Annotated in this window: 46 protein-coding genes (2 of these 46 cut by a window edge); 16 read left to right on the top strand and 30 right to left on the bottom strand. The window is 70.4% G+C overall.

Annotated features, from left to right (window positions below; all coding sequences use genetic code 11):
* The 5 genes from glgB to glgX (ACZ7OI_RS46185) all read right to left on the bottom strand — a co-directional run.
* Positions 1-280, bottom strand: partial view of a 1,4-alpha-glucan branching protein GlgB gene (gene glgB / locus ACZ7OI_RS46205; RefSeq protein ID WP_470270456.1) — the 5' end (the start) only. Its footprint begins 1,928 nt before the window's first position; 280 of the gene's 2,208 nt are visible here — the first part of the coding sequence; it begins with the start codon at positions 278-280; its stop codon lies off the left edge, out of view.
* Positions 281-285: 5 nt separating this feature from the next.
* Positions 286-1,689, bottom strand: a complete 1,404-nt coding sequence (locus ACZ7OI_RS46200) for a maltokinase N-terminal cap-like domain-containing protein (protein WP_470270455.1) — start codon at positions 1,687-1,689, stop codon at positions 286-288.
* 1 nt (position 1,690) lies between these two features.
* A complete protein-coding gene (gene treS, locus ACZ7OI_RS46195; protein ID WP_470270454.1) occupies positions 1,691-3,484 on the bottom strand; it encodes a maltose alpha-D-glucosyltransferase in 1,794 nt (597 codons plus the stop codon).
* A gap of 88 nt (positions 3,485-3,572) precedes the next feature.
* On the bottom strand, positions 3,573-5,552 hold the full coding sequence (locus ACZ7OI_RS46190) for an alpha-1,4-glucan--maltose-1-phosphate maltosyltransferase (RefSeq protein ID WP_470270453.1): 1,980 nt from the start codon (positions 5,550-5,552) through the stop codon (positions 3,573-3,575).
* A 357-nt stretch (positions 5,553-5,909) separates the two neighbouring features.
* Positions 5,910-8,054, bottom strand: coding sequence for a glycogen debranching protein GlgX (glgX, locus tag ACZ7OI_RS46185; protein WP_470270452.1), 2,145 nt, complete (start codon positions 8,052-8,054; stop codon positions 5,910-5,912).
* 201 nt (positions 8,055-8,255) lie between these two features.
* On the opposite strand from glgX (ACZ7OI_RS46185), the gene ACZ7OI_RS46180 reads away from it, so the two are divergent.
* Entirely contained in the window at positions 8,256-9,230 is a 975-nt protein-coding gene (locus ACZ7OI_RS46180; protein ID WP_470270451.1) for a helix-turn-helix transcriptional regulator, read from the top strand.
* Positions 9,227-9,769: a hypothetical protein gene (locus tag ACZ7OI_RS46175; RefSeq protein WP_470270450.1), complete on the top strand. Its 543-nt coding sequence runs from the start codon at positions 9,227-9,229 to the stop codon at positions 9,767-9,769. The genes ACZ7OI_RS46180 and ACZ7OI_RS46175 overlap by 4 nt, the downstream gene beginning before the upstream one ends.
* Here the strand turns inward: ACZ7OI_RS46175 and treZ are convergent.
* The 5 genes from treZ to ACZ7OI_RS46150 all read right to left on the bottom strand — a co-directional run bounded on the left by treZ (position 9,759) and on the right by ACZ7OI_RS46150 (position 18,997).
* Positions 9,759-11,468, bottom strand: a complete 1,710-nt coding sequence (gene treZ / locus ACZ7OI_RS46170; RefSeq protein WP_470270468.1) for a malto-oligosyltrehalose trehalohydrolase — start codon at positions 11,466-11,468, stop codon at positions 9,759-9,761. The two genes, ACZ7OI_RS46175 and treZ, sit on opposite strands and share 11 nt — an antisense overlap.
* A complete protein-coding gene (gene treY / locus ACZ7OI_RS46165) occupies positions 11,465-13,759 on the bottom strand; it encodes a malto-oligosyltrehalose synthase (protein ID WP_470270449.1) in 2,295 nt (764 codons plus the stop codon). The genes treZ and treY overlap by 4 nt, the downstream gene beginning before the upstream one ends.
* Positions 13,756-15,882 carry a glycogen debranching protein GlgX gene (glgX, locus tag ACZ7OI_RS46160; protein ID WP_470270448.1) on the bottom strand — a complete coding sequence of 709 codons (2,127 nt, stop codon included), beginning with the start codon at positions 15,880-15,882 and terminating at the stop codon, positions 13,756-13,758. Before glgX (ACZ7OI_RS46160) ends, treY begins: the two co-directional genes overlap by 4 nt.
* Positions 15,883-15,936: 54 nt before the next feature.
* On the bottom strand, positions 15,937-17,877 hold the full coding sequence (gene malQ / locus ACZ7OI_RS46155; RefSeq protein ID WP_470270447.1) for a 4-alpha-glucanotransferase: 1,941 nt from the start codon (positions 17,875-17,877) through the stop codon (positions 15,937-15,939).
* 265 nt (positions 17,878-18,142) lie between these two features.
* Positions 18,143-18,997, bottom strand: a complete 855-nt coding sequence (locus tag ACZ7OI_RS46150) for an LLM class F420-dependent oxidoreductase (protein WP_470270446.1) — start codon at positions 18,995-18,997, stop codon at positions 18,143-18,145.
* A gap of 152 nt (positions 18,998-19,149) precedes the next feature.
* Between ACZ7OI_RS46150 and ACZ7OI_RS46145 the strand changes: the two genes are divergently transcribed.
* Complete coding sequence (locus ACZ7OI_RS46145) at positions 19,150-19,443, top strand: DUF3040 domain-containing protein (protein WP_470270445.1); 294 nt, start codon at positions 19,150-19,152, stop codon at positions 19,441-19,443.
* A gap of 3 nt (positions 19,444-19,446) precedes the next feature.
* Here ACZ7OI_RS46145 and ACZ7OI_RS46140 read toward each other — a convergent pair whose 3' ends face one another.
* Complete coding sequence (locus ACZ7OI_RS46140; protein ID WP_470270444.1) at positions 19,447-19,926, bottom strand: Lrp/AsnC family transcriptional regulator; 480 nt, start codon at positions 19,924-19,926, stop codon at positions 19,447-19,449.
* 175 nt (positions 19,927-20,101) lie between these two features.
* Between ACZ7OI_RS46140 and ACZ7OI_RS46135 the strand changes: the two genes are divergently transcribed.
* Positions 20,102-22,375, top strand: coding sequence for a transketolase-like TK C-terminal-containing protein (locus ACZ7OI_RS46135; RefSeq protein WP_470270467.1), 2,274 nt, complete (start codon positions 20,102-20,104; stop codon positions 22,373-22,375).
* Here ACZ7OI_RS46135 and ACZ7OI_RS46130 read toward each other — a convergent pair.
* From ACZ7OI_RS46130 to ACZ7OI_RS46115, 4 genes are all read right to left on the bottom strand, one after another.
* Positions 22,348-22,524 carry a hypothetical protein gene (locus tag ACZ7OI_RS46130; protein WP_470270443.1) on the bottom strand — a complete coding sequence of 59 codons (177 nt, stop codon included), beginning with the start codon at positions 22,522-22,524 and terminating at the stop codon, positions 22,348-22,350. The two genes, ACZ7OI_RS46135 and ACZ7OI_RS46130, sit on opposite strands and share 28 nt — an antisense overlap.
* A gap of 248 nt (positions 22,525-22,772) precedes the next feature.
* The gene (locus tag ACZ7OI_RS46125) at positions 22,773-23,855 is read right to left on the bottom strand and encodes an alcohol dehydrogenase catalytic domain-containing protein (RefSeq protein ID WP_470270442.1); all 1,083 of its coding nucleotides are present in this window, start codon (positions 23,853-23,855) and stop codon (positions 22,773-22,775) included.
* Positions 23,856-23,878: 23 nt separating this feature from the next.
* The gene (locus ACZ7OI_RS46120) at positions 23,879-25,291 is read right to left on the bottom strand and encodes an aldehyde dehydrogenase family protein (protein ID WP_470270441.1); all 1,413 of its coding nucleotides are present in this window, start codon (positions 25,289-25,291) and stop codon (positions 23,879-23,881) included.
* A gap of 63 nt (positions 25,292-25,354) precedes the next feature.
* Positions 25,355-26,026 (bottom strand): GntR family transcriptional regulator, encoded by a 672-nt coding sequence (locus ACZ7OI_RS46115; RefSeq protein WP_470270440.1) that lies wholly within the window; start codon positions 26,024-26,026, stop codon positions 25,355-25,357.
* 184 nt (positions 26,027-26,210) lie between these two features.
* On the opposite strand from ACZ7OI_RS46115, the gene ACZ7OI_RS46110 reads away from it, so the two are divergent.
* The gene (locus ACZ7OI_RS46110) at positions 26,211-26,690 is read left to right on the top strand and encodes a hypothetical protein (protein WP_470270439.1); all 480 of its coding nucleotides are present in this window, start codon (positions 26,211-26,213) and stop codon (positions 26,688-26,690) included.
* Positions 26,691-27,606: 916 nt separating this feature from the next.
* Positions 27,607-28,488, top strand: a complete 882-nt coding sequence (locus ACZ7OI_RS46105; RefSeq protein WP_470270438.1) for a trypsin-like serine peptidase — start codon at positions 27,607-27,609, stop codon at positions 28,486-28,488.
* 266 nt (positions 28,489-28,754) lie between these two features.
* Here the strand turns inward: ACZ7OI_RS46105 and ACZ7OI_RS46100 are convergent, their stop codons facing one another.
* The 6 genes from ACZ7OI_RS46100 to ACZ7OI_RS46075 form a co-directional block, all read right to left on the bottom strand.
* Positions 28,755-29,306 (bottom strand): hypothetical protein, encoded by a 552-nt coding sequence (locus ACZ7OI_RS46100; protein WP_470270437.1) that lies wholly within the window; start codon positions 29,304-29,306, stop codon positions 28,755-28,757.
* 111 nt (positions 29,307-29,417) lie between these two features.
* Positions 29,418-30,077 carry a hypothetical protein gene (locus ACZ7OI_RS46095; RefSeq protein WP_470270436.1) on the bottom strand — a complete coding sequence of 220 codons (660 nt, stop codon included), beginning with the start codon at positions 30,075-30,077 and terminating at the stop codon, positions 29,418-29,420.
* 234 nt (positions 30,078-30,311) lie between these two features.
* Positions 30,312-30,650 (bottom strand): hypothetical protein, encoded by a 339-nt coding sequence (locus tag ACZ7OI_RS46090; protein ID WP_470270435.1) that lies wholly within the window; start codon positions 30,648-30,650, stop codon positions 30,312-30,314.
* Positions 30,651-30,790: 140 nt separating this feature from the next.
* Positions 30,791-31,606 (bottom strand): hypothetical protein, encoded by an 816-nt coding sequence (locus ACZ7OI_RS46085; protein WP_470270434.1) that lies wholly within the window; start codon positions 31,604-31,606, stop codon positions 30,791-30,793.
* A 93-nt stretch (positions 31,607-31,699) separates the two neighbouring features.
* Entirely contained in the window at positions 31,700-33,226 is a 1,527-nt protein-coding gene (locus ACZ7OI_RS46080) for a CehA/McbA family metallohydrolase (RefSeq protein WP_470270433.1), read from the bottom strand.
* 323 nt (positions 33,227-33,549) lie between these two features.
* A complete protein-coding gene (locus ACZ7OI_RS46075) occupies positions 33,550-34,344 on the bottom strand; it encodes an alpha/beta fold hydrolase (protein WP_470270432.1) in 795 nt (264 codons plus the stop codon).
* 458 nt (positions 34,345-34,802) lie between these two features.
* On the opposite strand from ACZ7OI_RS46075, the gene ACZ7OI_RS46070 reads away from it, so the two are divergent.
* On the top strand, positions 34,803-35,324 hold the full coding sequence (locus ACZ7OI_RS46070; protein WP_470270431.1) for a 2'-5' RNA ligase family protein: 522 nt from the start codon (positions 34,803-34,805) through the stop codon (positions 35,322-35,324).
* Here ACZ7OI_RS46070 and ACZ7OI_RS46065 read toward each other — a convergent pair.
* Genes ACZ7OI_RS46065 through ACZ7OI_RS46055 form a run of 3 tightly spaced genes read right to left on the bottom strand, consistent with a single transcriptional unit; the run spans position 35,266 to position 37,398 of the window.
* On the bottom strand, positions 35,266-36,342 hold the full coding sequence (locus ACZ7OI_RS46065) for an MAB_1171c family putative transporter (RefSeq protein WP_470270430.1): 1,077 nt from the start codon (positions 36,340-36,342) through the stop codon (positions 35,266-35,268). The two genes, ACZ7OI_RS46070 and ACZ7OI_RS46065, sit on opposite strands and share 59 nt — an antisense overlap.
* A gap of 7 nt (positions 36,343-36,349) precedes the next feature.
* Positions 36,350-36,958 carry a hypothetical protein gene (locus tag ACZ7OI_RS46060; protein ID WP_470270429.1) on the bottom strand — a complete coding sequence of 203 codons (609 nt, stop codon included), beginning with the start codon at positions 36,956-36,958 and terminating at the stop codon, positions 36,350-36,352.
* On the bottom strand, positions 36,955-37,398 hold the full coding sequence (locus ACZ7OI_RS46055; protein WP_470270428.1) for an XRE family transcriptional regulator: 444 nt from the start codon (positions 37,396-37,398) through the stop codon (positions 36,955-36,957). The genes ACZ7OI_RS46060 and ACZ7OI_RS46055 overlap by 4 nt, the downstream gene beginning before the upstream one ends.
* A 254-nt stretch (positions 37,399-37,652) precedes the next feature.
* Between ACZ7OI_RS46055 and ACZ7OI_RS46050 the strand changes: the two genes are divergently transcribed.
* On the top strand, positions 37,653-38,597 hold the full coding sequence (locus tag ACZ7OI_RS46050) for an NAD-dependent epimerase/dehydratase family protein (RefSeq protein WP_470270427.1): 945 nt from the start codon (positions 37,653-37,655) through the stop codon (positions 38,595-38,597).
* Positions 38,594-40,768, top strand: coding sequence for a glycosyltransferase family 2 protein (locus tag ACZ7OI_RS46045; protein WP_470270426.1), 2,175 nt, complete (start codon positions 38,594-38,596; stop codon positions 40,766-40,768). The genes ACZ7OI_RS46050 and ACZ7OI_RS46045 overlap by 4 nt, the downstream gene beginning before the upstream one ends.
* On the opposite strand, the gene ACZ7OI_RS46040 is transcribed toward ACZ7OI_RS46045, so the two are convergent.
* The gene (locus ACZ7OI_RS46040; protein WP_470270425.1) at positions 40,698-41,204 is read right to left on the bottom strand and encodes a GtrA family protein; all 507 of its coding nucleotides are present in this window, start codon (positions 41,202-41,204) and stop codon (positions 40,698-40,700) included. The two genes, ACZ7OI_RS46045 and ACZ7OI_RS46040, sit on opposite strands and share 71 nt — an antisense overlap.
* 187 nt (positions 41,205-41,391) lie before the next feature.
* Here ACZ7OI_RS46040 and ACZ7OI_RS46035 point away from each other — a divergent pair, with 187 nt between their 5' ends.
* The 6 genes from ACZ7OI_RS46035 (at position 41,392) to ACZ7OI_RS46010 (ending at position 49,844) form a co-directional block, all read left to right on the top strand.
* Positions 41,392-42,549 (top strand): NAD-dependent epimerase/dehydratase family protein, encoded by a 1,158-nt coding sequence (locus ACZ7OI_RS46035; RefSeq protein ID WP_470270424.1) that lies wholly within the window; start codon positions 41,392-41,394, stop codon positions 42,547-42,549.
* 126 nt (positions 42,550-42,675) lie between these two features.
* Entirely contained in the window at positions 42,676-43,989 is a 1,314-nt protein-coding gene (locus tag ACZ7OI_RS46030; RefSeq protein ID WP_470270423.1) for an SWIM zinc finger family protein, read from the top strand.
* Positions 43,986-45,428 (top strand): DUF5691 domain-containing protein, encoded by a 1,443-nt coding sequence (locus ACZ7OI_RS46025; protein ID WP_470270422.1) that lies wholly within the window; start codon positions 43,986-43,988, stop codon positions 45,426-45,428. Before ACZ7OI_RS46030 ends, ACZ7OI_RS46025 begins: the two co-directional genes overlap by 4 nt.
* Positions 45,425-46,510, top strand: coding sequence for an ATP-binding protein (locus ACZ7OI_RS46020; RefSeq protein ID WP_470270421.1), 1,086 nt, complete (start codon positions 45,425-45,427; stop codon positions 46,508-46,510). The genes ACZ7OI_RS46025 and ACZ7OI_RS46020 overlap by 4 nt, the downstream gene beginning before the upstream one ends.
* Positions 46,507-48,687 (top strand): DUF5682 family protein, encoded by a 2,181-nt coding sequence (locus tag ACZ7OI_RS46015; RefSeq protein ID WP_470270420.1) that lies wholly within the window; start codon positions 46,507-46,509, stop codon positions 48,685-48,687. Before ACZ7OI_RS46020 ends, ACZ7OI_RS46015 begins: the two co-directional genes overlap by 4 nt.
* Positions 48,684-49,844, top strand: coding sequence for a VWA domain-containing protein (locus ACZ7OI_RS46010; protein ID WP_470270419.1), 1,161 nt, complete (start codon positions 48,684-48,686; stop codon positions 49,842-49,844). Before ACZ7OI_RS46015 ends, ACZ7OI_RS46010 begins: the two co-directional genes overlap by 4 nt.
* A gap of 309 nt (positions 49,845-50,153) precedes the next feature.
* Here the strand turns inward: ACZ7OI_RS46010 and ACZ7OI_RS46005 are convergent, their stop codons facing one another.
* A complete protein-coding gene (locus ACZ7OI_RS46005) occupies positions 50,154-51,044 on the bottom strand; it encodes a MerR family transcriptional regulator (RefSeq protein ID WP_470270418.1) in 891 nt (296 codons plus the stop codon).
* A 44-nt stretch (positions 51,045-51,088) separates the two neighbouring features.
* Between ACZ7OI_RS46005 and ACZ7OI_RS46000 the strand changes: the two genes are divergently transcribed.
* Positions 51,089-51,832 carry a maleylpyruvate isomerase family mycothiol-dependent enzyme gene (locus ACZ7OI_RS46000; RefSeq protein WP_470270417.1) on the top strand — a complete coding sequence of 248 codons (744 nt, stop codon included), beginning with the start codon at positions 51,089-51,091 and terminating at the stop codon, positions 51,830-51,832.
* 353 nt (positions 51,833-52,185) lie between these two features.
* Here ACZ7OI_RS46000 and ACZ7OI_RS45995 read toward each other — a convergent pair whose 3' ends face one another.
* The 4 genes from ACZ7OI_RS45995 to ACZ7OI_RS45980 all read right to left on the bottom strand — a co-directional run.
* Positions 52,186-53,652 (bottom strand): flavin-containing monooxygenase, encoded by a 1,467-nt coding sequence (locus ACZ7OI_RS45995; protein ID WP_470270466.1) that lies wholly within the window; start codon positions 53,650-53,652, stop codon positions 52,186-52,188.
* Between the two features lie 106 nt (positions 53,653-53,758).
* Entirely contained in the window at positions 53,759-56,071 is a 2,313-nt protein-coding gene (locus ACZ7OI_RS45990; RefSeq protein ID WP_470270416.1) for a polysaccharide lyase 8 family protein, read from the bottom strand.
* 78 nt (positions 56,072-56,149) lie between these two features.
* Entirely contained in the window at positions 56,150-57,604 is a 1,455-nt protein-coding gene (locus ACZ7OI_RS45985; RefSeq protein ID WP_470270415.1) for an aldehyde dehydrogenase (NADP(+)), read from the bottom strand.
* 21 nt (positions 57,605-57,625) lie between these two features.
* Positions 57,626-57,671, bottom strand: partial view of a hypothetical protein gene (locus ACZ7OI_RS45980; RefSeq protein ID WP_470270414.1) — the 3' portion only. It continues 80 nt past the right edge of the window; 46 of the gene's 126 nt are visible here — the last part of the coding sequence; the start codon falls outside the window, past its right edge — the gene reads right to left on this strand; the stop codon is at positions 57,626-57,628.

Below are 57,671 nucleotides of genomic sequence, written 5' to 3'. Positions count from 1 at the left end.
TGTGGTTGTCGTAGCCGACTTCGATCCGGTAGTCGCCGGGATGTTCCGGCAGCGCCGCGGCGAACAGCGCGTCCGCCACGCGCTCCAGCGGAACGCGGCGCTCGCCCGCGACGACGGACACCGACGTCGCGCCCGGGCGCAGCGCACGCACGACGATGTCGCTGCCGTCGGTGTGCACGCCGAGCACCGAGTGCGGGTCGTGGTGCTCGCCTGCCAGCAGCCGGTCGATGTCGAGCGGAGACGGCGCCGCCGAGGGCAGATCCGCGGGGACAGCGTTCACGGGGGTCACTCGCTTCCGTCGGTGCTGCGGGCGATCGCCGCCAGGGGCACGCTCAGCCAGTCCGGCCGGTTCGCGTGCTCGTAGGCGACCTCGTACACGGCTTTGTCCAGTTCAAAGGCGCGGAGCAGGTCCGCGTGCTCCTGCGGGTCGCCGACCGGGCCGCCGGCGCGGGCGTAGCCGGCGCAGAACGCGGCGCGGTTGCGCCGGGCCCATTCCATCGCGTGCCGGGTCACGTCCGCGTTCTCCGGCTGCCCGACGAGCCGCTGGTGCGCCGCGTAGTCGAACGACCGGAGCATGCCCGCGACGTCGCGCAGCGGCGAGCGCAGGGCGTGCCGTTCCGCGACCGGGGCGGCCGGTTCGCCTTCGAAGTCCAGCAACAGCCATCCGTTGACGGTACGCAGCACCTGGCCCAAGTGCAGATCGCCGTGGATGTACTGGATGACTATCGGCTCCTCGTGCGCACGGACTGTCTCGAACACTTCGCGCAGCGCGGGCGCGTACACGGCCAGTTCCGGGACCATCTCGGACACCTGGTCGAGGCGCTCGGTCATCGCGCGCACCGTCCGGTCCAGCTCGTCGCTGTCCGCGGGCTCGGTGCCGAGCGCGGTCGCCAGGTCCGCGTGCACCTCGGCCACCGCGGCGCCGAGCCGCTCGGACTCGCCGGCGAAATCGCCGCCCGCCTCGGCCGCGAGCTGGTCCGGATCGGCCAGCAGGTCCCGCACGCTCGTGGTCGCCATCGCCCAGCCGTCGACCGCGTCCGGCAGGAATTCCTGCAGCATCCCCATCGTCGCGGGCGCGCCGTGCAGTTCGCCGGAGATCGAGCCGACCACGCGGGCGATGTGCTTGCATCCGGCGTCCTGCAGCGCGCGGTGCAGCAGCAGGTCCTTGTTCGTCCCCTCGCTGAGCTTGCGGAACAGTTTGAGGATGTACTGCCCGCCGTACACCAGCGAGGTGTTGCTCTGCTCGGCGGTGATCGGCCGCGAACGCAGCCCGGGCTCGAGCGTCGCGTCCGGCTCCGCCGCGAACCGCAGCGGCCCGACGGACCCGCCCGCCGCCATCCGGTCCAGCAGCCCGGCGGTGAGGTCCGCGTCGCCGCTCGCCTCGTAGAGCCCTTCGCCGAGCACCGAGGCCGAGGCGACCTCGGGAACCCCGGAGCGGCTGCCGATCAGCAGCTGGTAAGGCTCGGTGCGGTCGCCCTGCACGACGTCGACGACCGCGTGCACGAGCAGCGGATCCGGCCCGGCCAGCATGGTGAGCCCGGCCGGGCGGACCTCGTCGACCGGCCGGTCCTTGCCCGCGAACCAGCGCTGCGCGGGCAGCCAGCCGGGCAGCAGGGCGGTCAGCGCCCCGGACACCTCGGCCAGGTCGGGATGTGCGGGCGGGGAACCGTGGTGCGACAGCGGACTCACCTCATTCTTCCGGCTCGAGCAGCTGGAACCAGTAGAACCCGTGGCCGGGCAGCGTGAGCAGGTACGGCAGCTCGCCGATGTCCGGGAAGCGCACGCCGCCGGTCAGCTCGACCGGCGTCGCGCCCTGGTGCGCGGACAGGTCCAGCTCCACCGGCTGCGGGAAACGGGACAGGTTGTTGACGCAGACCACGACGTCCTCGCGGCCGTCCGGGCGCAGCCACCGGCGCTGGTAGGCGAGCACGCTCGGGTTCGAGCCGCCCAGGTCGGCGAAATCGCCCTGGCCGAACGCGTGGTGCTGCTTGCGCACCTCGATCATCCGGCGCGTCCAGTTCAGCAGCGACGCCGCGTTGTCGGCCTGCGCCTCGACGTTCAGCGCCTGGTGCCCGTACACCGGGTCCATGATCACCGGCAGGTAGATGCGGCCGGGGTCGCAGGTGGAGAACCCGGCGTTGCGGTCCGGCGTCCACTGCATCGGCGTGCGGACCGCGTCCCGGTCGCCGAGCCAGATGTTGTCGCCCATGCCGATCTCGTCGCCGTAGTACAGCACCGGCGACCCGGGCAGCGACAGCAGCAGCGCGGTGAACAGCTCCTGCTGGTTGCGGTCGTTGTCCAGCAGCGGGGCCAGCCTGCGGCGGATGCCGATGTTGGCCTTCATCCGCGGGTCCTTGGCGTACTCGGAGTACATGTAGTCGCGCTCTTCGTCGCTGACCATCTCGAGCGTCAGCTCGTCGTGGTTGCGCAGGAAGATGCCCCACTGCGTGCCGGACGGGATCTGCGGCGTCTGCAGCAGGATCTCCGAGATCGGGAACCGCGACTCCCGGCGCACCGCCATGAAGATCCGCGGCATCAGCGGGAAGTGGAACGCCATGTGGCATTCGTCCCCGCCGACCTCCTCGTCGCCGAAGTACTCGACCACGTCGCTGGGCCACTGGTTCGCCTCGGCCAGCAGGATCCGGCCGGGGAACTCGTCGTCGACCACTTTCCGGCAGCGCTTGAGGAAATCGTGCGTGCGCGGCAGGTTCTCGCAGTTGGTGCCCTCCTGTTCGAACAGGTAGGGCACGGCGTCGAGGCGGAAGCCGTCGATGCCGATGTCGAGCCAGAACCGCAGCACGTCGATCATCGCGTCCTGCACGGCCGGGTTCTCGTAGTTCAGGTCCGGCTGGTGGGCGAAGAACCGGTGCCAGTAGAACTGGCCGCGCACCGGGTCGTAGGTCCAGTTCGACGTTTCGGTGTCGACGAAGATGATCCGCGCGTCGGCGTAGCGGGAGTCGTCGTCGCTCCACACGTAGTAGTCGCCGTACGGGCCGTCCGGGTCCGAGCGCGACTGCTGGAACCACGGATGCGCGTCCGAGGTGTGGTTCAGCACCAGGTCGGTGATCACCCGGATGCCGCGCCGGTGCGCCTCGTCGAGCAGGTACACGAAGTCCTCGACGCTGCCGAATTCCGGCAGCACGGCACGGAAATCGCTGATGTCGTAGCCGCCGTCGCGCAGCGGCGAGGCGTAGAACGGCGGCAGCCACAGGCAGTCCACCCCGAGCCATTCGAGGTAGTCGAGCCTGCCCGCCAGCCCGCGCAGGTCGCCGGTGCCGTCGCCGTTCGAATCGGCGAAGGCGCGCACCAGCACCTCGTAGAACACCGCGCTCTTGAACCATTCCGGGTCCTTCGGCGCCGCGTGCGCGTGCGCGAAGTCGTCCGCCTGCGGCTCGACCAGCAAACCGTCGGCCGTCACCGCCTCGCCCGTGTGCGGCACGTCCGCCAGTCCCGCCGCGGCGCCGGGCCGGCTGTCCTCGTCCATCCGTTCCACCTTGTCGTGAGTGCCTGTGCTGAACAGTGGTTATCCCGAACGGCGCCGGGATAACCACTCCGAAGTCCTGGCGCCGGGTTCAGGCCGCGAGCCTGCGGCGCAGCGCCACCACGTGCGCGACCGCCCGCCACGGTTCGAGCCGGACGAAGTTCGCCTGGCCCCAGTCCCACGTCTCGCCGGTGACCTCGTCGTGCGCGATCAGCCGTTCGGACCAGTCGAAGCCGAGCGAGGGAAGGTCCAGCCAGAGCGTGCCCTCGTGCGCGCCGTGCGGGTCGAGGTTCACCACCGTGACGACCGTGTCGCCGGTCGCCGGGTCCTGTTTGGAGTAGGCCAGCAGCGCTTCGCTGTCGACGTGGTGGAAGCGCAGCGACCGCATGCCCTGCAGGGCCGGGTGCGCGCGGCGGATGGCGTTGAGCCGGGTCAGCCACGGTTCCAGCGAACGGCCTTCGGCGAGCGCGCGGGCGAAATCGCGCGGGCGCAGCTGGTACTTCTCCGAGTCGAGGTACTCCTCGCTGCCCGGCCGCACCGCCTCGGATTCGAACAGCTCGTAGCCGGAGTACACGCCCCAGGTCGGCGACATCGTCGCGGCGAGCGCGGCGCGCAGCGCGAACATGCCGGGACCGCCGTGCTGCAGCGATTCGTGCAGGATGTCCGGAGTGTTGACGAACAGGTTCGGCCGCCCGTGGTCCCAGTGCTCGACGAGGTCCGTGCCGAACTCGGTCAGCTCTTCTTTCGTGGTGCGCCAGGTGAAATACGTGTAGCTCTGGGTGAAGCCGAGCTTCGCCAGCCCCCACAGCCGGGCCGGGCGGGTGAACGCCTCGGCGAGGAACAGCACGTCCGGATGCGCGTCCTTCACCGACTGGATCAGCCACGCCCAGAAGTCCGGCGGCTTGGTGTGCGGGTTGTCGACCCGGAAGATCCGCACCCCGTGCGACACCCAGTGCAGCACGACGCGCAGCACCTCGTCGTAGATGCCGCGCGGGTCGTTGTCGAAGTTGACCGGGTAGATGTCCTGGTACTTCTTCGGCGGGTTCTCCGCGTAGGCGATGGTGCCGTCCGGGCGGGTGGTGAAGAACTCCGGGTACTTGACCACCCACGGGTGATCGGGCGCGGCCTGCAGCGCGAGGTCGAGCGCGACCTCGAGGCCGAGTTCCTCAGCGCGCGCGGTGAAGGCGTCGAAATCCTCGATCGTGCCCAGCGCCGGATGGATCGCGTCGTGCCCGCCCTCGTCGGCTCCGATCGCCCACGGCGAGCCGACGTCGTCCGGCGTCGCGTCGAGAGTGTTGTTGGGGCCCTTGCGGTTCACCCGCCCGATGGGGTGCACCGGCGGCAGGTAGACGACGTCGAAACCCATGCCCGCGACGCGGTCCAGCTCGAGCTGCGCGGTGGCGAAGGTGCCGTGCACGGCGCGGCCCTGCGCGTCGACGCCGCCGGTGGAACGGGGGAAGAATTCGTACCAGGAACCGAAAGCGGCGCGTTTGCGGTCGACCCACAGCTTCAGCGAGCGGCCCTTGGTGATCAGCTCGCGCACCGGGAAATCGTGCATGAGCTGGCGGACCTCGGGCGACAGCGCCGGTCCGACGCGCTCGGCGAGATCGCGTTCCTCGTCGCGCAGCGCGGCCGCGGCCCCGGCGAGCAGCGGGCGCTCGGCCCGGCGCTCCGGGCGGCGCGACACCCGGTCGAGCAGCAGCGCCCCGCTCTCCAGGTCGTTGGCCAGCTCGCCGGGCCCTTGCCCCGCGGCGATCTTCACCTCCACCGCGTGCTCCCAGGTGGCCCACGGATCGCTCCACGCGTCCACGCGATAGGTCCACATGCCCTCGGCGTCGGGCACGATCACCGCGCCGAACCGGTCGAGCCCCCGGCCCTGCTCGGCCATCCGCGTCTGGCGCGCGGCGCGGTCGCCCGGACCGCGCCAGGCGACCGTCGCGGCGACCGCGTCGTGGCCCTCCCGCCAGACCGTGGCGGTGACGGGGAAATGTTCGCCTGCAACGGCTTTGGCCGGATATCGGCCGCAGCTGACAATGGGTGCGACGTCGTCGATCCCGAGCCTGCCGGTCATGGCAATGCCCCTTTTTCACGGTGGGTGGGAGGTGGGTCGGAGTGCGCTTGCGCGAGCACGGTCAGTGTGCCTGATTCCTCCAAAGCCGTTGACAGCGGGGCCTTTTTCTGATTTTCCCGCCACCCGGTCGGGCGAAACGCGCCCATTCGGCGGAACTCCCGGACGCATTCCCGTCTCCCGCCCGCAACACGAGCGCCGAATTGCGTTAACAATCGGCGGCACGTTCCGGTGATTACCCGCGAGTATCGTTTCGCGGTGCTGGTCCGTGAGGGGAACCCTGAGGGACTCTGATTCCCTCAGGGTGCCCCTCACAGACGGACGGGCAGGGTGCGGTGCTGGGTCGCGAACTCCGGCTTCCTACAGCTGCGGAATCTCCACCGTGTCCCGCGGCGCGCGCAGCAACAGCAGCGACCGCGCCTCGACCGTGATCCGCGCCTTCGGCTCCAGCACGCCGGGGTTGGCCGGGGTGCCGTCGGCGGTGCTGGTGTCCAAGGTGGGCTTGAAGGTCTCGCCGTACTCCGGGCCGGGCAGCACGATCTCGGCCGGTTCCGCGCCCGCGTGCAGCACCAGCAGCCACGAGTGGTCGGTGACGAGCGCGCCCTCGCGGTTGCGCGCCTGGCTGTTCGACCCGTCGACCCACATGCAGAGCGTGCGGCGGTCCTCGTCGAACCAGTCGATCTCGTCGAACTCCTCGCCGTCGGGCCGGAACCAGACGAGGTCGGGCTTGCCGGTGACCGTGGTGCGGCCCTCGAAGAACTCCGGCTGCCGCAGCGCCGGGCTGTGCGCGCGCAGCCGGATCACGCGGCGGGCGAAGTCGAGCATCGGCTCGGTCGCCTCGGTCGGGGTCCAGTCGACCCACGACGTTTCGTCGTCGAGGCAGTAGGCGTTGTTGTTGCCCTGCTGGGTCCGCCACATCTCGTCGCCCGCGGTGAACATCGGGGTCCCGGTGGACAGCAGCAGCGTCGCGAACAGGTTGCGCGCCTGGCGGGTGCGCAGCGCGACGATCGCCGCGTCGTCGGTCTCGCCCTCCGCGCCGTGGTTCCACGACCGGTTGTCGTTCGTGCCGTCGCGGTTGTCCTCGCCGTTGGCCTCGTTGTGCTTTTCGTTGTAGGACACCAGATCCCGCAGGGTGAAGCCGTCGTGCGCGGTCACGAAGTTGATCGACTGCCACGGCCGGCGCAGGTTGTGGTCGTACAGATCGGACGAGCCGGACAGCCGGTACGCGAGGTCGCGGACGCCGGTCGCGCCGCGCCAGAAATCGCGGACGGTGTCCCGGTAGCGGCCGTTCCACTCGGCCCACTGCGCGCCGAAGTCGCCGACGCGGTAGCCCTCGCCGGTCGCGTCCCACGGTTCGGCGATCAGCTTGCAGCGCGACAGCACCGGATCGGTGGTGATCGCGGTGAGCATCATGGATTCGCGGTCGAACATCTCGCCGCGCGGGCGGCCGAGCGTGCTCGCCAGGTCGAAGCGGAACCCGTCGACGCCCATCTCCTGCGTCCAGTACCGCAGCGAATCGGTGACCAGGCGGACGACCGTCGGCGAACCGGCGTCGAGGGTGTTGCCGCAGCCGGTCAGGTCAGCCATGTGCCCGCGGCGGGTGTGCAGGTAGTACGCCGGGGCGTCGAGGCCGCGCAGCGAGAGCGTCGGGCCGTCCGGGCCGCCTTCGCAGGTGTGGTTGAAGACGACGTCGAGAATCACCTCGATGCCGGCCGCGTGCAGGGCCGCCACCATCGTGCGGAATTCCTCGACCTCGCGGCCTGGCTCGCTCGCGTACCCGGCGTGCGGCGCGAAGTAGCCCAGCGGCGAGTAGCCCCAGTAGTTGTGCCGTCCCGCGCGGATCAGCGACGGCTCGTCGGCGAACGCGTGCACCGGCAGCAGTTCGACCGTCGTCACGCCGAGCCGCGTCAGATGCTCGATCGCCACCGGGTGCGCGAGGCCGAGATACGTGCCGCGCAGCGCCTCCGGGATGAACGGATGCTGCTGGGTGAACCCCTTCACGTGGAGTTCGCAGATCACCGACTCCTCGAACGGAACTTCCGGCTTGACCCCGGTGTCCTGCCCGCCCGGCGAGGCGACGACCGACAGCGGCACGACGCCCAATGAGTCCACAGTGGACATCGGACCGCGTTCGGGGTCGCCGGTGAAGCCCTGCGCGGCGTGCAGGCTGGCGAGCCGCCCGTCGATCCGCCGCGCGTACGGGTCGACGAGGAGCTTGGCCGGGTTGCAGCGGTAGCCGCGCGCCGGGTCGTACGGTCCGTGCACGCGGTAGCCGTAGCGCTGGCCGACCGTGACCCCCGGGACGAGGCCGTGCCACACGCCGAACGTGCGTTCGGTCAGCTCGATCCGCCGCTCGGAGCCGTCGTCGCCGATGAGGCACACCTCCACCGCGTCGGCGACGGCGGACGTCACCGCGAACCGGACGCCGCCCGCCTCCGGGTGGGCGCCGAGCGGAAACGGACGTCCGGCGAGGACCTGGTTGTCGGTTGCGGGTCGCTGTGCCATGCGCCGATCCTTTCAAACCCCGGGCGGCGGCGGGCTCCGGCGCTTGGCTGAACTTGCCCGGGGCAGGGGTGGTGACCTGGGGAGACGGCGCGGCAAGCCGAGGTCGGGCCGGGCGTGCCCCGCAGGGGATTGGCCTGCTGGAGCCCCTAACTGCCAGGTCCGCTGACAGTTTTTGTCAGTGGTTCGCGGCATGCTGGGCACATGCGCGCGAGCCGCCTCGTTTCGATCCTGTTGCTGCTGCAGGCCCGGCAGCCGAGGACCGCGGACGACCTCGCCTCCCGGCTGGAGGTCTCCCCTCGCACGATCTACCGCGACATCGAGGCGCTGAGCGCGGCCGGGATCCCGGTGTACGGCGAATCCGGCCACGACGGCGGGTACCGCTTGGTCGACGGGTACCGCACTCAGCTGACAGGCCTGACCAGGCAGGAGGCCGAGGCGCTCTTCCTCACCGGGCTGCCCGCCGCAGCTTCCGGGCTCGGCCTCGGGCCGGTCGTCGCGAACACCGAGCGCAAGCTGCTGGCCGCGCTCCCCGCCGAGTTGCGATCCCATGCCGACCGGGTCCGCGAGCGGTTCCATCTGGACGCGGCGTCCTGGTATCACGGCACGGAAGCCACGCCGGAGCTACCGACGGTCTCGGACGCGGTGTGGCAGCGACGCCGCGTCCGGATCCGGTACCAGCGGTGGGCCGCGCCCCATGAACTGACCCGAACGGTCGAGCCGCACGGCGTGGTGCTCAAGGCCGGTCATTGGTATCTGGTCGCGCGTTCCGGAGAGTTCCGGACTTACCGGGTGGCACGGATCGTCGCGGCAGCGATGCTGGACGAGCCCTTCGACCGGGCTGAGGACTTCGATCTGGGCCGCTACTGGTCGGAGTACCTGGACAGCTTCGACTCCCGGCGGCACCATGGCGAGGCGGTGCTGCGGCTGTCGCCGGAGGGAATGCGACTCTTGCCTCAGCTCGCCGAGCCCGCCATCGCGCGTGCTGCTTCGGAGAGCGGGGTCGTCGAGACAGACGGGTGGACGCGAGCGGTCGTTCCGATCGAGCACCACGACCAAGCCGTCCACGATCTCCTGCGGCTTGGCCCTCTCGCCGAAGTGGTTGCGCCGCAACAGCTTCGCGACCGGCTGGCCGAGGCGCTCACGACGATGCTGCGGCGCTACGCTCCGTCCTCATGACCGGCGACGCCGCGCCCAAGCGCTCCTTCCTCGTGCTGCACGACTACGGCATGGGCGGTCTCTGGTGGTGGATCTCGGCGCGGTCCGAACGGGAAATCCGCGAGACGTTCGCCTGGACCGAGGTGGTCGCCGATCCGGAGGTCGTGGCCCGGTACCGGAACGGCGGGCTGCCGGTGGTCGACGTCGACGACGCCGAACTGCCCGCCGGGCTCGACAGCTTGCGCGCCGAGCGCGACGGGCAGCGCGGGCGCGCCGGGTTCGGCGCGCTCGAGGACCGGGAGGTCGTGCACCTGCGCCGTCGCGACGAGGAGGAGAACACCGACTGGCTGGTCGAGGTCGGGCCGGACGGACGCCGGACCCGGCAGGTCGAGGTGCCCCGCCTCGGGACCGCGCTGCGCAGCGGCCCGGACGACTGGCCGCTCAACCCGCCCTTCGCGGACCTCTTCGCCCCGGAGACCGCGGACTGGGAGATCAGCGCGGCCGAGTTCGAGAAGCACTGGGCTCAGGCGCGGCCCACGACCCCGGAGGTCAGCGAGTAGCGACCAAGACGAACGACTCCGCGGGCAACACCGTCGCCTCTCCGCCGACCTCGGGATTGCCCCACGAAGCCAGCACCTCCCCCGCCACCGGAAGTTCGACCGGCTTCGCCGCGAAGTTGCACGCCAGCCGCAGTCCGCCGCGGTGCAGGATCAGCCACGCATCGTCCGGCGCGGTCTCCACGACCACCCGGTCCAGCCGAGGATCCGTCAGCTCCGGACGCGAGCGGCGCAGGCGGATCAGCGTCCGGTACAGGCCGAGGATCTCCCGGTGGCCCGGTTTGCCCGGTTCCGACCAGTCGAGCCGCGAGCGGGCGACCGTGGCCGGGTCCATCGGGTCCGGGACGTCCGTTTCGCCCCAGCCGTGCCGGGCGAACTCGCGGCGCCTGCCGGTGCGGACGGCTTCGGCCAGTTCCGGGTCCGGGAACGACGCGAAGAACTGCCACGGCGTCTCCGCGGCCCACTCCTCGCCCATGAACAGCATCGGCGTGAACGGCGAGCAGAACACCACCGCGGCGCCGCAGGCCAGCAGGCCGGGCGAGACGGTCGCGGACAGCCGGTCCCCGGTCGCGCGGTTGCCGATCTGGTCGTGGTCCTGCAGGTAGGCGAGGAACCGGTGGCCGGGGGCGACGCGCCGGTCGAGCGGGCGACCGTGCGTGCGGGAGCGGAACGACGACCAGGTGCCGGCGTGGAAGAATGCCTCCCGCAGGGTCTTGGCCAGCGCGCCGGGCTCGGCGAAATCGGTGTAGTAGCCGGTGGTTTCGCCGGTGAGCCGGACGTGCAGCGCGTGGTGCAGGTCGTCGGACCACTGCGCGTGCAGGCCGTAGCCGCCGGCGTCCCGGGCGGTGACGAGCTTCGGGTCGTTCTGGTCGGACTCGGCGATCAAGGTCAGCGGCCGGTTCAAGGCTGCCGACAACGCCTCGACCTCGGTGGCGAGTTCTTCCAGCAGGTGCACGGCGCGTTTGTCCACGAGCGCGTGCACGGCGTCCAGGCGCAGGCCGTCGAGGTGGAAGTCGCGCAGCCAGCCCAGGGCGTTGTCGAGGACATAGCGGCGGACTTCGTCGGAACCGGGGCCGTCGAGGTTCAGGCCCGCGCCCCAGTCGGTGCGGCCGGCGAAGTACGGGCCGAACCGGTCGAGATAGGCGCCGGACGGGCCGAGGTGGTTGTAGACGACGTCGAGCACGACCGCGAGCCCGCGCGCGTGACAGGCGTCGACCAGGCGTTTCAACCCGTCGGGACCGCCGTACGGTTCGTGCGCCGCGCCCCACAGCACGCCGTCGTAGCCCCAGCCGGCGGTGCCGTCGAAGGAGTTCACCGGCAGCAGTTCGACGTGCGTGACACCGAGGTCGACCAGGTGCCCGAGCCGGTCGATGGCCGCGTCGAACGTGCCTGCCTCGGTGAAGGTGCCGACGTGCAGTTCGTAAACCACGCCGCCGGGCAGCTGCCGTCCGGTCCACGACTGGTCGGTCCACTTGAACGCCGAATGGTCGTAGACGCGCGACGCTTCGTGCACGCCGTTCGGCTGGCGCAGCGAGCGCGGGTCCGGCAGCGGGCGGTCGTCGCCGCCGAGCAGGAAGGCGTAGTCGGTGCCGGTGACGTCGGACTGCCACCAGCCGTCGGCGGCGGCGGTCATCTCATGGTCGGCGCCGTCGACGCGGACGCGGACGCGTTCGGCCGAGGGAGCCCATACGCGGAACATCAGGAATCCTCCCGCACCAGAAGCGCGACCGGGTAGTGATCGAACAACGCGGACGCCTGCGGTGCGTCGCCCACCCCACGACCAGTCAGCACGTCGGTCCATTCGCCAGCGCGCAGCGGCAGGACGGTGTCGCGCCAGCCGCCCGCGCGCTCCAGTCCCAGCGGCAGCCGGGTGACTGCCACGGTTAGGTCGGTGCCGCGTTCGAAGGCCAGAAGGTGTTCTGCGGCAACGCCTTCAGCGTGCAACGGCCGATATCCGGTGAAGAGCTCCGGCCGGTCCCGGCGCAGGGTCAGCGCGTGGTGCACCACCAAGAGCTTCGCCGCGCCGGTCTCGTCGATCTCCGGCTGTTCGCCAGCCTGGATGCGTTCGAGCAGGTCGCGTCGCACCGCGTAGTCGACCTCGCGGCGGTTGTCCGGGTCGACCAGCGAGTAGTCCCACAGCTCGGTGCCTTGGTAGACGTCCGGCACGCCGGGCCCGGCCAGCTGCACCAGTTTCTGCCCCAGCGAGTTCGCCCAGCCCGCGCCGCGCACGCGCTTGACGAACGACTCGACATCCTCCGCCAAAGCGGCGTCGCCCAGCACGGCGGACGGCCACTCGGCGACGGCTCGCTCGAACTCCTCGTCGTGGTCCGTCCAGGAAGTGCGGAGCTTCGCTTCCTTCGCGGCCTTGTCGAGGTAGTCGCGCAGCCGTTCCGGCGAGATCGGACACGCGCCCACCAGCGTCTGCCACGCGAGGAGATTCAGCGCGGGCTCGTCGATCCCGCGCGCGGCGGTCCAGCGCCGGACCGCGACCGCGAACTCGTCCGCGACCTCCGACAGCGCGGCCATCCGCGCCCGGGTGTCCTCGGAGCGCTTCGTGTCGTGAGTGGTCAGCGTGGTCATCGTGGCCGGGGCCGCAGCCGCCCGGCCCGCGGCCAGCGTGTGGAATTCCCCGGTGCTCAAACCGAATCGGTCCGGGTTTCCGCCGACCTCGTTCAGCGCGGCGAACCGGGTGAACCGGTAGAACGTGGTGTCCTCGGTGCCCTTCGCGACGACCATGCCGGACGTCTGCTGGATCCGCGTCGCCAGCTCGCCGTCCGGCGCGCCGCGCACCTGGCTGTCGAGCGCGTCGAGGGCCGGGGTCAGTTCGGGCCGCCGCTTGCGCGCCCGCGCGACGGCGGTCGCCCAGTGCCCGGAACCCTCGGGGAGATACGAACGGTAGACCGGGAACGCGATCATCACCTCGGCGACGGCGGCGCGGGCCGCGTCGGCATCCACGCCCTGGAGCAGCGCGGCGATCCGGTGCACCTCGGCGACCAGAATGTTGTCAGTCACCAAACGCCGCGCGCGTTCCTCGACCGCGTGATAGTCGGTGCGCACGCCCTGTTCGGCGGCGAGCCGGGTGAACACCGAGGCGGCGGCCGGATCCACGAACACGCCGGTGATCTCGCGCAGCGCGTCGTACCCGGTGGTCCCGTCGACCGGCCAGCTCTGCGGCAGTGCCTCGCCCGGGTGCAGGATCTTCTCCGCCACCAGCCACGCACCGGGCGCGCCCTCGCGCAGGCGCCGGAAGTAGCCGCCGGGGTCGGCGAGCCCGTCCGGATGGTCCACGCGCAGGCCGGTGACGTCGCCGTCGGACACCCAGCGCAGCACCTCGCCGTGCGTCTCGGCGAACGCCTCCGGCCGTTCCACGGTGACCGCGGCCAGGTTCGTGATGTCGAAGAACCGCCGGTAGTTCAGCTCGCGGTTGCCGCGCCGCCAGCCGACCAGCTCGTAATGCTGGCGCGCGTGCACGTCGGACGGCGTGCCGTCGCCGGTGCCGGGCGCGATCGGGAACCGGTGGTCGTAGTAGACGAGCTCGGCGCCGTCGACACTGTCCTCGACGGTCAGCTCGGCTACGGCACTGTCGTCCCCGAGCACCGGCAGCAGCAGGCGGCCGCGGCTCCAGTCGATGTCGAAAAACGGTGCGTACGGCGAATCCTGGCCGTTCCGGAGGACGTCCCACCACCACTGGTTCGCCTTCGGCACCTCGACGGACATGTGGTTCGGCACGATGTCCACCACGAACCCGAGCCCGGCGTCCTTCAGCCGCGCCGACAACGCCTTTCGCGCTTCTTCGCCGCCCAGTTCGCCCCGGGCGCGCGTCGGATCGGTGACGTCGTAGCCGTGCGTGGACCCGGGCGTCGCGTCGAGCATCGGCGAGCCGTACAACGCGCCGATGCCCAGCTCATGCAAGTAGTCCACGATTCCCGAGGCCTCGGCGAAGCCGAACTCCGGCCGCAACTGCACCCGGTACGTCGAAGACGGCGTGCTCATTCGCCCTCCTTCGCGGTGCGCTGCAATACCACCAGCGAGCGAGCGGCGAGCGTGAACTTGCCGCCGCCCTCGACCGGCTCGACGTCGGTTTTCCCCACGCTGCCGGTCTCGGTGTCGACCACGACTGTCCATTCGCGACCGTAGCCGTTGCCCGGCAAGGTCATCGCGATGTCCTCCCAGTGCGCGTTGAACGCGAGCAGGAACGAATCGTCCTCGACCGGCATCCCGCGCGGGTCGAGGTCCGGAATCCCTTCCCCGTTCAGGAAAATCACCACCGATTTGCCGAACGCGTCGTCCCAGTTCTGCTCGGTCATCTCCTCGCCCGCGGGAGTGAACCAGGCGATGTCGCCGAGTTCTTCGCCCTTGCGCACCGGCTTGCCCTGGAAGAACCGGCGGCGGCGGAACACCGGATGCGCCTTGCGGAACGCGGTGAGCGCGGCGGTGAACTCGACCAGACCGGCGTTCTCCGTCGCGAGTTCCCAGTCCATCCAGGACAGCTCGGTGTCCTGGCAGTAGGCGTTGTTGTTGCCCTGCTGGGTGCGGCCGAGTTCGTCGCCGTGCAGCAGCATCGGCACGCCCTGCGACAACAGCAGGGTGGCGAGCAGGTTCCGCCGCTGCTGGGCGCGCAGCGCGAGCACCTCCTCGTCGTCGGTCGGGCCCTCGACGCCGCAGTTCCACGACCGGTTGTCGTCCGCGCCGTCGCGGTTGTCCTCGCCGTTGGCCTCGTTGTGCTTTTCGTTGTAGGACACCAGATCGGTGAGCGTGAAGCCGTCGTGCGCGGTGACGAAGTTGATCGACGCGAACGGACGGCGGCCGTCGTCCTGGTACAGGTCCGACGAACCGGTGATGCGCGACGCGAACTCGCCCAGGGTGGACGGTTCGCCGCGCCAGAAATCGCGGACGGTGTCGCGGTACTGCCCGTTCCATTCGGTCCACAGCGGCGGGAAGTTGCCGACCTGGTAGCCGCCCGGCCCGACGTCCCACGGTTCGGCGATCAGCTTCACCTGGCTGACGATCGGGTCCTGCTGAACGAGGTCGAAGAACGTCGACAGCCGGTCGACGTCGTAGAACTCGCGGGCCAGCGCGGAAGCGAGGTCGAACCGGAAGCCGTCCACGTGCATCTCGGTCACCCAGTACCGCAGCGAATCCATGATCAGCTGCAGCGTGTGCGGACTGCGCACGTTGAGCGAGTTCCCGGTGCCGGTGTAGTCCATGTAGTACTGCGGATCGTCCTCGACCAGGCGGTAGTACGCCTCGTTGTCGATGCCGCGCATGGACAACGTCGGGCCGAGGTGGTTGCCCTCGGCGGTGTGGTTGTAGACGACGTCGAGGATCACCTCGATGCCCGCCTCGTGCAGGGCGCGGACCATGCCCTTGAACTCCTGCACCTGCCCGCCCTGGCCCTGCATCGCGGCGTAGCCGTCGTGCGGCGCGAAGTACCCGATCGTGTTGTAGCCCCAGTAGTTGCGCAGGCCCTTCTCGTCGAGGCCGTGGTCGGTGACGAACTGGTGCACCGGCATCAGCTCCACCGTGGTCACGCCGAGTTTCTGCAGGTGCTCCACGATCGCCGGGTGCGCGAGCCCGGCGTACGTGCCGCGCAGCCGCTCCGGCACGAACGGATGCGTCATCGTCATGCCGCGCACGTGCGTCTCGTAGATCACCGTTTCGTGGTAGGGCACCCGCGGCGCGCGATCGTTGGCCCAGTCGAAGAACGGGCTGACCACCAGCGAGTACGGCACGTGGCCGGCGGAGTCGTCTTCGTTGAGCTGTTCCGGTTCTTCGAAGCGATAGCTGAACAGCGCCTCAGACCAGTCGACGCCGCGGGACAACGCCTTGGCGTACGGGTCGATCAGCAGCTTGCTCGGGTTGCAGCGCTGGCCTCGGCTGGGGTCGTGCGGTCCGTGCACGCGGAATCCGTACCGCTGCCCGGGGCCGACGCCGAGCAGGTAGCCGTGGTGGACGAAGCCGTCGACCTCCTCCAGCCGCGAGCGGGTTTCGTTGCCCTCGTCGTCGAACAGGCAGAGATCGACGTGCTCGGCGACCTCGGAGAACAGCGCGAAGTTCGTCCCCACGCCGTCGTAGGTCGCGCCGAGCGGGTAGGGCTTTCCGGGCCAGGGCCGCACAGGGCTTCTCCTTGGGCATCGGTTTTCGTTGTCCGGACGGGCTTTTCGAGTGTTTCAGCGCACCGGGCGGGCCGCGGCGAGCGGGGCGACCGCCGCCCGCACCCGCGGGTCTGCGAAGAACCCGTCGACGGTGACGGGAAGCGGGATGCGCCAGTTAGGGTACTCATCCACTGTGCCCGGCAAATTCGGCTGGCGCCGTTCGCCGACCACGTCCGCCGGTGCGGTAAGCACGAGTCGCGACGCCGCCGAAGCGAGCAGCGTGTGCAAGGCGACCACCAAGTCGTCGTCCGGAATTCCTTCGCTGGCAACCAGTTCGAGCAACGCCGTCCGCTCGGCCGCGGCTTCCGCGTACTCCTGTTCCACCGGGCGGTCGAGCTGGCCCAGCTCGGCGCGGACCCGCACGTGCTCGGCGTCGAGCCAGCCGGACACGGTCGGCAGGTCGTGCGTCGAAATGCTGGCCATCGCGTCCGGATCCCAGCTCTGCGGACGGACGAACGGCTTGCCGGGCGCGTCCCAGTCGCGCTGGAACCACAGCACCGCGGAGCTGAGCAGGCCGCGTTCGTGCATGGTTTCGGTGACGGTGTCCTCGACGGTGCCGAGGTCCTCCCCCACCACGACCGCGCCCGCGCGATGCGCTTCCAGCGCGAGCACGCCGAGCATCGCCTCGGCGTCGTAATGCACGTACGTGCCGCGACCAGCCGGTTCGCCCGGCGGGATCCACCACAGCCGCCACATTCCGGCGACGTGGTCCACCCGGATGCCGTCGGCGTGCCGCAACACGCCGCGCACGACGTCGCGGAACGGCGCGTACCCGGCTTCGGCGAGCCGATCCGGCCGCCACGGCGGCAGATTCCAGTCCTGGCCCTGCTGGTTGAACGCGTCCGGCGGCGCCCCGACCCGCACCTGCGCGGCGAACACGTTCCGCAGCGCCCAGGTGTCCGCCCCGCCGGGATGCACCCCGACCGGCAGGTCGTGCACGACGCCGACCGGCATGCCCGCATCGCGCGCGGCGCGGCGGACGTTGTCGAGCTGCTCGTGACAGAGCTGCTGGAGCCAGCCGTGGAACTCGATCCGCTCGGCCAGCTCCTCGCGCGCGGCGGCCACCTCGGCGCTGCCGGGATCGCGCAACGGCTCGGGCCACTCGCGCCAGTCGCTGCCGTGCACCTCGGCGAGCGCGCCGAAGGCGGCGAAATCGCGAAGGTCGTCGTCCCATTCGATCGGATGCGGGTGGTGCGGGCGCAGCAGTTCCAGCGCGGCGCGTTTGGCGGTCCACACAGCGTCGTAGTCGATCAGCTCGCCGATCGGATCCGGCGCGAGCGCGAGCACCTGCCGCTGGGTGTCTTCGCCGGCGCGGGCGAACGCTTCGGTGTCGGTTACCCGCAGGTACAGCGGGTTCGCGAACCGGCGGCTGGACGGCGAATACGGCGAACGCTCCACCGGATGCACCGGACTGATCGCCTGCACCGGGTTCACGAGCAGCACGCCCGCGCCCAGTTCGGCGGCCGACCGGGACGCCATCGCGGCGAGATCGCCGAAATCGCCCATCCCCCACGACTGCTCGGAATGCAGCGCGTAGAGCTGCAGCATCCAGCCCCACGCGGGCGGCGCCTCGGGCAGCCTCGCCGGGACGACGGCCAGCGAAACCCGTTGCTCTGCGGTCACGATCGCGTGCCAGCCCAGCGGAAGGTCAGCCGGAAGTGTGGTGCCGACGTCACGCGCAGTGCCGTCTTCGAGTTCGACCGTGCCGGCTCGGCCGAGTTCGCGTTCTTGCCCGGCGCGCACGACGACAGTCGGCGGCAACGCGTGCGAGGCACGGGCTTCCCGCACCGCGGCCAATTCTCGCTGAATTGCCTGTGGAGTACCGGCATCGACGTCGAGCTGCGCCAATACGGCGATCACGATGTCAGGGTCGACCTGTACTTCGATCTGGTCGGCGTTTTCGTAGCGGGTCGCGACGCCGCGGGCGGCGGCCAGTTCGGCCAGTTCGGGGGTCACGTTTCGGTCCGGGGAAGGGGAATGCGCACCGGGCCAGTGTCCCGGGCGGTGCCGCGCGGCGCCATTCGCCTCGCCGCCGCAGACGGGCGAAGCGATGACCGGCCGGTCGGGGGGCGTGCCGGCCGGTCACCGCCACACGAAACAAGAGGGAAGGCCGCTCCAGGAATGACGCGCGGCGGCCGAGTTCACCCGTTCAGGTGCTATTCGCATTTTCACCGCGCAGGTCCATACCAACGGAGGTAGCGCCGTCCGAAGTGGACGCCGGTCAGGCTCCGGCCGGCTGCCCGAGCTTCCCGGCGAGCCGGTCCAGCCACGCCTCGACCTCGCCCGCCGAGCGGTCCGGGAGCCCGAACACGACCTCGGTGACGCCCGCGTCCTCGAGCTTGGCCAGCCCCTCCGGATCCGGGCGCGGGCCGAGCGTGATCACTTCCGGCTCGCCGTCGCGGCCCTCCTCGCGCCAGATTTCGCGCAACTGCGCGACTTTCGCGGTGATGTCGCCTTCGCCGGGCGTGGTCAGCCAGCCGTCGCTGTGACGCGCGATCCAGCGGAACGTCCGCTCCGTCCCGCCCGCGCCGACGACCACCGGCACCTTGGGCTGCACCGGTTTCGGCCATGCCCAGCTCGGCCCGAACTCCACGAACTCGCCCGAGTAGCTCGCCTCTTCCTGTGTCCACAGCGCGCGCATCGCCTCGAGGTACTCGCGCAGCGCGGTGCGCCGCCGTTTCCCGGGCACCCCGTGGTCGGCGAGTTCGTCGGTGTTCCAGCCGAACCCGACGCCGAGCGTGACCCGGCCGCCGGACAGGTGGTCCAGCGTCGCGACGGTCTTGGCGAGCGTGATCGGATCGCTCTCCACCGGCAGCGCCACCGCGGTCGCCAGCCGGATCGTCGAGGTCACCGGCACCGCGCTGGCCAGCGCGACCCACGGGTCGAGCGTGCGCAGATAGCGGTCGTCCGGCAGCGAGGAGTCGCCGGTCCGGGGATGCGGGGCGTCGCGCCGGATCGGGATGTGGGTGTGCTCGGGCACGTAGAACGTCGCGAATCCGGCCTCTTCCGCGGCTTGGGCGGCCGCCGCCGGGGAGATGCCCCGGTCGCTGGTGAACAACACGATCCCGTATCTCACCCCCGGCACGTTATTAGAACGTGTTTCAGTTTGCAACGGGCTTCCGGGCCGGGCGATTATTCCTGGTGAAACCCGGGCTTGACGGCGGTGCGGGCCGGGTATTCCACTGGTAGTTGCGCTTGACCCGGCCCGTCCTTCCCGAGGAGGGGATCATGCTGCCCCATCGCGACCGCAGCGCCCTGCGGAAGATCGAAGAGGAACTCGCCGCGAGCGACCCCGTGTTCGCCGCGACGCTGAGCCAAGGCGTGCTGCCGGCGCAGTCCCGGCGGTGGCGGAAGATCCTCGTCCTGGCCGAGGTCACCGCCGCGCTGATGCTGGCGTTCGGCCTGATGGGAGGAGAGACCGGCTGGTTCCTGTGGGGCCTGCTCGCCGCGCCGCTGCTGGTGTGGGCGCACCGGACCCTGCTGCAGCGCGGCCGCGAGCGCACGGCCGACGACCAGCCGTGATTTTCAGCGTTGCGCGGCGCGTTCGAGCAGCGGGGTGAGCCGGTAGGGCACCATCTCGCGCATGACGAGCGCGTTGTTGGTGCGCTCGACGCCGGGGATTTCCAGGATTTCCCCGGCGATCCGGTACAGGTCGTCCGCGTCCGTCGCGACCACGTGCACCAGCAGGTCCTGCGCCCCGGTCAATCCGCGCACCTGCAGCACTTCCGGCACCGCGGCGAGGGCGCGGCCGACCTCGTCCAGCAACCGCTGCCGCGCTTGCACCGTCACGAACGCGGTGAGCGGGTAGCCGAGCGCGGCCGGGTCGATCCGGTGTTCGGCCGAGCGCAGCGCGTCGCCCTGTTCGAGCCGGGCGAGCCGGTTTTGCACGGTGTTGCGGGACAGGCCCAGTTCGTCGGCGAGCGCGACGGCGGTCGCCCGCGGGGTGCGGCCGAGCGCGAGCAGGATCCGGGCGTCGGTGGCGTCGAGCCGCTGAGTGCTGGGCATGCTGCGCAATCCTCTCCGCACCGCGAGGTGCTGACTTGGGCGTTCTGCGCAATGTCGAACGCGCTTGTTGTGCACCCTACCCAGCTCTGCTGGACTGTCCTGAACTTTCCGCCCAAGAAAGGTCCGATCCGTCGTGAGCAGCGCCGCCCCCGAACGCCTTCCGGACAACGACACGGTGACCGTCCTGCGCGAGGTGCAGGACCGGGTGCTGTGGCTGTCGACCGCGATCATCGACCACGCGAACCGCGTCCGGCCGAATCCGACCGGGCTCAAGGTCGGCGGGCACCAGGCGTCCAGCGCCTCGATGGTGTCGATCATGACCGCGCTGTGGTTCGCCCGGCTGCGCGCGCAGGACCGGGTTTCGGTCAAGCCGCACGCCTCCCCCGTGCTGCACGCGATCAACTACCTGCTCGGCGATCTCGACGAGAAGTACCTGACGACGCTGCGCGAGTTCGGCGGCCTGCAGAGCTACCCGTCGCGCTCGAAGGACCCGGACCAGGTCGACTACTCCACCGGTTCGGTCGGCATCGGCGCGACCGCCCCGATCTGGGGCGCGCTGGCGCGGCGTTACGTCGAGTCGCACGGCGGCGGCGCGGGCGCCGGACGGCAGTACTCGCTGGTCGGCGACGCGGAGCTGGACGAGGGCGCGTGCTGGGAGGCGATCCTCGACCCGAACGTGGCGGAACTGGGCGAGGTCGTCTGGATCGTCGACCTGAACCGGCAATCGCTCGACCGCGTGGTGCCGAACATCGGCGCGACCCGGCTGCAGGGCATGTTCGAGGCGGCCGGCTGGCAGGTGCTGACCGTGAAGTACGGCCGCCTCCTGCAGGAACTGTTCGAGCGGCCGGGCGGCTCGGCGTTGCGTGCGCGGATCGACGAGATGTCGAACCCGGAGTACCAGCGGCTCATCCGCTGCACCCCGGCGCAGCTGCGCGAACGCCTGACGACGCCGGAGCTGGCACCGCTGCTGGACACACTCGACGACGACACGCTGCATGCCGCCATCCGCAACCTCGGCGGCCACGACCTGTCCGCGCTGCTGGACACGTTCGACGCCATCGACGACCACCGGCCGACTGTCGTTTTCGCTTACACCGTCAAGGGATTCGGCCTCGCGAGCGAGGGACATCCGCAGAACCACTCGTCACTGCTGACCGCCGAGCAGCTGGGTTCGCTGGCCGAACGCGTCGGAATCTCGCTGGACGACCCGTGGCAGAAGTTCCCCGAAGGCTCCGCCGCCGCCCAGCTGTGCGCTTCGACCGCTACTCGCCTGGAGCGGGAAAGCGTTGAGCTGCAACCGGTTCCGGCCCTGCCGTCCGACATCGGCCGCACGCCGTCCGGCCGCACGACGACGCAGGCCGCGCTCGGCCGCGCGCTGCTCGACCTGACCCGCGAAGCGCCCGAAGCGGCGGAACTCGTCGTGACGCTGTGCCCGGACGTCTCGTCCAGCACCAACCTCGGCGGCTGGGTCAACAAGGTCGGCGTGTGGTCGCCGCAGGAACGCGTCGACTGGTTCGCCGACGACCCGGAGACCATCCTGCACTGGCGCGAGCGGCCCAGCGGGCAGCATCTGGAGCTGGGCATCGCCGAGGTGAACCTGGTGAGCGCGCTCGGGGAACTCGGCACGACGTGGTCGCGCTGGGGCCGTCCGCTGCTGCCGATCGGGGTGCTTTACGACCCCTTCGTGGAGCGCGCGCTGGAACCGTGGTCGTTCGGCATCTACGGCGGCGGACAGTCCATTTTGGTCGGTACGCCGTCCGGCGTCACCCTTGCACCCGAGGGCGGTGCGCACCAGTCGGTGACCACGCCGTCGGTCGGGCTGGAACAGCCTGGCTGCGTGACGTACGAGCCCGCGTTCGCCTTGGATGTCGAGTGGACCCTGCTGGCCTCCCTGTCGCGCCTCGGCCGCCCCGACGGAACTTCCGCCTACCTGCGCCTCTCGACCCGTCCGGTGGACCAGAGTCTCGCCGCGGTGCCCGCTGACCCGGCCGCGCGGGAACGTCGCCGCCGCCAGGTCGTGGCCGGGGCGTACCCGATCCGCACTACTGCCGTGGCGCGTCCGGACGTCACGCTGGTGACGATGGGCGCAATGGTTACCGAGGCGCTGGAAGCCGCCGACCGGCTCGACGCGCTGGGCAAGCACGCCGATGTCGTGTGCGTGACGAGTCCTGGCCTGCTGTTCCGTGCTGTGCAGGCGCGGGCGGGCCAGGACACGGCTGAGACGTGGATTCTGGAGTCGGCGCTGCCGTCCGAACGCTCGGCACCGATGGTGACGGTCCTCGACGGGCACCCGCACACGCTGGCGTTCCTGGCGAACGTCCACCGCGTGCGGGCGGCGCATCTCGGCGTGACGCGGTTCGGGCAGTCCGGGGATCTGGAGAGCGTGTACCGGCATCACGGGATTGACACGGACAGCATTATTCAGGCCGCGCTGGACGTCGCGGACTGATCGAGGAGGACGAACGGCTGACCGTCCTTGCCGTCGCCGACGGCCGGGTCGTGGTCCGGCTCACTCCGGCGATGACCGAAGCGCTCGGACAGCCGCGCGACGAACCGGAGTTGCGGCAGCGGCTGGCGGCGGCGGGTTTTGTGCTGCACGGGGCCTCGGACGCCGAAGCATTCGCCGCGTTCGAGCCCGCCGCTTCGGAACAGGATCTGGACGACGCTTCCGTCGAGCTGGGGCGGTCTACGGCGCGTTCGCCGACGGGCGGCTCGTGGCTGTCGCGAGCATGTACCCGTGACGCGCCGCTGGCCGACCTCGGTGTGGCGACGCTGGCGGAGCACCTGGGACGTCGTCTCGCCGGACTCGCCTCGCTGACGCCGCGGTCGCTGTCGTGTCGGGTGCCTCAGTCCCCGATCCGGATCAGCGAGCGGGCACCCTGCCCTTGCCGCATCCGGTCGAACGCCTCGCCCACCTCGTCGAGCGAAATCCGGTGCGTCACCAGGGTTTCCAGGTTCAGCGCACCGGACCGGACCTCGTCGGCGAGAACCGGAATGTCGAGATCCGGGTCGGAAGCGCCGTAGACGGTGCTGGTGAGCGTCCGCGCGAAGTGGAAGATCTCGAGCGGGTTCAGCACGACCTGCTGGTCTTTCCGCCCGACGCCGACCACCGTGCAATGCCCGCCGCGGCGCACCGAACTCCACGCCGCGCGGATCGTGGCCGCCGCGCCGACGCATTCGAAGGCGTAGTCCGCGCCGCGGCCCTCGGTCAGCCCGCGCACCTGTTTGGCGAGTTTGTCGTCGCTCACCAGGAAATCCGTCGCGCCGGCCGCGCGGGCGAGCGCTTCCTTCTCCGGCGACAGATCGGCCGCGATGATCTGCCCGGCGCCCGCCAGCTTCGCCCCGAGCACCACGCACAACCCGATCCCGCCGAGACCGAGCACGAGCACGCTCTGTCCTTTTCGGACTTTCGCGGTGTTGCGCACCGCGCCGACCCCGGTCAGCACCGCGCAGCCCATCAACGCGGCCAGATCGAGCGGAACGCCGTCCGGCAAGGGCACGACGGATCGACCGGGCAGCACGGTTTCCTCAGCGAATCCACCGACTCCGAGTACGACGTTGAGCGGCCCGCCCTCCAGTTCCCCGCGCGGCAACGTGGTGACGCCCTCGATCGCCGAGCACAACCAGGGTTCCCCGGCCAGGCAGAACCAGCATTCCCGGCACGCGGCGGCCCAGTTGAGCACCACCCGGTCCCCCGGCTTCACGTGCGTGACCGCGCCGCCGACCTCGGCCACGACGCCGGACGCCTCGTGTCCCGGCACGAACGGGTACTGCGGGCGCAGCGTTCCGTCCACCATGGACAGATCGGAATGGCACACCCCGGCGGCCGCGATCCGCACCCGCACGTCCTGGGGCCCGACCGGCGGCAGCATGATGTCGCAGACCTCCGGACGGCCGCCCTGCTCGCGCACAACCACGGCTTTGACCACGGTGTCTTCTCCTTCGGGTCGTGCTAGAGCTGGATGGATTTGAGCTCGGTGAACTCGTCGAGCGCCGCCCGGCCCATCTCGCGGCCGAGACCGGACTGCTTGTAGCCGCCGAACGGGGCGAGCGGGTTGAAAGCCCCGCCGTTCACGTCGATCTGCCCGGTCCGGACCTTCCGCGCGAAGGCCAGCGCCCGGTCCTGGTCCGCCGACCACACCGCGCCGTGCAGGCCGTAGCGGGAGTTGTTCGCGATCCGCAGCGCGTCTTCCTCGTCGTCGAACGGGATGATCGACAGCACCGGGCCGAAGATCTCCTCCTGCGCGATCGTCGAATCCGGGTCCACACCGGAGAAAACTGTCGGTGCGACGAAGTAGCCTGTGGCGGCAGGAGCTTCGGTCCCACCGGTCACCAGAGTCGCACCCTCGGCGATGCCCTTCTCGATGTAGCCGCGCACCCGGTCGCGCTGCGCCGCGGAAACCAGCGGGCCCAGTTTTGTCTTGGGGTCCAACGGATCGCCCGTCGTGAACCCCTCGGCGAACGTCTTCGCGAGCGCGACCGCTTCGTCGTGTTTCTCGCGCGGGACGAGCATGCGCGTCCACGCCGTGCAGGTCTGGCCGCCGTTGAGGAACGCGTTGGAGACGCCGACTTTGACCGCCGTCGCGAGGTCCGCGTCGTCGAGGATCACGTTGGCCGACTTGCCGCCCAGCTCCAAGGTGACGCGCTTGACCGTGCGTGCCGCCAGCTCGGCCACCCGGGTACCGGCGCGCACCGATCCGGTGAACGACACGACGTCGACCTCCGGATGCGTCGCCAGCGCCTCGCCTGCCACCGGGCCGTATCCGGTGACCAGATTGACCACGCCGGGCGGAAAACCGGCGTCGTGGATCGCGTCGAACAACTGGTAGGCGCTCAACGGCGCGACCTCGCTCGGCTTCACCACGACCGTGCAGCCCGCTGCCAGCGCCGGGGCGATCTTGCAGGTGATCTGGTGCAGCGGGTAGTTCCACGGCGTGATCGCCGCGACGACACCCGCCGGTTCGCGCACGATCAGCGAGTTGCCGACCTTCTCCTCCGGCTCGTCCTGGCCGAGCAGATCGACGTACGTCTTCACGTCGGTCTGCGGCAGCGCGGCCTGGATCCGGGTCGCGATCCGCAACGGCGTGCCGACGTCCTTCGCGATCGTCTCGCCGATCTCGTCGGCTCGCTTCGCCAGCCCGTCGAGGAGTTTGCCCAGCAGCTCCGCGCGTTCCGCTTTGGTCGTCGCGGCCCACGCCGGAAACGCTTCGCGCGCTGCCCGGACCGCCCGGTCCACGTCGGCGGCCGTGCCCTCCGGGATGCGCGCCTGGACCTGCTCCGTGGCCGGGTTTTCCACCGGGATCGCGGCTTCCGAGCCCGAACGGACCCATTCGCCGCCGATGTACAGCACGTCGCGCTCAGCCACCGAGTCTCCTCCGACCTAGGTTCTCTCCCTCTCGCCGGATTCTATAGAAAACGCTCCCGCTGTCTAGTGCGCCGCGAGGACGCCCTGTGCCGCGAGGAAGTCGACCAGCAGGTCCCCCGCCTCGCGGATGTGCGCCGCCATCGCCTCCCGCGCCGCGTCCGGCTTGCGCTCGTTCAGGGCGGCGAGCACCCGATCGTGGTCGTCGCGAGCGAGGATCGGCCAGCCGGGAATGTCCGCATACGCCGAAAAGGGCACGTACCTGAGCGTCAACGACAGCATCCAGGTGAACTTGGGCGCGGCGGCAGCGTGATTGACCATGCGATGCAACGCGAAGTCGGCCCGTTCGGTCGCGTCGAGGTCGCCGTCGCGGACGGTTTTCTCGATCTCGCGTTGAAGATCGTCCAATTGCGCCAGCCCCGCCGGGTCGAAGGTCTCCGCCGCCCGCGCGGCCAGCTCGCCGGAGACGTAGGCCTGCATCGCGTAGACGTCCACGACATCCCGGCGCGTCACCGGAATCACCCGGAATCCGCGCCCTGGACGGAAATCCACCATGCCCTCGCCCGCGAGCGCCATCAACGCCTCGCGGACCGGGGTGGCGCTGACGCCGAGGCGCTCGGCCAGATGCTCCGTCCGCAGCCGCTCGCCGCCGCGGACCGCGCCGGTCAAGATCAGATCGCGCACCTGCTTGGCGACCCGCGGGCTCAGCCGTTCGCGCGCTTCTCCGGCCACTGTCACGAAAACTCCCCGCCAGCGTTCGATTTCCCGCTATCGTAGCCGTTGCCCGCCAATGTGATGCCGGTCACTTTTTGCTCCGGCGAGAACCTGCGGCGGGGGTCGCCTCGACTATCCGGACGAACCCCCTGCACCGGGGTGAACCGCAGAGAGTGTCCTCAATGGACGCTTCGAGGGAGGAAACGAAATGTCAGTGAAGTCTTCGGTTCTGCGCCACGGCCGCCTCGTGGCCGGCACGGCAGTCGCGGCGGCCGTCATCGCCGGAGGAACGATCGGAGTCGCGGCGGCGGCCACCGGCGACCATCCGGCGATGCCCGTCGCCGCAGCAGCCGCCGCGCCCGCCGCCCAGCCGCCCGCCGCCGAGCAGCCGCCGGAGGGAGCCAGGGCGATCGTGAAGATCGACCCGAACCCGGCCGCCCCCGGCGGAGACATCACGCTCACCGGCAACTGCGGCGGAGGCAAGGGCCTGAAGAAGGTGATCGGCGGATTCCCGGGTCATCAGATCCTGAAGGACGTCAAGATCGTCGACGCGAACCCGGAAGCCTTCAAGGCAACAGCGAAAATCACCACGAAGGTCGGCAACGGAGTCGGTCCGGTGATGGTCGACTGCGACGGGGAAGCAGGCGTGACCCTGCTGGTGACCCACACCCCGCCGGCGGGTGAGTAGCGATGACAGGGAGATCCCGCGGCACGAGGGTGACCCGGCTCGGTTCGGACGCGACACTGGCTGATCCGGCCACAGCCCAGCGCCGGTCTTGACCGGATCGGCCCGGCGACGTCACGGCCGAGCAGATCACGCACCCCGCGCTGTGAAGGTCGGCCGGCCGGCCGGGTTGGCTTGCCCGGCCGGGCGGCACCGACTGAGCGAGGGCACAGCCCAGCGCTGGTTCTAGCCGCGTCGGCCCGCCTGCCACCGGACGAGCCGATCACCCCGCCGCGCGGGTGAATGCCAACTCGGCCGGGGCACAGCGTCGCCGTGGGGTCGCCTGACACGCTGGCGTCCCCGTTCGACCTGGCCACGTCAACGATCGAGCAGTCGCGCTGGCCGCCCCGGCTCGACCCGGCCACGTCAACGACCGACCAGTCGCGCTGACCGCCCCGGCTCGACCCGGCCACGTCAACGACCGACCAGTCGCGCTGACCGCCCCGGCTCGACCCGGCCACGTCAACGACCGACCAGTCGCGCTGACCGCCCCGGCTCGACCCGGCCACGTCAACGACCGAGCAATCAGGTGCTCGGCGCATCCGTCCGGAAGGAGACCCCATCGGCCGAACAGGCCGCCCGCCAACGCGGATGATCACCGGCTCGGCTCGACGGCGTCCCGCAGGCCGCCGAGCAGCAGACAGGTGACCGGCCAGTCCCCCAGGCTGGCCGGTCACCTCCCGGCCGCCCGATGCGGTGTGCCGCGAGGCGGGCGTCACCACCTCGCGGCACACCCGCTCACCCACCCCCGCCAGGGTGGAAAATTCCGGGCCCGCCAGATCGAATCCCCTGCTGTGAGGCGATGTGTAAGCGCTGTGAGGTTGCTGTGCATCCGGCCGCACGGGATGCCCGACAGGCGTCGGCATGGTCATCTTGAAGCGTGAGAGTCAACGTTTCCCGGACAGCGCTGATCGTCTGCGCGGCGGCCGCGATCGTCGCGACCGGCGGCGCCAACGCCGTCGTCGACACCGCCGACGTCACCGGCCCGGCCGTTCAGGCGAGCGGCGCGGGCACCCCGGCCGTCTCGACCGGCGATGGCTCCCCCAGCTCGGCGGCGGCCACCCCGACCGGCGACGATTCACGCAGCGCAGGAACGACCATCACGTCCGGCGACACCGGCACGTCCCCCAGCGCCGCGGCGACCGGGACGGCGAGCCCCACCGTCGGCGCGCTGTTCTCCGGCGGCAACCACTTCTGCTCGGCCAGCGTGGTGCACAGCCCCACCGGCGACCTGCTCCTCACTGCCGCGCACTGCGTCAGCGGCGACGTCTCGGGCGTCACCTTCAAACCCGGCTACCACGACGGCATCGCCCCCTACGGCACCTGGCAGGTCACCGCCGCGATCACCGCGGACGGATGGAAGTCCTCGTCCGACCAGGACCTCGACTTCGCGTTCCTCAAGGTCGCCCAGCCCGGTTCCGCGAGCCTCGAAAGCCTCACCGGCGCCAACCAGTTGGGCACGAACCAGGGCTTTTCGCACACCATCACCCTGACCGGCTACCCCGACGGCACCGAACAACCAGTCGTCTGCACGGGCGCCACCACCCAGTCCGACACCTACCAGCAGCGCGTCGCCTGCCCCGGCTTCCCCGACGGCACCAGCGGCGGCCCCTGGGTCATCAACCAGGACCCGAACACCGGAACCGGCACCGTCATCGGCACCATCGGCGGCTACCAAACCGGCGGCGCCACCGCGGACGTCTCCTACAGCGCCTACTTCGACGACGACATCGCCCAGCTCTACAACTCGGCGATCCGCTGAACCACGCCGCGAACGCCTCCGCCTTCCGCGGAACCGGCATTGCCTGAAACCGGCAATCCGGAGGTCATGCGCGGCAAGCATTCAACCCCGCCGCCCAGACGATCTTCACCGCGCCGCGAGGAGAGCCGTCGCCCCGGAATCTTGTTGGCACCAGGACACATCGCCGCCGGGCGGCGGAGACACGAGTTCGGGAACAAGCGTCGTCCGGCAAGAACGGGGAACTCCCGGCGGAGTGCGCGATTTCGCCGGGACAATCAGCGACCCCCTCAACCCCAGAGCGGAACGGCGTGGTCCGCCGCGCGAACGATGGCGCTTCCGTCGAGGGTGACCGAGGTCAGGTCGATGCCCAGGTCCGGCCACTCGGCGACGAACTCGAAGGGAACCGCCGGCGGAAGCGGCCAGAGCCAGAGCCGCCGGTGGCTGTCGTAGTACTGGTCGCCGCCGGAGGAATCGCCGCCGGCCTCGACGAGCATGGGGCCTTCCGGCCGGTCGGCGGGATCAGCCCAGCCGGGAAAGGCGTGTTCGACAGTGGTGGCCTTCGAGCCGTCGGGAAAGCGGACGCCGAATTTCCAGCCCCCGTCGGCCGTCTCGACGCCGGAAAGGTAGTCGAAGTCGTTTTCCGTCACGCTTTTCCAGGTCGAGGCGTCCAGCGGACCTCGGCGGATCGCCAAGTGCAGAGCAAGCAGACAGCCCCCGGGAAAGGCGACCGCGTAATGCAGCGCGGCCGCCACGCGGTCGGTTCGGGCGATGAACTGCTGGACCGGCACCACCTGCCCCAGGATTTCCCTGGGCGGCCCCTGCCAGGAAACGGTTTCCATACGCGGGATTTTAGCAGCCCCGGCGATTCCGTGCGAAGAGAAAACCGCCATGCGTCCGGAAAAGACGACAGGTTCCCCAGGATTCCCGGGGAACCTGTCAAACTACGAAATTCAGAGGTAGATCGAGACGCTGGGGTTGCCGGAATGGCAGATGGTGCCGTCGATCAGCGTCGCGCCCCCGTTGTGGACACGGTCGAAGGTGTAGCCGAACTGGTTCAAGCCAGTCCAGATCCGCGCCGCCTTGTCGTCGAAAATCGCCCCGCTGTAGGTCTGGTGGGACGTTCCGTTGCGGTCGCTGAGCGAGACGTCCCATGACCAGAAGAAGGCTTTCGCGGGAGTGTTGCTGAACCCGCTGACGACCGCGACCTGGTTGGTGCCGGTCTGGCTGACGCGAATCCAGGAACGGCCGCAGTTCCCCCACACCTCGGCGTAGTCGGTGTTGGCGGCCGCGGGTCTCGCTCGTCCGCTGGACGGTGCGTCCGGTTGCGGGTGCACGATCACGCTCTTGGGCAGGTTCGACCGGGGGTCGATCGGGACCGACTGCCGGTCCCCGTTGGCATAAGTGACAATCCGGTAGCCGTGAGCCTTGGCGACCGCCGCGTCGAAGCCCACCGCGTGCATCCCGGGCTGCGTTTCCTGCGTCGCGCCCGGCATCGGCGCGGCGGCCGCGGACGTGGTCCCGCCGAGCACGCCCAGCACCACGGCGAGCGAGGACCCGACGGTCGCGGCCAGCCAGGACCGCGTCCTGGCCGGTTTCCGGTTCTTGGTCATTTTTCAGCGCACCTTCCTTGTTGTTTCTTCTCGGGGAAGAACTGTTCGGCATCGCACCGCCGCTCCAGAAGAAGTCAGGAAAAAGAAAAATAGACATTCATCCGGCGATGCCGAACGGCAGCTGCTGCACGTCAAAAGTAAAAAGCTAAACCCAGCGTGCTTATTTCCATTTAGCAGAATCAAGCGTAGAGCAGCGTAATCACGACTGTCAACCGATGACTGTTTGGCATGGTTTCAGATTGATTCTTCAATGATGAACAAACCGCCGCGAAGCGTGGCGCTTCCTACCGGATCCGGCTGCGCAAAGAATTGAAGTCCGCGAATTCGACTGGTCTGGCGAGGCGAGCGGTCGGCCAGTCTCGGACACCTGCCGCGTCGAAGGCTTCGGCAGCGGCGTGCAGCGCGGCCGACGGCCGGGACGACGGCAAGGGCTCGCATTTGGTCGGCACTGCGTTGGTTCTGGCCGGGCAGGGACGTCTTGTCGGGGAATTCCGTCGGCATCGCAGCAGTGGCACGGTCGTAGTCCATGGTGAGGCAGCCGTCGGCGGCGGTCTCGTATCCGATGCGGGCCATGAGGTCGCGGTAGAAACTGCCTGCTCCGACGACGAATCTGGCGACGCAGGGACTGGCCCGGCACGAGTCACCGACGGCGAGCGGGAGGGCGGCCGCAACGTCGAATCCGTCGAACGTCGCGCCGGACGCCCGGCCCGGAGTCAGCTCGAGCTGGGCGGTGCGGCCGGTGCCTGATGCAGCGAGAGATTCTGCCCGGCCTTGTCATCCGCGGCCCACGCCCCGGACTCCGCCGTCCACGTCTGGCCTGCGAAGCTCACCCGGTCCACTCCCAGTTTCGCCGCGCGGGCGACCAGCCAGCTCGCGATCCGCCAGCCTTCCGCGGCGGGATGCGCTCCGCTCAGCCGCGCAGTGCCCAGTTCGGCGTTCGCGACGGTCACCAGATTCGTGGGCGGGTTCAGCGTCAAGTTCCGGCAGGTCAGCGCGGCCGGGTACTGGCCGGTCAGCGCGCCGGTCAGCGCGGTGGCTTCGTCTTCCCACTGGGCGTACGCGTCGGGGGCGCCGGAACGCTGCACGGCCTGCGCCGCTTCGGTGATGGGAATCGTCTGCCAGTTGTCGAGTTTCGCCAGCTTCTTGTAGAACTCCGTCGCCGAATAGACCGGGTCCTGGAGCTGGTCGGGCGTGCCCCAGCCTTGGCTCGGGCGCTGCTGGAACAGGCCGATCGAGTCCCGGTCGCCGCCGCTCAGGTTGCGGAGTTTCGACTCTTGCAGGGCCGTCGCGAGGGCGACCGTGACCGCGTGCGAGGGCAGGCCCTGCTTGACGCCGACGGCGGCGATGATCGCGGCGTTGTTCATGGGGTCCGGTTGCAGCGTGTACTGCGGCGCGGAGGCGTCGTTCGGTCCCTTCGGCAACGCGACAGTGCAGCCGGGGGTCTTGACCTCGTCACTGCTCGAGAACATGACGACCACGACGACCACCGCCGCGAGCGCCACGACGACCGCAAGAATCGCCGCTCGCACGCCACACCCGCGCACCCGTGCCCGCCCTTCCCCACTGCCCACTTAAGTGCACAGTCTGCCCGGACGTCCCAGTCGCGAGACGCTTGGGTCGGGTCAGCCGGCGTCGGGCGCGCCCAGGAAGACGGGGTTCGACATGGCGACCATGGCGTTCGGCGTCGTGGTCTTCGGACCGCCCGACGGACGCCGCACCTCGACCCGGACCCAGCGGCTGTAGCGCGGGTACGTCGTCCACGTGACGGTCGCGGCGCCGGCCTCCGGGACGGTCTCGCTGTGCTCCGGGCCGAGCTGGTCGAGGAAGGTCACGGTCGTGCCGGGCACTCCGCGAACGACCGCGCGCACCTCGATCGGCGTGCCGGTGCCCGCGACGAGCCGTCCGCCGATGCCCGCGGTGCGGCCCGCGCCGGAGACGGAGAAGTCGAGCTGGACGTCTTTCGATTCGGCCAGCCAGGACCGGCCTGCTTTGAGCCCCGCGAGCAGTTCGGCCCGGCCGAGCCGGTCTGCCTGGACGACCGTGTGCGGGAGCGCGACGGTCTGGTCCGGATTGTGCGCGTCGGAATCCCCGATCGCCGGGATCCACCGGCCGCCGCGCAGCAGGCCGTCCCAGTGCGTGACGCTCGCTTCGTCGTCCGCGGTCCACGGACCGTTCCAGACCTCGACGAGGTCGGCGATCTCGTAGGCGAATTCATAGGTGCAGCCGAAGCAGTTCGCGAACGGGTGCGCGGCGGTGACCAGGCCGCCCGCCCGGTGCACCTGGTCGGTGAACCGCCGGAAGTCGCGCGGGTCGGACGCGCGGTAGCGCCAGTCGATCCACATTCCGGCCGGGACGCCGATCGCGGGCCAGTGCCCGGACCGCGTGGTGACCTCCTCGCCGTTCAGGATCAGGAGGTCTTCGGTCGCGTAGTCGCCCCACACCAGCTGCGAGCTGGACGTGTTGTGGTCGGTGGACACGATGAAGTCCAGCCCGGCCGCCCGCGCGTCCGCGACCAGCTGCTCGGGCGTGCGCCTGCCGTCGGAGTGGACGGTGTGCAGGTGGGAGTCGCCGCGGTACCAGGACCGGCCGCGGTCGCGCGCGGGCGCGGTCTCCGGGGCGGGGTTCGGCCGGAACGGCTTCGAGGTGTCGCGGCCGAACGTCAGCGTGATGTCGACGCGGTAGTTCAGCCCCTGCGGCGCGACCGTGTACGGGCCGAGGACGACGTGCCAGCGGCCCGGCGTGATCGGTCCGGCGAGGTACCCGGGCGTCGCCTCGGCGGCGCTGATCGAGAACCGGTCGCGGAAGCCGCCGGACCAGCCGCGGAAGCCGCGGCGGGTGCCCAGTTCGTGTCCTTCCGGCCCGAACATCCCGATGTCGCAAGCATTTCCGCGCGTTCCGGCGGGCACCGGCGGCTTGTCGTAGGAGTACCCGACGTCGATCTGCTTCACTCCGCGCGGCACGTCGACCGGGAGGTAGTACCAGTCGGGCACGTCCGGGCGAAAGGTGCCGGTGACGGTCTTCGTCTGCTGCCCGGCGCCGGGCGCGGGCTCGGCGAACGAGACGCCCGGCACCATGCTCATCGCCGCGCCCGCCGCTACGACGCCGCCGGCCCGGAACAGCGTGCGCCGGTTGAGTTCCCCAGTGGACATGCCTACCTCCGCAGCAAAGAAGTCGCGCCGACGCTAGCCGCCGCGGGAACCCCCTTCAACGACGCTGCGGTGAACACTCGGCGCCTCGCCTTGCGCAGCATCGACGTCCTCGGCTCGCCGAGCCGCGCCCCGAAGGAAGCCCTCAGCGCACCAAGCCACATCCCGAAGCTCTCAGCACACCGAACCGCATCCCGAAGTCAGCCGGAGCGTCCGGCGAAGCAGGATCACTTGCCCCGCACGGAATAGTCACCCACCAACCCGATAGTCACCCCCAATCCGCGCGCTCGCCGCCGCCCGGCGGACCGTGCCCACCCACGACCGCCTCACCTCACCGCATCCTCCACGACCCGGTCCAGCCATTCCTCCAGCAACGCCTCGAACAACACCGGCTGCTCGAACTGCAGGTTGTGCCCCGCCCGGTCGAGCACCGCGTAACTCGCCCGCGGATAGTGCCCCAGCAACCCGTACAGCTCCGCGAATCCCGTGGACGCGTCCTGCCGCCCGCACACGATGAGCGCCGGTTTCCGGTACGCCGGACCGCTTTCCGGATCGACCGACAACCTCCAGCCCGCCAGCATCCGCTGCAGCGCGCTCCGGTCGGCGGCCGCCAGCCCGGGCGCGACGTCCGCCCGGAACCGCGCCAGCGTCTCCGCGGACTGGACCACCGCGACGTCCCCGTACTCCTCCGCCTCCGCCGGATCGAGACTCGCCAGCAGCTCCGGATCGGCGCGCAGCACCTCGTGGTCCGGCACGTCCCGCTCCAGCACCGGCACCGGGCGGCCGACCGGGCACACCAGCGCCAGCCCGGCGACCCGCGCGGGCCTCGCACGCACCAGCCCTCGCGCCAGATAGCCGCCGTACGACTCCCCGACCAGCAAGAACGGCTCGTCGCCGATCAGGTCGTCCACCAGGTCTTCCAGCGCCGCGACGAGGTCGTCCGACCCGCGCGCGGAGCCGGCGGGCGATTCGCCCATCCCGGGCAGATCCGGGTAGATCCGCCGGAATCCGGGCCGCCGCGCGAAGACCGGCTCGAGACAGCCGGTCATCAGGCGGTGGTCCGGCATCCAGCCGTGGACGGCCAGCACCGGCGTGCCGGAACCGTGTTCGACGTAATGCATCGTTCCCTCCCTGTTCGCCGGACACCGTTGTACCGCACGGCACCGACAATTCCGGGACACGGCGGCCGGGAGGAGGGCGGCGCCGGCCGCGGGATACGCATATTCCGGGACAATTTCCCGGAAAGTCAGCCGCGAGAGCTGATCAATTCTCTTTCGGGTGCCGGCCGCCCCGGAGCGGGACGGCGCGGAACACAAGCCAGCAGAAGGAAACCTGCCACGACGCCCAGGAGCACGTGGCCGGCGACGGCGCACAATCCGCACAATGCGGTCCATAGGACGATCTTCATCCACCGAGTGTAGGACCGCGAAGAATCGACGACGGCCGACTTGGGGAAGACTTAGGGTTCGGTTAAGCAGAATTCCCCGGAAGAAGCACTAAGAAAGGGTTGCCTTTCCTTTCCGGCTCGCGAGGGGCCCTTCCGGTGCGGCGGCGGGGGCGGTCCGGCAGGATCGGGGCCGTGCCCACGCCCGGAACCAGCGCGCTCGTCGTCACGCTCCCGTCCGCCGCCGTCCTGCTCGAAATCGCCGCGGCCGTCGATCCCGGACTCGTCCGGCCCGGCCTTCCGCCGCACGTCACCGCGTTGTACCCGTTCCTGCCCGCCGACCGGCTCACCGAGCGGACCGACGCCGACATCCGGCAGCTCGCCGCCGGCTTCCCCTCGACGGAAGTACAGCTGACCGATCTGGTCACCGCACCCGGATTCGTCGCCGCAGCCGCCCCCGCGCTGCAGCCGCTCGCCGACGCAGTATGCGATCGCTGGCCCGAAGCGCCCCCGTACGGCGGCCGTTTCGGAGCGCACCCGCCGGCGCATCTCACGATCGCTCTCGGCGGCACTGACGATCAGCGCGGCGAGGTCGCCGAACGGGCGCGAGGCGCACTGCCGGTCACCGCCCAGGCGGACGCGCTGCACCTGGTCGTGCTCACGGAGCAGGGTTGGCAGCTCCGGCTGTCGGCTCCGCTCGGAACGCCTGCGCGATAGCCCGCAACCGAGCCACCTCGGCGGCGAAAGCGGTCTCCCCAGACGGTTCTGCGGGCTCGTTCGCCACCGTCGCGGCGGAACTGCGCAACACCTGCGCGGCCGCGCTCGGCGACAGTTCAGGCCCGACGCCGGACAGCAACAGTCCGTCGTTGATCTCGCTCATCATGGTCAACAGCCGCTCCCGGCCGGTCCCCGACGCGTCGTCAAGACGGACGACATCGGGGTATCGCGAAGCCAGGTGCTCCCGAAGCGGCCGCAGCTCCGACCGCGTACGCGCGTCGCGCACCGCCCGTCCCAACGCGGGCAACGCAGGCACCGTCAGCCCCACCACGACCAGCAGCACCGAAACCGCGGGGAAACCGACCGCGAGCGTGCACCGAACCGTCGAAAACGCGCCGCGGCACAGCTTCGTGACCGGATGTTCGGCAGTCAGATCCCTGATCAGATCGACGATCTTCCCGACTAGATAAGCGAAAGCGAACATACAAGCCACGAGCATGGTGCCCAGCCCGGCCCGCAACGCGCCGGTACCCGCGCGCACCGCGCCAGCCGACACCACGGCGATGTCCGCCACCGCCAAGCCCAGGTACAGCGTGTAGACGACGATGTACACGACCAGCGTCGGGTTAGACCGGTACAGCTCGTCGAAGAGGCCGACGCCCGTCGGAAGCCCGCGCGTCGCGAAGAACGACGCTGTGAGCACGACAAGCGCGACAATCAAAGCCCCAAGCCGCGCGCGCCGTCGACGCTCCGCCGCGCCACCGATCTCCGCGACAGTCACCTCGATGCCGTACGCAGCCACCATCGTCGCGAGGTTCGACAGCAGCCGCCCCAGGCTCGGGTACAGCTGGCTCTCGATCGCCTGCGCACTGTCGGCGAGCAAGCACAACGCGACGCCGAGGGCGATCAAGCTGATCGCCAGCCCCGCGCCCGCACCCGTCCGCCGCGCGCGCACCGCGCGCCAGATCCCGACCGCGAGGGCGAGCAGGCCGACCCCGAAGAAAAGAACGTCGATCATCCGCGCGCTACCCCAGCAGCGACGCGAAGCGCCGCGCGCGATCCGCTGCAGCGCCGGAAGCGCCTGGCCGCAACTGGGCGCCGTCCGCCGTCGCGGCGCTCATCAGGAACACGGCAATGAGCTCCGCTTCGTACTCGTCGGAATTCGTGGTGACGCGGGTGAGCAGATGCGACAGCAGGTGCGCGCTGAGATCGGGCGCGACCGTCGCCGCTTCGGCGTCGGTGAGCACGCATTCGCCGCGGTGGTCGCACAGCAGGTGCGCGATTTCGTGGGCGATGATGTGGTCCTGGTGCAGCGACGACGTGCCGGCCGCGTACGCGATGAGGTCGAAGTCGTCGCGACGCTGCCACGCGCCGGAGGGCTGGCCGGGCGCGTAGCGGACCGCGACCAGGTCGATCTCGCGGCCGCGGTGCTGTTCCAGCCGGTCGATCCACGCGTTCATCGACCACGGCCGCGGGGCGGGCACGTGCCGCAGCAGGTCGCGCACCCGGTCGCGGGCGCGCACTCGCACGGTCGGGTCGATGTCCCCTCCCGAGGCGATCGGCGGCTGGACCAGCCTGGTGCACCAGGGCGTCCCCAGTGCTCCGGCCGTCGCCAGCATAGCCGCCCGGCTCACTCCGGCTTGCGTCCGCGCCGGGTGCGATCGCGTCCCTCGGTGTAGCTGTCGAGCTGGTCCATCAGGGCGGAAACGGTCCGCCGGTCCCGCTCGGAAAGCCGCATCGCGCGCTGCGCCAGGTCGCGGGCCTGGGTGTCCCGCCAGGCCACGACGTCGGCGACCTGCTCGTCCACCCGGCCGGCGACCTCGTCGTCGAAGAAATAGGTGACCGGCACGCCGAAGAACCGCGCGAGCGCCTGGATGTGCGACCGTTTCGGGTCGCGCCGGGCTCCGACGGCCAGCTGCTGCACGTGCGTGGCCGACATGCTGACGCCGGTGACGTCGGCGACTCCCTGGGCGATCTCGCGGTAGGAGTAGGGCTTGCGGTCCGGCGGGTGGACGGTCGCGATCAGGTGCGCCAGCCGCTCCGCGAAGCTGCGCTCCTCCGCCTGCTCGGCCATGCCGCCCCCACCACCGTTCCGTCTCCGTAACAGCGTCCAGCATAACCGTCCCGAAAACTTGACACCAGCCGTCCCGTTCCGGCTACACTCGCCCCGCACATCGTTTAGAAAACTAAACACCGGGATCCGCGTGCGGTCGCTGGGGGTGCCCGCACGCGGTCCCGCGCTCGTCGGTGTCTGTCCGTGCCTGTCCGGGCTTGTCCGGCCGAGGGACGCACAAGTGACGCACAGGCTGCGGAGGTAGGTTGTGCGCCATGACACTCCCCCACAGTCCCGAAAGGACACCCGTCGTCGTCACCGGCGGCAGCGGCTTTATCGGCCGCGCTGTCGTGCGCGCGTTCCGTGAGCGCGGTTATCCGGTCACGGTTGTGGACCGCGTGCGCTACGAGACGACGGACGAGGGAGTGCGCGTCGTCGTCGGAGACCTGCGTGACGCCGAAACCCGCGAAGCGGCTGTCGAGGCAGGCGTCGGCGGGATTGTGCACCTCGCCGCGCTGACGTCTGTGCTGAAGTCAGTAGAGCTGCCGCGCGACACGTACGCGGAGAACGTCGCGGTGACACAAGAACTTCTCGAACTGTGCCGCGTACGCGAGGTGCCGCGCTTTATTCTCGCGTCTACGAACGCAGTGATCGGCAACGTCGGCACGAACACCATCACCGTCGACCTGCCGACGAAGCCGCTTACGCCGTACGGCGCCACGAAAGCGGCCTGCGAGATGCTGCTGTCGGGCTACGCGGGCGCGTACGGAATCACGACGTGCGCGTTGCGCTTCACCAACGTGTACGGGCCTGGCATGTCGCACAAAGACAGCTTCGTTCCGCGCATGATGCGCGCGGCGTTGAATAATGAAGGCGTGCGTGTGTACGGCACCGGAGAACAGCGTCGCGACCTCGTGCACGTCGACGACGTCGTGCGCGCGATCGCGCTCGCGTACGAGAGCGGCTACACCGGCCGCGCGATCGTCGGCGCCGGACATTCGGTGTCAGTGCTGGAAATGGTCGAAACCGTGCGCGCTGTGACGGGGGCCGAGTTGCCGATCGAGCACGTGCCCGCGCCGGCCGGCGAGATGCCCGCGGTGGTCGTGGACGTGTCGGCGAGCGCCGAAACCATCGGCTACCGGCCGGAAATCGCCCTCGCCGACGGCCTCGCCACGGCCTGGAAGTACTTCTCCGGACTGGACCGGGCCGAGGCGCCGTGACCGGATTCCTCCGCCGCCACGCGTTCCTGCTGGTGCTCCTCGCCGCGGGAACCACGCTGCGGGTGCTGTCCTGGATCGCGTACCAGCCGGCGCTGCTGTACATCGATTCCTTCCGGTACCTGGACAATCTGCACGGCCTGCGCGCCGACGGGATCAACCCCGTCGGCTACGACCTGCTGCTGCGGCCGCTGCTCGCAGTCGGCGGGCTGTCGTTCGTCGCCGCTGTGCAACACCTGGGCGGGCTGGCGATCGCGGTCGGGATCTACGCGCTGGCCCGGCGGCTCGGCGCACGCAACTGGGTGGGCGCGCTGGCCGCCGCGCCGCTGCTGCTCGACGCCTATCAGGTGCAGATCGAGCAGAACATCATGGCCGAAGTGCTGTTCGAGGCGCTGCTGTTCGGACTGCTGTGGCTGGTGCTGGCCAAGGGAAAACCCAACTGGCGGCGGATCGCGCTGGCCGGGCTGGTGGTCGGATTCGGGGTGCTGGTGCGGCTGATCGGCATCACGGTCGCCGTGCCGTTCCTGCTGTACGTGCTCGCCGCGGGCAGCGCTTGGCGTTCCTGGCGCGGCTGGCGCGACGCCGGGATCGGGCTGCTCGGGATCCTCGTCGTGGTGGTGCCGTACGCCGCGCAAGTCAAGGCAGAGACCGGGAAATGGGGGCTGAGCGGGCCGTCCGGCAGCATGCTCTACGGCCGCACCGCCGCGGTCGCCGACTGCGCGAAACTCCGGCTCGACCCGGTCGTGCGGCCGTTCTGTCCCACCGAACCGGTCGAGAACCGGCTGGTCGACAACTACACGCACGCCGATCTCGACCCGGCGTGGCCCGGTCCGTTGCCGCCCGGCGCGGACAAAGGCGCGCTGGCGCACGAATTCGCGATGACCACGCTGAAAGCGCAGTGGTGGGACGTCGCGACGTCGATCCTCGGCGACTTCGGCAAGAGCTTCCAGTTCACCCGCTACACCGCGGCCACCGACGTGCCGATCGACCGGTGGCAGTTCCAGCTGACCTACCCGCAATTCGCCGACCCAGCCGCGCTCAAGGCGACCACACAGCAGTACGACGGCACGGATCCCGAGGTCAACGAGCCGATCGCGGTGTTCCTGCGCGACTACCAGATCAACGGCGGATTCGTGCCCGGCGCGGTGCTCGGGTTCTTCGCGCTGCTGGGCCTGTTGACCGTGCTGCGGCGCAAGAAACCCCGCCACCCGGCTCGCAGCGGCGCGCTGTTCGCCGCCGGCACCGGATTGTTCCTGCTGTTCGCGTCCGCGGTGTTCGAGTTTTCCTGGCGTTACCAACTGCCTGCGCTCGTGCTCTTGCCGGTCGCCGGCGCGCTCGGGTTCACCACGCTCACTGTCGCGAGCCGTCGTCGCCTCGGCAGTTATCCCGACGCTGTCGACGAAGGCGCGATCGCGGACTTCCACGACCGCCATCCCGGCGCGAAGCTGTCCGAGCTGACCGTGGTGATCGCCGCGTACAACGAAGCCGGCGGCATCGGCCAGGTCCTGGAGAAGATGCCGGACGAATGTCTCGGGCTGCCAGTAGACGTCCTGGTAGTCGTAGACGGCGGTACGGACAACACTGCGGCCATCGCGGAAGACCATGGCGCGTACGTGTGCGTCGCGCCGACTAACCGCGGCCAGGGCGCCGCGCTGCGCCTCGGGTACCACCTCGCTGCCGAGAACGGCGCGAAGTACATCGTGACGACCGACGGCGACGGTCAGTACGACAACAGCGAAATGGCCGAACTGCTCGCGCCGCTTCTCGACGGCACCGCGGATTTCGTGACCGGCTCCCGGCGGTTGGGGCACGAAGAGGCTGACAGCCGGATGCGCTGGGTGGGCGTGCGCGTGTTCGCGTGTCTCGCTTCGGTGCTCACCTGGCGGAAGATCACCGACACGTCGTTCGGATTCCGTTCGCTGCGCGCGGAACTCGCGTGCGCGATCCCGCTGAACGAACCGCAGTACCAATCGTCGGAACTGCTGCTGGGCGCGACCGCGCGAGGCGCGCGCGTGCTCGAACGGCCGATGAGCATGCGGCTGCGCAAGGCGGGCAAGAGCAAGAAGGGCGGCAGCGTCGTGTACGGCGCGAACTACGCGCGGGTCATGACAGGGACGTGGTGGCGGGGGTACGTGCTGCGCCGCGGTCGAAAACGAACCGGTCGAGCATCGTGAACTTCGCGACGAACACCAGTGCGTAGCTGAGCACGTACGCCGCGTCGAGCAGCACGACCCACCAGAAGTGCGACAGGTGCAGCGGCGCGAGCAGGTGCCCGGCGAGCGTGGTCAGGCCGACCGAGGCGAGGCCGCCGAGCGAGATGACGAGGACGTAGGGCAGCAGCTCGCGGCCCATTTCCGGACGGCCGCGGCGGCCCCACACCCAGCGCCGGGTGAGGAAGAAGTTCAGCACCGCCCCGGCCGCGAACGCGCACGCGCTGGCGAGCCACGGGGCCCCGCCGGCGGCGAGCACCGCGATCAGCGTGGCCTGGCTGAGCAGGGTCGCGGCCACCGAACTGGCGGCCGCGCGGAAGAACCGGGCCAGGCCGCGACGGCGCGGCTTGGGCGATTCTTCCGTCGTGCGCGGCTTCGCCGGGTTGGTTACCGTCGTCATAGTCCCAGTCTCCCCTCGGGCCGCCGGCTCCGCCGCGCGACCCCCCGGCCCACAGCGGATTCACAGCTGACTGCCAGCCGAACATCAGCGGCGGGCGATTAGGTTCGGATCCGCCACCGCGACACCGGGCCTCGTGTACCACGAAAGGCCGTGCCTGTCGCGAAAACGAAAGGAAAGGGTGCTCCGGATGCGAGTGCTGGTTCTCGGCGGTGACGGTTACCTGGGCTGGCCCACTGCGCTCCACTTGTCGGACAAAGGCCACGAAGTGGCTGTTCTGGACAACTTCGCGCGGCGGCAGTACGACGTCGAACTCGGAGCCGAGAGCCTCGTCCCGATCGAAGACCTGAGCACCCGCACCGACGCGTGGCACGCGGTGTCCGGAAAGCGGATCGAACGCTACGAAGGCGACCTGCTCGACGCGGAATTCCTCTTTGGAGCGGTGCGCGATTTCCGTCCTTCCGCGATCGTGCATTTCGCCGAGCAGCGGTCCGCGCCGTATTCGATGATCGACCGCGGGCACGCGGTCTACACGCAGCACAACAACGTCGTCGGAAACCTCAACCTGCTGTACGCGATCGCCGAGGTCGACCCGGACATCCACCTGGTCAAACTGGGCACGATGGGCGAGTACGGCACCCCGAACATCGACATCGAGGAAGGCTGGCTCGAGGTCGAGCACAACGGCCGCCGCGACCGGATGCTGTACCCGAAGAAACCGGGCTCGTTCTACCACCTGTCGAAGGTGCACGATTCGCACAACATCGAGTTCGCCTGCCGGATCTGGGACCTGCGCGCGACCGACCTCAACCAGGGCGTCGTGTACGGCCAGCAGACGCCGCAGACCGCGCTCGACCCCCGGCTGGCCACGCGGTTCGACTACGACGCGGTGTTCGGCACGGTGCTCAACCGGTTCGTCATCCAGGCCGTTCTGGGGCAGCCGCTCACGGTGTACGGCAAGGGCGGGCAGACGCGCGGGCTGATCGACATCCGCGACACCGTCGAATGCATCCGGCTGGCCGTGGAGAATCCGGCGGAGCGCGGCGAGTTCCGGGTGTTCAACCAGATGACCGAGAGCATGTCGGTGCGGGAGATCGCCGAACTCGTCGCCGACCGCTTCCCGGGGCCGGTGCAGATCGAGAACCTGGACAACCCGCGGGTCGAGCAGCCCGAGCACTACTACAACGTCAAGCACACCGGGCTGGTCGGGCTGGGGCTGGAGCCGCACCTGCTGTCGGACACGCTGATCGAGTCGATGTTCGACATCGTGGGCGCGAACAAGCACCGGGTGAACGACGAGCGGCTGCGTCCGACGGTGCGCTGGCGCGGGGCTGTCGAAGCCTCCTGACCTCCGGGCCGTTTCCGTCTCGTTTCGCCTGGTTCCGCCGCCGTCGCGGAAATTGTCGGTGGCGGGTGGGATGCTCTTCGGGTCAGCCCCTGCGGGGGACGGAACCGGGAGAGCGGCAAGGAAAACGTGGGGGACGAAGCAGCGGCGCGGTGGAGCCCGGAGCGGGTGCTCGAACTCGCGCCGGACGCCGCGTCGGCGAAAGCCGGGCGCGGGCAGGCGGCGCCGGCGAAATGGTCGGACGCGGGCGCGTCGGGCCGTGCTGTCTGGGGCGCGTGCCAGGGCAGCGGGAAGCGGCCGTATCAGACGACGGTGGAAACGGCCGGGCCCGCGTTCCGGTGCACCTGCCCGAGCCGGAAGTTCCCGTGCAAGCACGCGCTGGGGTTGCTGCTGCGCTGGGCCGACGGGCAGCTCCCCCGCGCGGAGGAGCCCGGATGGGTGCACCGGTGGCTGGACGAACGGGCGGCGCGAGCGGAGCGAACCGAGAAGAAGACAGACGCGCCGAGGGATCTCGAGGCGGCGGCGAAGCGGGCGCAGGAGCGGCTCGCACGCGTCACCGCCGGGGCCGCCGAGCTGCGCGGATGGCTCACCGACCGGGTGTCGGCCGGGTTCGCGACGTTCGAACGCGGCGGCTCCGACGAGTTGTCCGCGGTCGCCTCGCGGATGGTCGACGCGCAAGCTCCCGGGCTGGCGAACGGCCTGCGCCGGGCCGCCGCGCTGGTCGGCCGCGGCCGGGACTGGCCGGATCGGCTGCTGGCCGAGTTGTCGCTGGTGTACGTGCTCGCGGACGCCGCCAACCGGGTGGAATCGCTGCCCGCCGCGCTCGCCGGCACGGTCCGGACCCGGCTCGGCTTCTCGGTGAGCAACGCGCAGGTGCTGGAGTCCGGCGAGCGGATTCCGGACCAGTGGCTGATCACCGGTGCGATCGACGAGGAGCAGGATTCGCTGCGCAGCAGGCGCACGTGGCTGCGGGGCAAACGCAGCGGCCGGGACGCGCTGGTGCTGTCGTTCGCGCCGCCCGGGCGTCCGCTGGACAGTTCGCTGCCGCCGGGGTTCGTGGTCGCCGGAGAACTGGTGTTCCACCCGGGCGCGGTGCCGCTGCGGGCGGTGTTCGACCATCGCGAGGAACCCGCGGCTCCGGTGGGCGGACCGGTGGGCGGCACTTGCGCTTCGGCGCTTGCCGACCATGCCGAGGCGCTCGCGGCCGATCCCTGGCTGGACCGGTGGCCGGTGCTGCTGTCCGATCTGCGCCCGGCGCGGCACGGGGACGGCTGGGCACTGTCCGATGTAGACGGTGCGGCTTTGCCGTTGGCACCGACGGTGGATCCTTGGCCGCTGCTCGCCCTCGCGGCTGAGCAGCCGGTGACGGTGGCCGCGGAGTGGACGACGGCGGGGTTGCGGCCGTTGAGCTGCTGGCATCGCGACGGGATGGTGCGACTGTGACCGCCTGGGACGACCTCGTCGGCACCGTTCTCCTCGGCACCCGCCGCAGAACCGTCGACACCGCTAGTTTTCCTTCCGGGGTAAGGGAAATCGCCGAACAACGCACCGACCCCGCCGACCAGGCGCTCGTCGCCGCGGCGGCGTACACCGGCTATCGGCGCGCCGGGCAGCAACCGCTCGCCGGGATCGAACCCGAACCCGCCGCGGCAGCGGACAACCGCCCGTTCATCCCGGCCGTGGCGCGGGCGCGGCTCGTGCACCTGCTGTCGGCCAACCGGCCCGAACTGGTCGAGGAATGGCTCGCCACGGTGGCAGGCAAGGGATTCCGCGTCCCGGCCGAGCGGCTGCCCGCGCTGGCCGACGCGGCGCGCACCCGGGTGTCGCTGCGGGCGCCGCTCGCCACGGTCGCCGGGCCGGTCGGGGCGTGGCTCGGCGAGCGGAACCCGGAGTGGGCGTTCCTGGTCGCCGCCGCGGACGACACCAGCGACAACGCCTGGCGGTTCGGCACCGCCGCCCGGCGGCAGGCCTGGCTGGAACGCGTGCTCGTCGCCGATCCCGCCCGCGCGCGGGAGACGCTCGCCGCGGCCTGGGGCAACGAACCAGCCGACGTCAGGGCGACGTTCCTGTCCCTGCTCGGCGAGCACCTCACCGAAGAGGACGAGCCGTTCGTCGAAGCCGCGCTCGGCGACCGGGCGGCCGGGGTCCGCGAGATCGCGCTGCGGCTGATCGGCCGGTACCCCCATTCCGCCTCGGGCGAGCGGATGATCGAACGGCTGCGCGCCTGCGTCACCGTGCGCAGCCGCGCGCTGCGGGCCGACGTCCTCGAATTCGCTCCGCCCGAGCCGGACGACGGCCTGGTCCGCGACGGCATCCGCGTCCCGGCCGGGCCTGGGCAGGGCACTGCCCGCCTGCGCGCGGTCATCGCCGCCACTCCCCTGCGATTCTGGGCCGAGTACGGCAGTCCGGGCGAACTGGCCGGGATGCTCGTCGAAGGCCCGCCGCTGAACGTGGTGCGCGAAAGCTGGGCCACCGCCGCGCTTCGGCAACGCGACGAGCAATGGGCGCAAGCCCTCGTGGAAGCCGAGCCGGGCGGGCGCAGCACCGCGGCGCTCATTGGTGTGCTGTCGCCCGAACAGCAGGCCGCCACGGTCGCGAAGCTGACTCGCGGGCTGCCGGTCGAAGCCCTCACCCGGCTCATCCTCGACCTGCCTCAGCCGTGGCCCGCCGCGCTCGGCACCGTGCTGCTCGACTGGGTCGCCGGGCAACGCGATCACCGGCTCGTCGCGCATGCGGCCGCGCTGATCGCGAAAGCCGTGCCCGTCCCCTGCCTCGGCCATCCGCTGGCCGAGATCCCGCTTCCCGGCGAGGCCGCCCCGTGGCGGCGCGCAGTCGCCGAAACCCTGTCCTTCCGCCGTGAAATGCACAAGGAGCTCGCATGACGTCCCCCGTCCTCCGGCCGCACGCCGAACAGGAATACGCCGGCGAACTGGCCGCTCTCGCCGCGGCCGACGACCGGGCGAAGCCGCCGTCGTGGCTGCTTTCGCCGTGGGCGGTGGTCACCTATCTGCTCGGCGGCAAACTCGACGACGGCACCGAGATCAGCCCGAAGTACGTCGGCCCGCGGCGGCTGATCGAGGTCGCGGTCGCCACCCTCGCGACCGACCGCGCGCTGCTGCTGCTCGGCGTGCCGGGCACGGCGAAAACCTGGGTGTCCGAGCACCTCGCGGCGGCGATCAGCGGCGACTCCACGTTGCTCGTCCAAGGCACCGCGGGCACCTCCGAGGAGCAGATCCGCTACGGCTGGAACTACGCGCGGCTCATCGCCGAAGGGCCGAGCGACCAGGCGCTGGTCGAAAGCCCGGTCCTGCGCGCGATGCGGGACGGCAAGGTCGCGCGGCTCGAGGAACTCACCCGCATCCCGGCGGACGTGCAGGACTCGCTGATCACGATCCTGTCCGAGAAGACGCTGCCGATCCCGGAGCTGGGCGCCGAAGTGCAGGCCCGGCCCGGGTTCACGATGGTGGCCACGGCGAACAACCGGGACAAGGGCGTCAACGAGCTGTCGAGCGCGCTGCGCAGGCGGTTCAACACCGTCGTGCTCCCGCTGCCGGACACCGCCGAGGCCGAGGTGGAGATCGTCCGGCGGCGGGTCGGCCAGCTGGGGGCCGCGCTGTCGCTGCCCGCCGAAGCCGCCGATCTCGCCGAAATCCGCCGCGTGGTCACGGTTTTCCGCGAACTGCGGGCCGGCCGCACCGAAGACGGTCGCACCGCGGTGAAAACCCCGTCCGGCACGCTGTCGACGGCGGAAGCCATCAGCGTGCTCACCGGCGGCCTCGCGCTGGCCGCGCACTTCGGAGACGGCGTGCTTCGCGCGCAGGACGTCGCGGCCGGGATCCACGGTGCGGTCGTGAAAGATCCGGTGGCCGACAGCGCGATCTGGAGCGAGTACCTGGAAACCGTCGTGCGCGAGCGGGAAGGCTGGGCCGACTTCTACCGGGCAGGCCAGGAGATCGCCGGATGACCACTCACCTCCTCGGGATCCGGCACCACGGTCCCGGTTCGGCGCGGGCGGTGGCCGCCCGGCTCGCCGAACTGGAACCGGACGTGGTGCTGATCGAGGGACCGCCGGAAGCGGACCAGCTCGTCGATCTCGCCGCGGACGACGACATGCGGCCGCCGGTCGCGTTGCTGGCGTACGCGTCCGACGACGTGTCGCGCGCGGCGTTCTGGCCGTTCGCGGTATTCAGCCCGGAATGGCAAGCGCTGCGGTACGCCGCCGCGGCCGGCGTCCCGGTGAAGTTCTGCGATCTCCCGGCAGCACACCAGTTCGCGCTCGGCGAGGAACGGACCGCGCCCCGCGCCGACCCGCTCGCGGAACTGGCCGCGGCGGGCGGATACGACGATCCGGAACGCTGGTGGGACGACTTCGTCGAGTCGCGCCGGGGCGACGAATCGCCGTTCGAGGTGATCGCCGACGCGATGACCGCGCTGCGCGAAGACGAACGGCCGGACGATCCGCACGAGCAGCGGCGCGAGGCGTACATGCGGAACGTGCTGCGCAAGACGCGGAAGGAAGGCTACGAACGGATCGCCGTGGTCTGCGGGGCCTGGCACGTGCCCGCGCTGGCCGATCCGCTGCCGCCCGCCTCCAAGGACCAGTCCGTCCTCAAAGGACTCCCCAAGCGGAAGGTCGTGTGCACGTGGGTGCCGTGGACGCACGGCAGGCTCGCGTCGGTCACCGGCTACGGCGCGGGCGTCCGCTCCCCCGGCTGGTATCACCACCTGTTCAGCACCGCCGACGACGTCACCACCCGGTGGCTCACCGCTGTCGCCGGAGTGCTGCGCGAGGAAGATCTGCCGGTCTCCACCGCGCACGTGATCGAAGCAGTGCGGCTGGCCGACACTCTGGCCGCGCTGCGTGGGCGGTCGTCGGCCGGGCTGGCCGAGGTCGACGCCGCCACCCGCGCGGTCCTGTGCGGAGGCGACGACGTCCAGGCCGACCTGGTCACCCGGCGGCTGGTGGTCGGCGAACTGCTCGGCGAGGTGCCGGAGAGCGTTCCGCAGGCGCCGCTGGCCGCCGACCTGATCGCCACCGCCCGGCGGCTCCGGCTCAAACGCGAACCCCAGGCGCGCGAACTCGATCTGGACCTGCGCACCCCCGGCGGCCTCGACCGCTCGCGCCTGCTGCACCGCCTGCAGATCCTCGGGATCCCCTGGGGCGAGCCGGAACTGTCCTCGGTGCGGAACAAAGGCACCTTCCGCGAGACCTGGACCCTGTGCTGGGAGCCAGGTTTCGAGGTCGACCTGGTCGCGGCCGCCGTGCACGGAACCACCGTGCCCGCCGCCGCCACCTCGGTCGTGCGCGAAGCCGTCGCCGAAGCTCCACCGCTCGCCGACATCACCGCCGCGGTAGAACGCTGTCTCCTGGCCGACCTTGCCGACGCGCTGCCGGAAACCCTCGCCGCCCTGGACACCCGCGCCGCCGCCGACGCAGACGTCGCGCACCTCATGACGGCGCTGCCTCCGCTCGCGCGGGCGACCCGCTACGGCGACGTCCGCGGCACCGACACCGCACGGCTGAGAGAAGTCGCCGACCGGATCCTCACCCGGGTCTGCGCCGGGCTCCCGCCCGCCGTGCACGGCATCGACGAGGAGGCCGCCGCACAGTTCTGCGAACTGGTAGACGACGTCCACGAAGCCACCGACCTCCTGGGCGACGCCTCCCGCGACCGGTGGTTCACCGCCCTCGCCCGTCTGTCCGCACGCGACTCGCTGCCGCCGCTGCTGGCAGGCCGCATCGTGCGCCTCCTGCACGACGCCGACCTGCTCGACGGCGCGGAGGTCGAACTTCGGCTGGGCCGCATGCTCACCCCCGGCATCGCACCCGCCGACGGCGCGGCCTACGTCGAAGGCTTCTTCTCCGGCGGCGCACTCCTGCTGGTGCACGACGAACGCATGCTGCGCGTCGTCGACACCTGGCTGACCTCGATCCCGCCCGAGGTCTTCACCGAGGTGCTTCCCTTGCTGCGCCGCACTTTCGGCACCTTCGCCGGCCCCGAAAAACGCGCGATCGGCGAACGCGCCGCCACCCTGTCCGGCGCTCGCCTGGTCGCGCCGACAGTCGTCGAGGACTTGGACGAAATCCGCGCCGCAGCCGCCTTGCCGGTCTTCGCCACCCTCCTGGGAGCCGCCCCGTGAGCACCGATCCCGAACGCCTCCGCCGCTGGCGCCTAGTGCTGGGCGGAGACTCCGACGGCACCGGACACGCACTGTCCGAAGGGGACACCGGCGTCGACAACGTGCTGGCCGCCCTCTACGACGAGCGCCCCAAAAACCCGCGCAGCAGCGGCGAACGCAGCGGCGGCCTGCAAGCCTCCGCCCCGCGCGTCGCGCGCTGGCTGGGCGACATCCGGAAGTACTTCCCCGGCTCGGTGGTCCAAGTCATGCAACGCGACGCCGTCGACCGGCTCGGCATCACCCGGATGCTGCTGGAACCGGAACTGCTGAGCGCCGTCGAACCGGACGTCCACCTAGTCGGCACCCTGTTGTCCCTCAACAACGTTTTGCCGGAGGAGACGAAGGAAACAGCCCGCACCGTCGTGCGCAAGGTCGTCACGGAGCTGGAGGAACGACTGGCCGAACGCACCCGAGCCGCAGTGCGCGGCGCGCTGGACCGCGCGGCCCGCACCCAACGCCCGCGAGGCGCGGACATCGACTGGAACCGCACCGTCCGCCGGAACCTGAAGCACTACTCGCCCGACCTGAAAACCATTGTGCCCGAACAGCTTTTCGGCTTCGGCCGCCGAGAACAAAGCGTCCGGCGCGACGTGATCCTGGCCGTCGACCAATCCGGTTCGATGGCGGAATCCGTGGTGTACTCGGGCGTCTTCGGCGCAGCCCTCGCCTCGATGCGCGCCTTGAGCACGAAATTCGTCGCATTCGACACCGCGGTCGCCGACCTGTCCGATCACCTGGACGATCCCGTCGACGTCCTGTTCGGCACCCAGCTAGGGGGCGGCACCGACATCAACCGCGCGTTGGCGTACTGCCAAGGACTGGTCGAGCGCCCCGAGCAGACACTCCTGGTGCTGATCAGCGACCTGTACGAAGGCGGAGTGCGAGACGACCTGCTGCGCCGAGTCGCGGACCTGGTCGGGTCCGGGGTGCAGGTGGTCGCGCTGCTGGCGCTGTCGGACTCCGGAGCGCCGTTCTACGACCATGAGAACGCGGCCGCGCTCACCGAGCTGGGGGTGCCCGCTTTCGCCTGCACGCCAGACCTTTTCCCGGACCTGATGGCAGCTGCGCTCCGAAGGGAGGACCTGAGCCGCTGGGCAGCCGCCGCGACCGCCCAATGACCTGACGCCACGGCCGAGTTCGCGCAGCACGGTTTCGCCGGGGAACGCACCGAGGCGGATGGGCAACGCCGGTGGGGCTCCGGGGTATCCAGCGGCACAAGCCTTGTCGTCTGCGGACGGGTTCGTCGACGCTGTCGTCGCTTGGCTTAAGGACGCCCCTCATGTCTCGCCGACGGGCCACCGTTTCGCCTTAGGTGTGGCCGTGCGCGGCTTTGTCCCAGCCGAACGGAATACGTTGCCCTGCTTGCCGTTCAGTTCCGCGGTCAAGCCGACGACAGGCACGCTGGCATGCCCGCAGCGGGGAAAGCCTCAGCCGACCGAACAGTCCAGCGCATCCAGCAACCACGTATGCGCGACTCCGACCGGCGCGGCTTCGCCGGTGATCTCGCCCGCGAGATGCCAGTAGCGGCGTACCTGCGGATGCCGGTCGGCAGCGGTGCGCCGCCGCAGCGCGCACCGGAACTCCGGGGTGTCGCCGGTTCCGGCCGCGGCGGCGTGCGCCGCGGCGAACAGGTCGAGCGCGGGCCCCGGTTCCGGCCGGGCTCCAGCCGCCACCCGCGGGGACGCCAGCTCGCACGCCGCGCCGACGCCGTCGTGGAGAACGCCGAGGCGAGTGACCAGAGGGCTGGTCCGCATCCGGGCGGCGAACGCGCGGTCGGCGGCGAGCAGCACCAGTTCGGCGTAGGCGACGACCTGCGCCGGAGTCGGGAGCTCCGGCGGCCGCGGCGCACTCACGGCGAGGAACATGTCGGCCGTGTCCGGCGGGACTGTGCCGGTGGCCATCGGATGCCAGAAGCGGACGAGAGCCTCCTGCGCGACAAACCCGTCCGTCACCGCGGACAACAGCTCGAGCCGAGCGGCGCGGTCGGCAGGCGGCGCCTCCTCGACGGCGCGGAGAGCTGCGCGTCGCCAGGCCAACGTCGTCACCTCGCGGTCCAGCGCGACGCGCTCGGCGGCCACTGCCTCGGCGAGGGAACGCTCTCCAGCGAGAACGTCAGCGATCGACTTCAGGTTCAGACCGAGTCCGCGCAACCGCCGCACCAGGTTCAGGCGGTGCACCTCCGCCGGATCGAACCGGCGGTGCCCGCCGACGCTGCGCGCCGACTCCAGCAGTCCCTCGTCGCAGTAGAAGCGAATCGTGCGGACGGGCACGCCGGTGCGCCGCGCCAGATCGCCGATTCCGAGTGTGTCGCCGGTCACTTCCGATGGAACCTCCAGCCGGGTGGAGTTCCTACGGTACGACCATGGATCTCGACATCGCACGACTTTTCCAGGGATTGCACGAGCACACCGCCGGGTTCGCGGAGGCGGTGACCGGCGCGGATCCGGAGACTCCGGTGCCCACCTGCCCGGAGTGGCCGCTGCGGGTGCTGGCCGGACACGTCGGACAGGCGCATCGCTGGGCGGCGAGCCTCATCCGGTCCGGGGCGGCCCCGGTGCCGGACCCGTTCGAAGCGAACCCCGGCGCGCCCGGCGAATGGTCCGGCTGGCTGCGCGCCGGAGCCGCGGACCTCGCCGACGCGGTGCTCGCCGCCGCCGACAGTCCAGTGTGGACATTCTTCGGCCCGCGACCGGCGACGTTCTGGCTGCGCCGCATGCTCCACGACACGACGGTGCACCACGCGGACGCGGCCCTCGCCGCGGGCGCCGCGTTCGAGGTGGCCCCAGACCTCGCGGCCGACGCGATCAGCGAGTGGCTGGAAATGCTGTCCCACCCGGCCATGACGACGCTGCGACCGGCTTTCTCGGCCCTCCGCGGCACCGGCCAAACGCTCCGGCTCAACCCCGGCGCCAGCGTGGGCTGGCTGATCACCCGCACCCCCGACGGCGTGCGGTGGGAACGCGCGACCGACACCGCGGACGTGACGCTGACCGGTCCTGTCGGAGATCTCCTGCTGGTGCTCACCCGGCGGTTGCCGCCCGGCCGGATCACGATTACCGGGGACCAAGACCTGGCCGGCCACTGGCTCGCACACACGGCGGCGTGAGGTCGTCGACGTTGCGGAAGCCGGCGTGCTCGATCCCTGGCTCAGGGCAGAGCGAGGACGGACGGCGAAGACCGCCGGGCACAACGCGGTCGTCCCGGCTTGCCGGCGAGCCCGAAGTCGCTCTCGGCACCGCAACGGCCCCGGTCACGTCGGTTGAAGAGCCGACCAGGCCAGCAGTGCTGGGCCGAGTGGAAGGACTTCCGCAGTGAAGCGGACTAGGAAGCGGGCCACCGCGGCGGACACCTCGACACGACCGCCGCGCGGCCACCAGAAACGCTGAACACTCAAGGCTGAGGGATCTCAACACGACCCCTGCGGAGCCACGAACGCCCAGCAGAACCGAAGTCAGGAGGTCAAGCACTCCGCCGCAAAGCGCGCTCGAACCGCAGCACCCCGTCGTCCACCCGGCTCAGCCGCAGGTCGGCCGCGTCCAGGACGTAGTTCTGCCGCATCAGCCATGGTCGCCGGTTGCCCTGGCGGGGCAGGACCGAGGCGGCGCGCGTCAGGTAGCCCGACGTCAGGTCCATGATCGGTCGCCGCGTCGACTCCGGGATCGCCGGCGGGCGGGGCACGCACGTGTCGAAACCGTTGCGGGACAGGTGGTTCAGCAACCGGCACACGTAGCGCGAAACGAGGTCCGACCGCAGCGTCCACGAGGCGTTCACATAGCCGAGGCACCACGCGAAGTTCGGCACCCCACCCAGCATCATTCCCTTGTACACCAGCTGTTCCGACGGCTCGATCACCGCACCGTCCACGCTCAGTTCGATTCCGCCGAACGCGATCACCCGCAAGCCGGTCGCGGTGACGACTACGTCCGCGGGCAGGTGCATGCCTGATTCCAGCGCGATGCCTTCGGGGGTGAAGCGGTCGATCCGGTCGGTGACGATGTCCGCGTTTCCGCGGCGGAGCGCTCGGAAGAAATCCGCACCGGGGGTCAGGCACAGTCGCTGGTCCCAGGGCTGGTAGCGGGGCGAGAAATGCGGGTCCACCGGAATCGAAGGGGGCAATTGCTTCGCGGCCCCATCGCGCAAGAACGCTGCCGCGCGCTCGGGCCGCCGCCGGGAGAACTGGTAGAGCAGCGTCGTCACCAGCACGTTCTTCGCTCGAACGACGTGGTAGGCGAGCCGCGAAGGCAGGAATTTCCGCAGGCGTCGGGCGAGGGGATCCGTCCACGGCCGGGCCAGGACATAGCTTGGCGAGCGTTGCAGCATCGTCACCGACTCCGCCTGCGAAGCCAGTTCCGGCACCAGGGTCACGGCGGTGGCGCCGCTGCCGATCACTACGACTCGTTTGCCGGAGAGGTCCAGGGCCTCCGGCCAGAACTGCGGGTGCACGATCTCGCCGCGGAACGCGTCGCGGCCGGGGAAATCGACGACGTGGCCGTTTTCGTAGCTGTAGTAGCCGCTGCACAGATACAGGAAAGAGCAGGTGTGGGTGACGATCTCGCCGTCGTGCGAGACTTCTACCGTCCAGCGGGCCGAGGTCGACGACCAGGCTGCCCGAACCACCCGGTGGCCGAATCGGATGTGCCGGGAAATCCCGTAGTGCGCGGCGGTTTCCCGGATGTACTCCAGGATCTCCGCGCCGGACGCGATGGCTTGTTCCTTGCGCCAGGGGCGAAACGGGTAGCCGAGCGTGAACATGTCGGAGTCGGACCGCACGCCGGGGTACCGGAAGAGGTCCCAGGTTCCGCCGATCGTGTCTCGGGCTTCGAGGATGGCGTACGTCCGGCCCGGCGCCTGCTGCTGCAGCCTGCACGCCGCGCCGATGCCGGACAGCCCGGCTCCGACGACCAGGACATCGAAATGCGCCACAATTCCTCCCCGATCAAGACAAGCTCCGCCCACCCTACGGCCGGGCCGACTCAAGTGGGGCCCCGCCGGGCCAGGCCGGGAACCACCGGCCCGGCGGGGAAAACCGTGCTCACCGCAGGGGTACGACCTTGGTGGCGCCGAAGGTGTCCTTGAGCGGAACCTCCACGGTGCGCCGCCGCACCGTCACGCGGACGCTGTCCTGCAGCTGCGTCGGATCGGAAACAGCGAGGCTGTCCCTGCCGAGCGCCACCGAAGCGGGTCCTGAGACGGATACCTCGTCCACGGTACCCGCACTGTAGAAGTTTGCGAGCAGTGTGTTATCCCACAGCCGCAAGGCCTGGACATCGGCCGTGTTGGCCCGGACGCGCCACGAGAGCGCCGACGCGACAGTCCCCACCACCGACGCTCCGGGCAAGACCGCGTACGCGTACTTCGCGTCCACCGGCTTCGCGCCGTGCTCGATCACCAGTTTCTGGTACCGCCGGGTGTTCGGCGTCGTGGTGCCCTTCGTGTTGGCACCGGTGTCGACGTCGCGCCACGCCCCGATCCGGTCTTCGCGCAAGGCGGTGACCTCGGCGTTGTCGAGCAGGACGTACCCGCCGACGTGGTCGAGGTGCAACCAGCGCGGCCGGTGCAGCGCAGCCGAATCGCCGACCGCGCGAGCGTCGGCCAGCAGCGTGCCGCGTCCGTTTTCGCCGAGGTTGCGGTTTTCGATCGTCGTCCGGACCGCTTGCCCGGACGTGTCGGTGATTCCCGCACCGAGGCAGACGACGCCCGCCGGCGTGAAGAACCACGATTTCTTCGCTGACAAAGAACCGTCTTCGGAGACGAAATCCATTGCGTACGCGCCGTGCCGGGCGTCCCAGCGCACGCCGCCGACGTGCGCTTTCGTCGTCAACGGCGTGGCCGCCAGCGGTCCCGGCGGGCCGGCCTTCGCGGTGGTGCCGGGCAGCAGCGCCGGGTCGACGGTCGGCCAATAGGCGTCGGAATAGTGGCCTTTCGCGTTGGGAAGGAACAGATACAGCACGCCGTCGCCGACGTGCCAGCCGTGCAGGTTCATCCCGTTGATCGACTCGTAGCGCGAGATTCGCGCGGAGCCGGCGCCGAGCGACGCGGACCAGCCCTCGGTCACGTGCACCATCCGGTCCTGCTGGCCGAAAATCCGGTGCGTCGCGACGATCGGCGTAGGCCGAACGCGTCCGGCGAGCATCTCCTGGGCGAACTCGATGCCTGGGGTCGCGACAAGATCTGGACCGGGCGCGAACCGTTCCGGATCGGGGATTTCCAGGAACGGCGCGTACGTGCCTTCCTTGATCCACTTGGCGGCGAGGCCGGACAACTCGGTCTTGACGGTTCCGGTCGCCGAGCGGGCGAGCACGAGGGTGGCGACGGTCAGCTGGTGTCCGATGTCGTGCGCGGTTTCGCCTTGGCGCGACAGCATCCGCCCGCGCACCGGCTCCATCAGCGCGCCCGCGTAGACGAACGGCGCGAACGTGTCCCCGACCAGCGCGTACACCTTCTGCTTCAGGTCGTCCGGCAGCGCGTACTCGGTGCCCTCGGTGACGTGGAGCGTCCCGGCGAGCGCGGTCAGCAGGACGATGCCGTAGTGCCCGGGGTACGGGATGGTGTCGTGCTGGATGAACGAGCCGTCGGCGTGGAAACCGTCGCCCGCCGCGCGGTCCAGCTTCGCCAGGACGCTCGCCGCTCCCCCGCCGGCGACGTCGGTGATCGCGTCGATGCCGGTGCGGATCCACGCGGTGTCGCCGGTCAGCGCGCCGGAAACGATGGAGATGAGCGCCTTGTCCGCCCGGTTCGCGCCGGTTTCGACGATCTTCGGGTTGTTCGCGCGCACATTCGGGTTTCCGACGAACCGCTTGACCGGGCTCACGTAGCGCGCCAGTTCGTCGGCGGTCAGCTGGTCGGCGACCGTGACGAGGGTGTGCAGCAGGTAGTACGGCACGCCGATCTCGTAGGTGTACCAGTTCCCGATCTCGCCGACCTGCGGGTTGTACTGGCTGGCGTAGATCAGCTCCAGCGCCGTCTTGATCCCGTCGAGCACCTTGGGGTCGCCGGAAAGCGTGCTGCCGGGCGTCCCCCAGTCGACGGCGATCGCGCGCAGCCGGGCGTACATCGACGTGGTGTAGTCGCTGCCGGGCCCGAGCGGGAGGTCAGTCCACAGTGGACCATTCCCGGAGACCGTCATGCTGTCGTAGTACGACTTCGCGACCCGGCCGAGGTTCTTCAGCGCGGCCGTGCGCTCCGGCGACGGACGGTTGATGCCCGTCTGCAGCTCGCGGTAACCGGCGACGATGGTCTTGAGCGGATCCGCGGAAGCGAAGGCCGGGCGAGCGGTGACGGCCAGCGCGGCCGACGCGGCGGCGATGGCACCGCCACGCAGTGCGGTTCTGCGGTTCACGGGCATGACGGTGCCTCCCAGTGGGGTTGGTTGTGCGTGGCTAGGCCGGTTAGAACCGGCCTAGCCACTCACGAGGGGGTCTGCTCAGCGCGCTCCGTCGACCCGGCGCGGCAGCTGCCACGGGTTCGCTTCCCGCAGCGCCTCCGGCAGCAGCGCGTCCGGGAAGCTCTGCCACGCCACCGGGCGCAGGAAGCGTTCGATCGCGGCGGTGCCGACCGAGGTCGTGGTCGGCGCGGTCGTCGCCGGGTACGGGCCGCCGTGCTGCTGCGCCCAGCTGACCGTGACGCCGGTCGGCCAGTCGTTCCACAGCAGCCGTCCGGCCAGCCGGGTCAGCGAAGGCAGCAGCGGACGCACGAAGTCGGCGTCGCTCTCCTCGCCCTGGACCGTCGCGGTCAGACCGGGTTCGAGGCTGTCCAGCACCTCGGTCAGTTCCGCCTGGTCGGAGTAGGTGACGATCAGCGAAGCGGGCCCGAAGTGCTCCTCGCGGACAGCCTCGCCGCCAGCCAGGAATTCCTTCGCGGTGGTGGCCAGCAACGACGGTGTGAACGCATCACCGTCCTGCGCGCCTTCCACAATCGACTCGACGCCCGACACCGCACGCAGATCCGCCAGCTTCTGCGCGAACCCGGCCGCGATCCGGTCGTTCAGCATTTCCTGCTGAGCCACCGCGCCGACTGCCTCGCGCAGGGTGTCGTCCAACCCGTGTCCCTCGGGCAGGAACAACAACCCCGGCTTGGTGCAGAACTGGCCCGCGCCGAGGCTGAACGACCCGGCATAGCCCTTCGCCACCGCTTCGCCGCGCGCGGCCACTGCACCCGGCGTGACGACGACCGGGTTGACGCTGCCCAGCTCGCCGTAGAACGGAATCGGCGTCGGCCGCGAGACCGCGATGTCGAACAACGCACGCCCGCCTGGCACGGAACCGGTGAACGCGGCGGCGGAGATCCGCGGGTCCTTGAGCGCCGTGACGCCCTGCTCGACCCCGTGGATCACCGCGAACGCACCCTCCGGCGCACCCGCGTCGGTCAGCGCCCGCGCGACGATCTCGCCGGTCCGCGTCGACAGCTCTTCGTGGCCTGGGTGCGCCTTGAGCACCACCGGACAGCCGGACGCCAGCGCCGACGCGGTGTCGCCGCCCGCGACGCTGAACGCGAACGGGAAGTTGCTCGCGGCGAACACGAGCACCGGCCCGATCGGCACGAGCACCCGGCGCAGGTCCGGCCGGGCGCCCATCGGCCAGGACGGGTCGGCGTGGTCGACGGTCGCGCCCAGGAATTCGCCGTCTCGCAGCACTTCGCCGAACAGCCGGAGCTGGAACGTCGTGCGCGCGAGTTCGCCCTTCAACCGCGGCGCGGCCGGGAGGCGGGTTTCCTGATGCGCCAACGGGATCAGCTCGTCGGCGGCGGCGTCGAGCGCGTCCGCGGCGGCAGCCAGCCAGCGCGCCCGCTCGGCAGGCGTGCTTTCGGCGAACGGCCGGGCGGCTGCCGCGGCGGCGGCCAGGACGCTTTCCAGTTCCGTGGCGGAAGTTACGCGGCTCAATGGATCTCCTCGTCAAACAGTTCAGGACGCCGAGTGCGCGGCAGCGGCGGCGTGCCACCCGGCCCGG

Source organism: Amycolatopsis sp. NPDC114503, from assembly GCF_055633655.1.
Note: the sequence above shows the minus strand (reverse complement) of the source record. Positions and strands in the feature narration are given on the sequence as shown.

Coding starts and splice junctions, on each gene's coding strand:
- treS (WP_470270454.1), bottom strand. CDS start 3,484: ATGGACGAGGACAGCCGGCCCGGCGCCGCGGCGGGACTGGCGGACGTG.
- ACZ7OI_RS46190 (WP_470270453.1), bottom strand. CDS start 5,552: ATGACCGGCAGGCTCGGGATCGACGACGTCGCACCCATTGTCAGCTGC.
- glgX (WP_470270452.1), bottom strand. CDS start 8,054: ATGGCACAGCGACCCGCAACCGACAACCAGGTCCTCGCCGGACGTCCG.
- ACZ7OI_RS46180 (WP_470270451.1), top strand. CDS start 8,256: ATGCGCGCGAGCCGCCTCGTTTCGATCCTGTTGCTGCTGCAGGCCCGG.
- ACZ7OI_RS46175 (WP_470270450.1), top strand. CDS start 9,227: ATGACCGGCGACGCCGCGCCCAAGCGCTCCTTCCTCGTGCTGCACGAC.
- treY (WP_470270449.1), bottom strand. CDS start 13,759: ATGAGCACGCCGTCTTCGACGTACCGGGTGCAGTTGCGGCCGGAGTTC.
- ACZ7OI_RS46145 (WP_470270445.1), top strand. CDS start 19,150: ATGCTGCCCCATCGCGACCGCAGCGCCCTGCGGAAGATCGAAGAGGAA.
- ACZ7OI_RS46140 (WP_470270444.1), bottom strand. CDS start 19,926: ATGCCCAGCACTCAGCGGCTCGACGCCACCGACGCCCGGATCCTGCTC.
- ACZ7OI_RS46110 (WP_470270439.1), top strand. CDS start 26,211: ATGTCAGTGAAGTCTTCGGTTCTGCGCCACGGCCGCCTCGTGGCCGGC.
- ACZ7OI_RS46100 (WP_470270437.1), bottom strand. CDS start 29,306: ATGGAAACCGTTTCCTGGCAGGGGCCGCCCAGGGAAATCCTGGGGCAG.
- ACZ7OI_RS46095 (WP_470270436.1), bottom strand. CDS start 30,077: ATGACCAAGAACCGGAAACCGGCCAGGACGCGGTCCTGGCTGGCCGCG.
- ACZ7OI_RS46090 (WP_470270435.1), bottom strand. CDS start 30,650: ATGGCCCGCATCGGATACGAGACCGCCGCCGACGGCTGCCTCACCATG.
- ACZ7OI_RS46080 (WP_470270433.1), bottom strand. CDS start 33,226: ATGTCCACTGGGGAACTCAACCGGCGCACGCTGTTCCGGGCCGGCGGC.
- ACZ7OI_RS46075 (WP_470270432.1), bottom strand. CDS start 34,344: ATGCATTACGTCGAACACGGTTCCGGCACGCCGGTGCTGGCCGTCCAC.
- ACZ7OI_RS46065 (WP_470270430.1), bottom strand. CDS start 36,342: ATGATCGACGTTCTTTTCTTCGGGGTCGGCCTGCTCGCCCTCGCGGTC.
- ACZ7OI_RS46055 (WP_470270428.1), bottom strand. CDS start 37,398: ATGGCCGAGCAGGCGGAGGAGCGCAGCTTCGCGGAGCGGCTGGCGCAC.
- ACZ7OI_RS46050 (WP_470270427.1), top strand. CDS start 37,653: ATGACACTCCCCCACAGTCCCGAAAGGACACCCGTCGTCGTCACCGGC.
- ACZ7OI_RS46040 (WP_470270425.1), bottom strand. CDS start 41,204: ATGACGACGGTAACCAACCCGGCGAAGCCGCGCACGACGGAAGAATCG.
- ACZ7OI_RS46035 (WP_470270424.1), top strand. CDS start 41,392: ATGCGAGTGCTGGTTCTCGGCGGTGACGGTTACCTGGGCTGGCCCACT.
- ACZ7OI_RS46020 (WP_470270421.1), top strand. CDS start 45,425: ATGACGTCCCCCGTCCTCCGGCCGCACGCCGAACAGGAATACGCCGGC.
- ACZ7OI_RS46015 (WP_470270420.1), top strand. CDS start 46,507: ATGACCACTCACCTCCTCGGGATCCGGCACCACGGTCCCGGTTCGGCG.
- ACZ7OI_RS46000 (WP_470270417.1), top strand. CDS start 51,089: ATGGATCTCGACATCGCACGACTTTTCCAGGGATTGCACGAGCACACC.
- ACZ7OI_RS45990 (WP_470270416.1), bottom strand. CDS start 56,071: ATGCCCGTGAACCGCAGAACCGCACTGCGTGGCGGTGCCATCGCCGCC.